Source organism: Deinococcus misasensis DSM 22328, assembly GCF_000745915.1.
GTDB lineage: Bacteria > Deinococcota > Deinococci > Deinococcales > Deinococcaceae > Deinococcus_C > Deinococcus_C misasensis.
In genome coordinates this window covers 137,845-186,474 of the sequence record NZ_KN050781.1, presented here as the reverse complement: position 1 = coordinate 186,474, position 48,630 = coordinate 137,845, and the positions used below count along the sequence as shown (strand labels likewise).

General features: G+C 56.5%; 45 protein-coding genes and 1 pseudogene (1 of these 46 only partly in view). 31 read left to right on the top strand and 15 right to left on the bottom strand.

The features are described from left to right. The first annotated feature begins 349 nt into the window (after positions 1-349). The gene (locus Q371_RS24255) at positions 350-871 is read left to right on the top strand and encodes a GNAT family N-acetyltransferase (RefSeq protein WP_051965200.1); all 522 of its coding nucleotides are present in this window, start codon (positions 350-352) and stop codon (positions 869-871) included. Positions 872-1,093: 222 nt separating this feature from the next. Beyond that, positions 1,094-2,401 (top strand): tRNA uridine-5-carboxymethylaminomethyl(34) synthesis GTPase MnmE, encoded by a 1,308-nt coding sequence (gene mnmE, locus Q371_RS24250; protein ID WP_034345885.1) that lies wholly within the window; start codon positions 1,094-1,096, stop codon positions 2,399-2,401. A 9-nt stretch (positions 2,402-2,410) separates the two neighbouring features. Here mnmE and Q371_RS24245 read toward each other — a convergent pair whose 3' ends face one another. From Q371_RS24245 to Q371_RS24220, 6 genes are all read right to left on the bottom strand, one after another. Continuing rightward, on the bottom strand, positions 2,411-3,715 hold the full coding sequence (locus tag Q371_RS24245; protein WP_034345882.1) for a sensor domain-containing diguanylate cyclase: 1,305 nt from the start codon (positions 3,713-3,715) through the stop codon (positions 2,411-2,413). An 86-nt stretch (positions 3,716-3,801) separates the two neighbouring features. Further along, positions 3,802-4,710, bottom strand: a complete 909-nt coding sequence (locus Q371_RS24240; RefSeq protein ID WP_034345879.1) for a GNAT family N-acetyltransferase — start codon at positions 4,708-4,710, stop codon at positions 3,802-3,804. Further along, a complete protein-coding gene (locus Q371_RS24235; protein ID WP_157442930.1) occupies positions 4,707-5,945 on the bottom strand; it encodes a diacylglycerol/polyprenol kinase family protein in 1,239 nt (412 codons plus the stop codon). The genes Q371_RS24240 and Q371_RS24235 overlap by 4 nt, the downstream gene beginning before the upstream one ends. Beyond that, positions 5,938-7,026 (bottom strand): DUF3419 family protein, encoded by a 1,089-nt coding sequence (locus tag Q371_RS24230; RefSeq protein ID WP_034345873.1) that lies wholly within the window; start codon positions 7,024-7,026, stop codon positions 5,938-5,940. The genes Q371_RS24235 and Q371_RS24230 overlap by 8 nt, the downstream gene beginning before the upstream one ends. Then, complete coding sequence (locus tag Q371_RS24225) at positions 7,023-9,506, bottom strand: PEP/pyruvate-binding domain-containing protein (protein ID WP_051965198.1); 2,484 nt, start codon at positions 9,504-9,506, stop codon at positions 7,023-7,025. Before Q371_RS24225 ends, Q371_RS24230 begins: the two co-directional genes overlap by 4 nt. Continuing rightward, on the bottom strand, positions 9,503-10,345 hold the full coding sequence (locus Q371_RS24220) for a UbiA family prenyltransferase (protein WP_169743922.1): 843 nt from the start codon (positions 10,343-10,345) through the stop codon (positions 9,503-9,505). Before Q371_RS24220 ends, Q371_RS24225 begins: the two co-directional genes overlap by 4 nt. 186 nt (positions 10,346-10,531) lie before the next feature. On the opposite strand from Q371_RS24220, the gene Q371_RS24215 reads away from it, so the two are divergent. Next, positions 10,532-10,951 (top strand): OsmC family protein, encoded by a 420-nt coding sequence (locus Q371_RS24215; RefSeq protein WP_034345871.1) that lies wholly within the window; start codon positions 10,532-10,534, stop codon positions 10,949-10,951. A gap of 43 nt (positions 10,952-10,994) precedes the next feature. Here the strand turns inward: Q371_RS24215 and Q371_RS24210 are convergent, their stop codons facing one another. Further along, positions 10,995-11,462, bottom strand: a complete 468-nt coding sequence (locus Q371_RS24210; protein ID WP_051965189.1) for a MarR family winged helix-turn-helix transcriptional regulator — start codon at positions 11,460-11,462, stop codon at positions 10,995-10,997. Positions 11,463-11,696: 234 nt separating this feature from the next. Between Q371_RS24210 and Q371_RS24205 the strand changes: the two genes are divergently transcribed. After that, the gene (locus Q371_RS24205) at positions 11,697-12,698 is read left to right on the top strand and encodes an MBL fold metallo-hydrolase (RefSeq protein ID WP_034345868.1); all 1,002 of its coding nucleotides are present in this window, start codon (positions 11,697-11,699) and stop codon (positions 12,696-12,698) included. A 46-nt stretch (positions 12,699-12,744) separates the two neighbouring features. Here Q371_RS24205 and Q371_RS24200 read toward each other — a convergent pair whose 3' ends face one another. Together Q371_RS24200 and Q371_RS24195 are read right to left on the bottom strand one after the other, a co-directional pair. Next, positions 12,745-13,092, bottom strand: coding sequence for a hypothetical protein (locus Q371_RS24200; RefSeq protein WP_157442929.1), 348 nt, complete (start codon positions 13,090-13,092; stop codon positions 12,745-12,747). A gap of 44 nt (positions 13,093-13,136) precedes the next feature. After that, a complete protein-coding gene (locus Q371_RS24195; protein ID WP_211253893.1) occupies positions 13,137-13,904 on the bottom strand; it encodes a tRNA(His) guanylyltransferase Thg1 family protein in 768 nt (255 codons plus the stop codon). Between the two features lie 115 nt (positions 13,905-14,019). Here Q371_RS24195 and Q371_RS24190 point away from each other — a divergent pair, with 115 nt between their 5' ends. Then, the gene (locus Q371_RS24190) at positions 14,020-15,366 is read left to right on the top strand and encodes an RNA-guided endonuclease InsQ/TnpB family protein (protein ID WP_034345862.1); all 1,347 of its coding nucleotides are present in this window, start codon (positions 14,020-14,022) and stop codon (positions 15,364-15,366) included. On the opposite strand, the gene Q371_RS24185 is transcribed toward Q371_RS24190, so the two are convergent. Further along, the gene (locus tag Q371_RS24185; RefSeq protein ID WP_034345858.1) at positions 15,363-15,821 is read right to left on the bottom strand and encodes an AAA family ATPase; all 459 of its coding nucleotides are present in this window, start codon (positions 15,819-15,821) and stop codon (positions 15,363-15,365) included. The genes Q371_RS24190 and Q371_RS24185 overlap by 4 nt on opposite strands. Before the next feature lie 207 nt (positions 15,822-16,028). Between Q371_RS24185 and Q371_RS26335 the strand changes: the two genes are divergently transcribed. After that, positions 16,029-16,487, top strand: coding sequence for a MarR family winged helix-turn-helix transcriptional regulator (locus Q371_RS26335; RefSeq protein ID WP_051965188.1), 459 nt, complete (start codon positions 16,029-16,031; stop codon positions 16,485-16,487). Continuing rightward, positions 16,484-17,662 (top strand): cytochrome P450, encoded by a 1,179-nt coding sequence (locus Q371_RS24175; RefSeq protein ID WP_034345855.1) that lies wholly within the window; start codon positions 16,484-16,486, stop codon positions 17,660-17,662. Before Q371_RS26335 ends, Q371_RS24175 begins: the two co-directional genes overlap by 4 nt. Here Q371_RS24175 and solA read toward each other — a convergent pair. Beyond that, positions 17,626-18,723: an N-methyl-L-tryptophan oxidase gene (gene solA / locus Q371_RS24170; protein ID WP_034345851.1), complete on the bottom strand. Its 1,098-nt coding sequence runs from the start codon at positions 18,721-18,723 to the stop codon at positions 17,626-17,628. The genes Q371_RS24175 and solA overlap by 37 nt on opposite strands. A 245-nt stretch (positions 18,724-18,968) precedes the next feature. Here solA and Q371_RS24165 point away from each other — a divergent pair, with 245 nt between their 5' ends. Genes Q371_RS24165 through Q371_RS24155 form a run of 3 tightly spaced genes read left to right on the top strand, consistent with a single transcriptional unit; the run spans position 18,969 to position 19,856 of the window. Further along, positions 18,969-19,286 (top strand): ArsR/SmtB family transcription factor, encoded by a 318-nt coding sequence (locus Q371_RS24165; protein ID WP_034345848.1) that lies wholly within the window; start codon positions 18,969-18,971, stop codon positions 19,284-19,286. A 3-nt stretch (positions 19,287-19,289) separates the two neighbouring features. Further along, positions 19,290-19,481: a hypothetical protein gene (locus Q371_RS24160; protein WP_034345845.1), complete on the top strand. Its 192-nt coding sequence runs from the start codon at positions 19,290-19,292 to the stop codon at positions 19,479-19,481. A 27-nt stretch (positions 19,482-19,508) separates the two neighbouring features. Beyond that, positions 19,509-19,856 (top strand): cupin domain-containing protein, encoded by a 348-nt coding sequence (locus tag Q371_RS24155; protein WP_034345843.1) that lies wholly within the window; start codon positions 19,509-19,511, stop codon positions 19,854-19,856. A gap of 241 nt (positions 19,857-20,097) precedes the next feature. Here Q371_RS24155 and Q371_RS28020 read toward each other — a convergent pair. Continuing rightward, a pseudogene (locus tag Q371_RS28020) lies at positions 20,098-21,234 on the bottom strand (ISAs1 family transposase). Positions 21,235-21,373: 139 nt separating this feature from the next. On the opposite strand from Q371_RS28020, the gene Q371_RS24140 reads away from it, so the two are divergent. The 3 genes from Q371_RS24140 to Q371_RS24130 all read left to right on the top strand — a co-directional run bounded on the left by Q371_RS24140 (position 21,374) and on the right by Q371_RS24130 (position 23,617). Then, the gene (locus tag Q371_RS24140; protein WP_034345836.1) at positions 21,374-22,201 is read left to right on the top strand and encodes a hypothetical protein; all 828 of its coding nucleotides are present in this window, start codon (positions 21,374-21,376) and stop codon (positions 22,199-22,201) included. Positions 22,202-22,389: 188 nt separating this feature from the next. Further along, positions 22,390-22,935: a hypothetical protein gene (locus Q371_RS24135; RefSeq protein WP_034345833.1), complete on the top strand. Its 546-nt coding sequence runs from the start codon at positions 22,390-22,392 to the stop codon at positions 22,933-22,935. A 139-nt stretch (positions 22,936-23,074) separates the two neighbouring features. Next, positions 23,075-23,617: a hypothetical protein gene (locus tag Q371_RS24130; protein WP_157442927.1), complete on the top strand. Its 543-nt coding sequence runs from the start codon at positions 23,075-23,077 to the stop codon at positions 23,615-23,617. 75 nt (positions 23,618-23,692) lie between these two features. On the opposite strand, the gene dnaE is transcribed toward Q371_RS24130, so the two are convergent. After that, complete coding sequence (gene dnaE, locus Q371_RS24125; protein ID WP_034345827.1) at positions 23,693-27,658, bottom strand: DNA polymerase III subunit alpha; 3,966 nt, start codon at positions 27,656-27,658, stop codon at positions 23,693-23,695. A 247-nt stretch (positions 27,659-27,905) separates the two neighbouring features. Between dnaE and Q371_RS24120 the strand changes: the two genes are divergently transcribed. From Q371_RS24120 to Q371_RS26320, 4 genes are all read left to right on the top strand, one after another. After that, positions 27,906-28,280: a hypothetical protein gene (locus Q371_RS24120; protein ID WP_034345824.1), complete on the top strand. Its 375-nt coding sequence runs from the start codon at positions 27,906-27,908 to the stop codon at positions 28,278-28,280. 53 nt (positions 28,281-28,333) lie between these two features. Beyond that, the gene (locus tag Q371_RS24115) at positions 28,334-28,693 is read left to right on the top strand and encodes a hypothetical protein (RefSeq protein WP_034345821.1); all 360 of its coding nucleotides are present in this window, start codon (positions 28,334-28,336) and stop codon (positions 28,691-28,693) included. 68 nt (positions 28,694-28,761) lie between these two features. Then, positions 28,762-29,142 (top strand): hypothetical protein, encoded by a 381-nt coding sequence (locus tag Q371_RS24110; protein ID WP_034345818.1) that lies wholly within the window; start codon positions 28,762-28,764, stop codon positions 29,140-29,142. An 82-nt stretch (positions 29,143-29,224) separates the two neighbouring features. Further along, the gene (locus tag Q371_RS26320; RefSeq protein WP_051965184.1) at positions 29,225-30,250 is read left to right on the top strand and encodes an alpha/beta hydrolase family protein; all 1,026 of its coding nucleotides are present in this window, start codon (positions 29,225-29,227) and stop codon (positions 30,248-30,250) included. 5 nt (positions 30,251-30,255) lie between these two features. On the opposite strand, the gene Q371_RS24100 is transcribed toward Q371_RS26320, so the two are convergent. Then, positions 30,256-30,615, bottom strand: a complete 360-nt coding sequence (locus Q371_RS24100; RefSeq protein WP_034345815.1) for a low affinity iron permease family protein — start codon at positions 30,613-30,615, stop codon at positions 30,256-30,258. A gap of 145 nt (positions 30,616-30,760) precedes the next feature. Between Q371_RS24100 and Q371_RS24095 the strand changes: the two genes are divergently transcribed. Then, the gene (locus Q371_RS24095; RefSeq protein WP_051965183.1) at positions 30,761-31,354 is read left to right on the top strand and encodes a DedA family protein; all 594 of its coding nucleotides are present in this window, start codon (positions 30,761-30,763) and stop codon (positions 31,352-31,354) included. A gap of 164 nt (positions 31,355-31,518) precedes the next feature. Continuing rightward, positions 31,519-34,332 carry a tetratricopeptide repeat protein gene (locus tag Q371_RS24090; RefSeq protein WP_034345812.1) on the top strand — a complete coding sequence of 938 codons (2,814 nt, stop codon included), beginning with the start codon at positions 31,519-31,521 and terminating at the stop codon, positions 34,330-34,332. Between the two features lie 223 nt (positions 34,333-34,555). On the opposite strand, the gene Q371_RS24085 is transcribed toward Q371_RS24090, so the two are convergent. Further along, positions 34,556-34,750, bottom strand: a complete 195-nt coding sequence (locus Q371_RS24085) for a hypothetical protein (RefSeq protein WP_034345809.1) — start codon at positions 34,748-34,750, stop codon at positions 34,556-34,558. 349 nt (positions 34,751-35,099) lie between these two features. Between Q371_RS24085 and Q371_RS24080 the strand changes: the two genes are divergently transcribed. The 12 genes from Q371_RS24080 to Q371_RS24025 all read left to right on the top strand — a co-directional run. Next, entirely contained in the window at positions 35,100-36,044 is a 945-nt protein-coding gene (locus Q371_RS24080) for an ABC transporter ATP-binding protein (protein ID WP_034345806.1), read from the top strand. After that, positions 36,041-36,850 (top strand): ABC transporter permease, encoded by an 810-nt coding sequence (locus Q371_RS24075; RefSeq protein WP_051965182.1) that lies wholly within the window; start codon positions 36,041-36,043, stop codon positions 36,848-36,850. Before Q371_RS24080 ends, Q371_RS24075 begins: the two co-directional genes overlap by 4 nt. A 57-nt stretch (positions 36,851-36,907) precedes the next feature. After that, on the top strand, positions 36,908-37,087 hold the full coding sequence (locus Q371_RS24070; RefSeq protein WP_034345803.1) for a thiazolylpeptide-type bacteriocin: 180 nt from the start codon (positions 36,908-36,910) through the stop codon (positions 37,085-37,087). Positions 37,088-37,163: 76 nt separating this feature from the next. After that, on the top strand, positions 37,164-37,358 hold the full coding sequence (locus Q371_RS24065) for a thiazolylpeptide-type bacteriocin (RefSeq protein ID WP_034345799.1): 195 nt from the start codon (positions 37,164-37,166) through the stop codon (positions 37,356-37,358). Positions 37,359-37,437: 79 nt separating this feature from the next. Next, positions 37,438-40,026: a lantibiotic dehydratase gene (locus Q371_RS24060; protein WP_034345796.1), complete on the top strand. Its 2,589-nt coding sequence runs from the start codon at positions 37,438-37,440 to the stop codon at positions 40,024-40,026. Further along, a complete protein-coding gene (locus Q371_RS24055) occupies positions 40,023-41,144 on the top strand; it encodes a lantibiotic dehydratase C-terminal domain-containing protein (RefSeq protein WP_034345793.1) in 1,122 nt (373 codons plus the stop codon). The genes Q371_RS24060 and Q371_RS24055 overlap by 4 nt, the downstream gene beginning before the upstream one ends. Then, positions 41,144-42,853 (top strand): hypothetical protein, encoded by a 1,710-nt coding sequence (locus Q371_RS24050; protein ID WP_034345790.1) that lies wholly within the window; start codon positions 41,144-41,146, stop codon positions 42,851-42,853. The genes Q371_RS24055 and Q371_RS24050 overlap by 1 nt, the downstream gene beginning before the upstream one ends. Next, on the top strand, positions 42,846-44,741 hold the full coding sequence (locus Q371_RS26315; RefSeq protein WP_051965181.1) for a YcaO-like family protein: 1,896 nt from the start codon (positions 42,846-42,848) through the stop codon (positions 44,739-44,741). The genes Q371_RS24050 and Q371_RS26315 overlap by 8 nt, the downstream gene beginning before the upstream one ends. A gap of 12 nt (positions 44,742-44,753) precedes the next feature. After that, entirely contained in the window at positions 44,754-45,968 is a 1,215-nt protein-coding gene (locus Q371_RS24040; protein ID WP_034345787.1) for a hypothetical protein, read from the top strand. After that, on the top strand, positions 45,965-47,719 hold the full coding sequence (locus Q371_RS24035; protein ID WP_034345784.1) for a thiopeptide-type bacteriocin biosynthesis protein: 1,755 nt from the start codon (positions 45,965-45,967) through the stop codon (positions 47,717-47,719). Before Q371_RS24040 ends, Q371_RS24035 begins: the two co-directional genes overlap by 4 nt. A gap of 471 nt (positions 47,720-48,190) precedes the next feature. Continuing rightward, positions 48,191-48,511 carry a V-type ATPase subunit subunit G family protein gene (locus Q371_RS24030; RefSeq protein WP_034345782.1) on the top strand — a complete coding sequence of 107 codons (321 nt, stop codon included), beginning with the start codon at positions 48,191-48,193 and terminating at the stop codon, positions 48,509-48,511. Next, on the top strand, positions 48,508-48,630 hold the beginning of the coding sequence (locus tag Q371_RS24025) for a V-type ATP synthase subunit I (RefSeq protein ID WP_245618450.1). It continues 1,902 nt past the right edge of the window; the window shows 123 of its 2,025 coding nt (coding positions 1-123); the start codon lies at positions 48,508-48,510; its stop codon lies beyond the right edge, outside the window. The genes Q371_RS24030 and Q371_RS24025 overlap by 4 nt, the downstream gene beginning before the upstream one ends.

Below are 48,630 nucleotides of genomic sequence, written 5' to 3'. Positions count from 1 at the left end.
CTTCCACCACAAAGACCACTGGATTGACGTGGTGACGGCTTACGTTCCAAAAAACCCACACCAGATCCTCAGCCGCTCAAGGGTGGCCGTGATGCTGCGTTTCGACTCGGGCGAGGTGAAAACCAAACAGGTCCGGCCCGGAGCACAGAAAGGGAAGTGGAAACGGTCTTCTTGAGCGCCAGAAGGCAGAAGGCAGAAGGCAGAAGGCAGAAGGCAGAAGGCAGAAGGCAGAAGGCAGAAGGCAGAAGGCAGAAGGCAGAAAAGCTTATGTTAGAGCCTGATTGCAGTGTATGCCTTCTGCTTTTGTTGCAGCAGAGTCGCCAAACGCTGTTCCAGGTATAATTCTTGCATGAAAAATTTGATTCGAAATGCCACTCCAGAGGATGTTCCTGCCATTGCCCATGTCCACACCCAGAGCTGGGTGGAAACCTACACCGGACGGATTCCCGAGGAAGTCCTCTCCCAACTGACCCTGGAACGCCGTCTGGCCCAGTGGCAGCGGTACATGGAGCAGGGCAGCAAACATGTGCTGGTCCTTGAACACGAAGGGCAAGTGGTGGGCTTTGCCAGAGCCATGCCCCATCCAGAAACCACGCTGGGCACGGACTCTGAACTGGAATCCATTTACCTCTTGAAAGCACATCAGGGCAAAGGTGCAGGCCGTCAATTGATGACCGCTGCTGTCCAGCATTTGCAAGACGCTGGAGCAACCACCATGGGCCTCTGGGTCCTGAAGGACAACCCCACCATCGGTTTTTATGAACACATGGGAGGGGTCCACACCGCCGAAAACAGCATGCGCTGGTTCGGACATGACCTGCCGGTGCTCGGGTATGTGTGGCAGGATCTGGGCCCCATTTTGCAGGGATGAGGATTTGCCGAGTGCTGAGTGCTACAGATGCTTTTGTTTAAGCGTTCAGGAGGTCGCAGCACGCTTCTTGTGCAGAACAGTTCACCGCGCATTGGTGAACTTGCACGCTGCACCCCTACAGGTTTTGGTCTGAGGGTTTTCATCCTTTAGGACATCGTGCTCTTGGCTCTCGGCTCTCGGCCCTCGGCAAAAAGCGAAGCCCTCGCCTGTATACTGCTAGGCATGATTCGAGCCGACACCATCGCAGCCATTTCCACCGCGCAGGGCGAAGGGGCCATCGGGATCGTGCGGATCTCGGGACCCAGAGCCCTGCCCATTGCCGACCAGTTGTTTGAAGGGAAAAAGACCCCTTCGAAAACCAGAGGGGGGCGTTTCCTGTATGGCCGTTTTGTGGATGACTCTGGCGAAACCATCGACGAGGGGGTCGTGCTGGTGTTCAGGGGGCCACACTCTTACACAGGGGAAGATGTGGTGGAATTCCAGACCCACGGTTCGGTCAGTGTGCTGGGCTCGGTGTTGACCCGCTGTGTGGAACTCGGGGCGCGTCTGGCACAGCCCGGAGAATTCACCTTGCGGGCGTTTCTGGAAGGCCGCATGGACCTCAATCAGGCTGAGGCTGTCAATGCCCTGATCCACGCCCAGACCGACACCGCACGCCGTCAGGCGACGCTCGGGTTGCAGGGTGCGCTCAGCAAACGCATGGATGAGATGTCCTTCAAACTGGTTCGCACCATGAGCGCCATTCAGGCCATGCTGGACTATCCAGAGGAAGGCGTTCCAGAGGAGGACCGTATCATCCCCTTGCAGGAAGTGCAGCAGGATTTGCAGCACCTGTTGGACACCGCCCGTGCTGGCAAAATGGCCCAGCAGGGTGCGCGTCTGGCTTTGCTGGGTCGTCCTAATGCTGGTAAAAGCAGTTTGCTCAATGCTTTGCTGGGTTATGAGCGCAGCATCGTGACCCCCATTGCCGGAACCACCCGCGATTACCTGGAGGCGCACATGGAACTGGTGGGGGTGCCCATCACCTTGATTGACACCGCAGGGGTGCGTGAAACCGAGGATGTCATCGAGGCAGCAGGCGTGGAGCGTGCGTTGCAACTCGGGGAGAACGCCGATCTGGTGCTGCTTCTTGAAGATGCATCGCAGCCCAGAGAAGCCCTTGAGGTGAATGTCCCTGAGGACCGTCTGGTGCGCCTCCAGACCAAAATCGACCTCGGGCAGGTGTGGCACGATGACCGTTATTTGCAGGTGTCTGCGGTGACCGGATCAGGTTTGCCTGCTTTGCGTGAAATTTTGCGTGAAAAGCTGCTGGGTGACCCCTCCCGCAATGAGGTCTGGCTGTCCAGTGAGCGTCAGGTGCAGGCCGTGACGTTTGCGCTGGAGCACGTTCACAATGCCTTGACCCTTCCAGATGAACTGGCCAGTTACGAAATCGAATTGGCCCTCGGGCATCTGGCCGAACTGAGCGGCAAGAATGTCTCCGAGGAGGTCATCGACCAGATTTTCCGCAATTTCTGCGTGGGCAAGTGATCCAGAGCTTCACTCCGGTGTCACACCCACACAGAACTGCCCTTTCCCTTGCTGTTTGCTTTGCTGCATGAGGGATTCTGCCCTTTGCAGCACGGCATCCACATGCTCTGAAGGTGCTGTGGAGGTCAGTCCCAGACTGGCGGTGATCCTCACCTCCTGAAAATCCAACTGAAAAGGCTTTTGCAGGTTGTGCTGCACCCGACTTGCGATCATGGCAAGGATGTCCGGGTCAAGGTCTCCGGCCAGCACCAGAATGAATTCGTCTCTGGAAAGGCGATACACCCGGTCGTTGCCCCGCAAAGATTGCCTCAGGCGGATGGCCACCTGCCTGAGGAGGGTGTCTCCGGCCTGAAAGCCGTGCTGGTCGTTGATGCTGCGAAAATCATCCAGATCGAGGTAGACCACCGAGCAGTTGTGGTCTTGGATGCGCCCTTGCAGGTATTCGTACAGGGCGTTCTTTTCCCCTTCTTCTCGGGTTTGCTCCTGATAGACTTTCGCTTCCAGTCCAAACTGGTGTTGCAGGTGGTGGGTCACGTCTTCGATGATCAGCAGGATGCCGTCCTGACGGTCCAGAGGGGCTGCTGTCACCTTGAACCACACCTGCCCGTCCCAGCGCATGAACACGTTGCCTTTGTGGATTTCCGGAATGGAATCGTCGTGCAGGAAAAGGCTGGTGCTGAACTCCTCGCCCTTGACCCACTGGAGTCCGGTGATGCTCTGGGCCAGAGGGTTGAAATCCAGAATGTGTTCGGTGCTGTCCAGCAGGATCAGACCGTCGCTGCCGTACTGCATGATGGCGTTCATTTCTTCGGAGAGGGAGGGACCTTGCAGGCGTTTTTCCAGCAGGTGCATGGTTTTGCTGGTGTAACGGCGCAAAATTTCGGTGTCCCTCACGGTCCAGATGCGGGGTTGCTGGCTGAACACGCAGAGCGTCCCGATGCCTGTTCCATCTGTGGCCCTCAGGGGCAAGGCCAGAAACGCTTTGATGTGGGGTGCTTGCTGCACCAGAGGAGAATGGGAATACGTGCAATCTTGGTGCACATCAAAGACCATCAGGGGGGTGTGGGTGTGCAGGGTGCTGCTGCACAGGGCCTGCTGGATGGGAATTTCTGTCCAATTCATGCCCACGGCAGATTTGAACCATTGCCGTTGTCCATCCATGAAGCTCAGGTAAGCCCCGTCGGCTTCCATGATGAACACCAGATCGTCGAGCAACTGGTCAAATTCAGCTTCTCTGGGGGTGTCCAGAATTGAATACGCTTGCAGCCGATGTACACGGTGTTGTTCGATGGGATTGTCTTTGTGGGGCTGCATGCAGATGCTCCTCAGGTTTCAGAAAAGGGAAAGCGTGAAATGGCACACAATCTTCAGGATGCCCTGAGTCTACATCCTGAAGTCTTTCAGAATTCTGCTTTCAGCAGGACGTATTTGCGCATGGTTTCACTCTGGAACACCCGGCTCAGGCTTCTGGAGCTGTTGCTGTCGTGCATCAGGGCGTGGATCACCTGTGGAATTCCGGCCCGGTGCACCTCCTGATGCAAAAATCCAGTCAGGTACCGCCCGAGTCCGGCGTACCTGCGCTCGGGTTGGGTGGCGATGGTTTTGGCAATGACCCTGGTGGGATTCAGGGGGTCCGGGTAAGCGAGCAGGTACCCCACCAACTGCTGGTCATGCTCGGCCAGAAAGATGAAACGGGTGGGCAACTGCTGAAACACCGGCAGGTACAGGGAACGGAACACGGCCTCGGGCAAAGGTGAGAAGAAGGGATTGTCCTGAAAAGCTTTTTGGCTCAGGGCATGGATGCTGGAGATGTCCTGTTCCAGTTTCTCTGGAACCACCCCTCGAACGTTGATCCCGAGGTCCTGAAACCGCTGCTGCAGCTCAGAAAAGCGTGGATCTTGCGCCTCGCTTGGGGCCAGACTGGAATGGTAGTGCCAGCCTTCCTGAAATCCTGCTTTGTGAAACCACTCCAGATATGGGGCTGGGTGCCACACCTCGCCAAAAAAGGGGCTGTGGGTGCCAAAATCCGACACCAGACGGTACTTGAACCACGTGCTTGCATTCATGGGACCCACCACCCTCGGGTGGCCTCTGGAACGTGCTTCTTGCAGGGCAGCCTGCAAAACCGCCAGTGCTCCAGTCTCGTTCAGGGCGTCAAAATGCCCGAGGACCCCTCCATCCCAGAGGCCCACTCTGGCGGTGATTTGCCCCTCCTCCTCAAAACCAAAAGTGAGGATGGGGGCAGGTGCAGGAGAGGCTTTGGGCAGGTCGGGATGCTCGGGCAGGGTGGGTTGGGTGTGCAGGGTCATAGGATCACCAGTCCCAGAAGGGAAGAAAAGGCAGCGAAAGCGCTGTGGTACTCCACGCTTCGTTTGCTCATGCGAAAAGAGAACACCGCTGGAATGGTGCATGCTGCTGCAAAGACTGCCATTTTGAGTGGGTCAAATTCCCCCGAGAACACCCCGTAAGGCAAGTAAAACAGCACGATCAGGATCGGCAAAGACAGCCAGACCTGTTTCATCTCTGGAAGGGTGCGCCCGCTCATGGCTGCGGCCTGTGTGGCGATGGACAGGCTGTACACGTAAAACAGGGGTTGCTCGCCGTAAATGCTGATCAGCATCCAGATGGTGGGCGGAATGCACACCACCGCCACATTTTTCACAGAGGTTTTGCCCAGACTCAGGGGTTTGCGGAGCACGATGTAGCAGAGCAGCAAAATGGCAGGGGCCACCACCCACTGGATGCCTGCAATGCTGTACAGGATGAACCCCATCAGGATGGCGGCCATCAGACCGCCGTGGTCCATGCGGGTTTTGTGGCGCAGCAAAATGGTGATCAGGGCAATGCCCACAAGCCCGAGCAGGTCGTACACCATTGCAAGGGGGGTGTCGTCCACATGGCCCCTGAGGACCACCAAGGTGCCATACGGAATGAACAGGTTGTCGAGGCCCTCCCATGAGATGGCTTCAATGACCATCACCACCAGACCGACCAGCACGGCAATCAGAATGGATTCCAACCGTCCAGTGATCCCCGAGAGCAACAGCGGAATGTGGGTGCTCAGGAAGGCCACCATGAAAAACGCAGCGCTGCCTTCGAGGCTTTTCTGGTCCTGTGAAACAAAATACTTGGTCTGTCCGTACCTGACGCCAATCAGGGCGGCCAGAGCGTCTGCGAGGGTCAGGACCAGAATCGGAATGGTGAAATAGATCGGCTCTGGGGTCAGGTGGTAAATCAGACCGATGCTGATCAGGAAATAGATGTCGCCCAGTGACACCCGCTCAACGCTGTTCAGGACACTGCCCAGACTCTTGAGGGGCTTGAAGTATTTTTGCAGCAACAGCATGAAGATGGCCAGAGAACAGGCCAACCACACCGCCATTTTGTCTTGCAGCAGGAAAGGAAACGTCAGGGCCACCAGTCCAGTGGCGATGTGCATCATTTTGCGGGCGAGTTCTGGATGGGGTTTGAACCGCCCCTGCCAGAATTTGAGCAGCAGCATGCACCCCACCAGCATCAGCAGGACCAGTGGGACGTTAGACACGCTCCTCCACCACAAAACGCGAATAGAAGAAGGCTTTGTCCTGTGCGTGTAAGGCTTCGGAAAGCTCTGGGAGGGGTTTCAGCAGGTGGGGCAGGTTGCTGCCGTCTCTGGGGACCATCATGTTCCAGTAGACCAGTCGGCCTCCAGAGCGGGTGTGCGCTGCCAGATCGGAAAGCAGGCGGTCGCTGGTTTCCTGAGGCATGTATTCAAAGACATCGCTGAGGTTGAAGCCGTCCCACAGCCCTTCTTCGCGCTGCACGAAGGTCTCAAGGCTGCACACTTCAAAGTGCAGGCGGTCCAGACGGTCCCGGATCACCTCCCAGTTCTCTTTGCGCAACCAGAAGGGGAGGGTCTGGTCGTGGCGACCCAGCAAAATCCAGTGCAGGTAAGGGTTTTCTGAGGGGTCCAGTTCCACCAGAGCGTGCCGCGTGCGCTGCATCACGTTGTCACTGAGGCTTCCTTCTGCAAAAGCGAAGAACTCGGGGTCGCGGCCCAGTTTGCCCATCACGGTCTTGGAGAAGAAAAAGCGCATCAGGGCTTTGAAGCGCCAGTTCAGGAAACGGGTTTCATAAAAGACTTCGCGGCCTTTGCGGTTTTTGGGACTCAAGAGTTGCCGGATGTCGTAGCCAGAGAGCAGCATTGGCAGCAAGAGTTTGCGGAAGGTGGCAAAGTATTTTTCGAATTTGCCTCCAGAGCCCACCCCGGCCCGCAAAATGTGCTCCTGCAAATCCCAGAAGGTCCTTGAGCGGGGCGACAGGGCTTTGCGCATTTTGGTGTAGAGCCCCAGACGGCGCTCCGAAGGGACCGACCCCATGATTTCCAGCAACTGGTCGTAAGACAGGGTTTTCAGGGCTGCGATGCGGAAATCCAGACAGAAGGTCTGCACTTCGCTGAGGTCCAGAGCCACCACTTTCTCGGGGTTCAGGGTGAGCAGGGACAGGGCGTTGTCTCCGGCCGAACACACCGAAACAAAACGGCCTCCAGACAGGGGTTTCAGGGCTTCCAGCAGCACATCGGCATCTTCCCAGACCTGTGCATACCGGATGAAATCAAAACGGGCTTTTGAGGCAATGTGGCTCATGGTTGCTCCTGAAGGGGGTGGGCATGGGAGGCCTTCTGGATCAGGCGCACGATGCCCGTGGAACCGTCCAGTTCCACCTCATCCCCATCCTGAAGCCAGTGGGTGACCTCTGGTACCGACACGATGCCCGGAATTCCCAGTTCCCGAGAGACAATCGCAGAGTGGGACAGCAGGCTGCCACGTTCCACAATCAGGGCTCTGGCCAGAGGCAAAACGATGATCCAGCCGGGATCGGTGCGCTCTGCAACCAGAATGGTGGGCTCAGAAAGCTGCACGGTTCGGGGGTCCCGAACCACCTTGACGGTGCCCCGCACCACGCCCGGAGAGCACGGAATGCCCTGACGCTCTGTACCAGACAGCCCAGCGCTGCTTTGCTGCTGGATGCTCTGGCGGTACACGCTGCCTGCAGCCCGGAAACGGCGGGGCAGGGCGGGCAGGTCCTGAAAGGCTTTGAATTCGGCTTTGCGAATGCGGACCAGTTCACGCAAATTCTGGGTGAAGGCGGTCCCTTCGGCGTACCCGAGCACTTCGTCCACGGTCAGGTGGAACACATCTTCCGGGTCGTCCAGCAGGTTCATGCGGGTCAGTTGCTGGCCCATGTTGCGGAAAATCTTGCGGGCCTCACCAAAAACCCGGGTGCGCTCAAAACGCATGTTTTCCCGTTCACGCACGCACTCACGGGCATGTTTCAGGACCCAGAAGAACACCCGCTCTTTCCAGCCTGAGAGTTGGTCTCTGGCGACCTCCTCGGCGTGGTCCCTGCGGGCTCGGGCATCGTGGTGGACCGGAGGGGTGAGGGCCAGACGGGCCACCATGCGGGCCAAGACCTCGGGTTCATCTTGCAAAGTCAGGCTTTCCAGTTTCAGTTCGTCCAGACAGCGTTCGCCGAATTCTTGCAGGTAGGCATGGAACAGGCGGTGGATGTTGGGATGGGCTTTCAGGGCGGTCAGGATGTCGTTTCTGGTGCCATGCTGGAAAGTGTCCAGCAACTCTGGATTGCCCCTCAGCAGGACAGCCAGTTCTTCCAGTCTCTGGGCTGGCACCGCTGAAATCATCTGGCCTTCTGCGGACACCAGATCGTTCTGCAAAGCCCCGGCATCCGAAAGCCATTTGCTGCACAACTGCCTGAGCACCCCGTAAAACACCATTGCAAAAAAGTCATTGGTGAGGGGGGCGTCCCAGCGGTTCAGCAATTCTGCCTCCAGTTTGCGGTAATGGTCTGCCAGTTGCCCGAAACTCATGGCAGACAGGTTTTTTCTGACCCCGAGGTGCTTTTTCAGGCGGGCATAAAACCGGGCTCTGGAGCCGGGCAGGGTGTTGAAATTCCAGATCAGGCCCGTCACGGTTCGGCTCAAGTCAAAGGCGTCCTGCAAAGCCCCACTGGAGGTCTGCACTTTCAACTCTGGGGGCATGCCGTCGCTGACCCCCATCATTTGCTCCATGAACTTGCGGTTGATGCTGAACCCCGGCAACATCCCGAGCACGTGATACCAGTTCGAGAGGTTGTAGTAAATCCTTCCCTGCACCAGACCGATCATCACATCAAAAACGTGACCGTTCTGCTGGATTTTGCTGTCCGAAACCCCCAGCATCCGAACAAAATGACGGTACACCGTGCGGTAAGCGCGGGAGGCAAACGAAAAAGTCAGGGGCGTGGTGACCCCACTGTAGCTTTCGATGATGTTGCTGTTGTCCCACCACGTCACCTCTTCCAGCGTGGTGATGGGCCGGGATTGCAGCAGGTACAGCTTGCCTTTTTCGATGGCCCACTCGATGTCCTGAGGAAGACCAAAAAACCGCTCACAGCCTCTGGCCAGAGCAGCAACCTCTCTGGCCTGTGCATCGGTCAGCAGGGCAGGGGAGGGCTTTTCGAGGGTGCCACTGTCCAGCACCTGATAGGTTTCGCCGTCCTCCTCGCCGGACACCAGCCTGTCTCCGAGGCCCTGAATGGCAGAGATCACGCATCTGGTGCGGTCTGAAGTCACTGGATCGGCACTGAAGCACACCCCTGCAACCTCCGACTGGACCATCTTCTGGACCAGCACCGCAGGGACCCTCTGGCCGGTTTCCATGCCCCGCTCTTTGCGGTAGGCTTCGCTTCTGGAGGCAAATCCCGAGTGCCACACCTTCAGCACATGGGCGGCCACTTCAGGGGTGGGCACGTTCAGAAAAGAATCGAACTGGCCTGCAAAAGAAGCTTGCGCTCCGTCCTCGTCCAGAGCGCTGGAACGCACCGCCCACAACCCTCCCTGCAAGCTTTGCAACTGACGGCCCAGAAGGGTCAAAAGGGGCTCTGGAAGGATGATGCCTGCAAAGTCTCCCAGAGCCACCTTCTGGCGGTCCTGTTCTGAGAGGGCTTCAAAAGCGTCCGGGGTGATGACAAACCATCCGGGGATCTCAAATGCCTGTCCAAGACGCGCAAGGGCTCGGGCTTTGCCGCCCACGGGAAAAGACAGGGCTTCGGCAGCATTCACAATCATGGAAACCTCGCAAGCGCCAGATACATCAGCACAATCCAGATGGCACTGAACAGTTCAACGAATTTGAGCCAGAGGGCAGATTTCCTCAGGGCCGAAATCAGGGCGTAAGGGAACATCAGACCGTAAAACACCGACAAAACCCACCATCCACCTCCAGCGAAACCCAGAGCGAACACCCCAAAGCTTCCGGCCAGAAACCACGTCATCAGGGCTCTGGGAATGCCCCAGAGGGCGCTGTAGGTTTGCACCCCATGTTCTTCTTTCTCAGGAGGTCGGATTTTGCGGCCATATTCCAGCAAAGCCCCACCGGACAGGCTGACCAGAGCCAGCACCCAGGTGGCAGGTGGAAAATCCAGATCCCACACAAAACTGGCGGCATACATCTGAATCAGGGCCACAATGGGCAGGTGGGAGAGCATGTACAGCAAAGGCTGTTTTTTCAGCCACTCTGGATTGAAGAATTCCTTGCCCATCAGGACCATGTAAATCCAGCAAACCAGAAGCAAAGTCAGTGAGGGGTAATTCCAAGAGTAGGTGGCGGTCAGTTGGAACCCGGCCACGAAAAGTCCCACATTGCGGAGTTCACGCAGGGTGATCAGGCCTCTGGGCACGGCGCGGTAAGGGCGGTAGGTTTTGTCCTCCTCGTAATCTTTGAATTCGTCGAAAACCCGCAGTTGAAAGAACAAACCCAGAATCAGGAGGGTCACCAGCAAAAGGGTGCCGATTTTCACAGGCTCTGGACTGGCGAAAGACAGCACACACCAACTGGTGAGCAAGACCAGAGGAAAATGTGCCAGCAGCGGAAACCGCTCTTTCTGGTACGTGAGCCAGCGTTGCATGGAACCACAGTAACAAAAACTTTGCAGATCTGTTTTGCATGGATCACAAGGTGAAAAACAGGTGAGCATTGTGGTCCAACCGGCCTTTCGAGGGCTCAAGGGGTTTTATCTATTGACATCAATTCAATTGTGTGCAATTAATATAAGCACGCAAGACCGATTTCACACCTCAACAAGGAGCACACCATGACTGTCAAAAGCGCAGAAGCCACCTGGAATGGAACCCTCAAAGAAGGCAAAGGTCACCTCAAACTGGAAAGCGGCGTCTACGAAGGCGGCTACAACTTTGCGGGTCGTTTTGAAAACGGCAAAGGCACCAACCCCGAGGAACTGATTGCCGCTGCACACTCTGGCTGCTACACCATGTTCCTGTCTGCCCTCCTGAGCGGAAAAGGCCTCAACCCCGAGCACCTGCACACCACCGCCAAAGTGCACCTCGGCGAAGGCCCCACCGTCACCAAAATCGAACTCTTCCTGGAAGCCCAGGTCAGTGGCATCTCCGAAGAAGACCTGCGTGCCACCGCACAGGAAGCCAAAGAGAAATGCCCCATCTCCAAACTGCTGGCCGCTGTCCCTGAAATGACTCTGGACATCAAAATCCTGTAAACCTCTCAATAAAAATCCCCTCTGGTTTTCAGAGGGGATTTTCTCATTCTGGCTGTGATGCTTGCTTCAACACCGACCTGAGCGTCCTGAGTTGTTCTTGCAACTGCTGGATTTGCTCAGGGGTCAGGCACATCAGGCAGGCGACCTGCTCGGGAATGTCACGGGCCTCCTCCTGTTTCTGGCAACCCAGATCGGTGAGGGTGATGCCCACTTCCCGTTCATCGTGTTTGAGCCTCTGTCGGACAATCAGGCCCATCTGTTCCAGCCGTTTGAGCAGAGGGGAAAGGGTGCCCGAGTCCAGTTCCAGACGTTGCCCCAGCGTTTTGACGGTGTGCTCCTGACCCTCCCAGAGCAAAACCATCACCAGATACTGCGGATAGGTGAGGTTCACTTTTTCCAGCAACGGTTGATAAGCCCGGGTGATCAGGCGCGAGGTGGCGTATACATCAAAGCACAGCAAGTCTTCCAGACCTGCAAAAGGCAGCGTGGATGGGGTTTGCGGGTCGGACATGGTTGCATTATAAGGCAATTGAATTTTTTGCAATTGAATTGGGTGTGGGGTCTGTGACCCGCCGAGGGCCGAGTGCCCAGAGCCGAGGGCAAGTTCAAGAAATCTGTGTGCTCATCCCTACGGAGCAGGCTTTGCATCTGTACAAGATTGCTCGCTGTAAACTGTCCACTGTAAACCCTCCCTAAGCCATTCCACACAAGCTTTACCCTGTCCTGAAGAGTAAAATGACCCATCATGATTCACTTTTCCATTTTGGGTGAACCTGCCCAGGACAATGCAGCTCTGGTGACGGTGAACACCAGCCAGAGCATTCACCGTTTGCTTTTTGATTGTGGCGAGGCTGTGCTGAACAGGGTTTCTTATTCTGAGGTGCAGGCAATTGACCATGTGTTTTTTTCGCACCTGCACATGGACCACATCTCGGGCTTTGACAGCTATTTTCGAGCGAATTTCAATCGGACCAGCAAAGAGAACCACATCTGGGGACCTCCTGACACTGCACGCATCTTGCAACACCGGTTTCAGGGCTTCTGGTGGAACCATGCTGCAGATCTGGAAGCCCTCTGGGTTGTGCATGACGTGCACGAAGACCATATCCAGAGCACCCGTTTTCTTGCCCGAGAGGCTTTTTCGGTGGCCCATGATGCAGGCATCCGACCGCACAACGGCACCCTTCTGGACCACGAAGCCTACACGGTCCAGGCCATTCCCCTGTCCCACCATGGGGTGTCTCTGGGTTACCGGGTGCAGGAGAAACCCAAAACCAACATCAACATGCCCAGACTGACCGAAATGGGCCTCAAATCTGGTGCATGGATCCAGCACCTGAAGAACAAAAACTTTCAGGAATCCACCCTGACCATCGACGGCACCGAACACAGCACCGAAGAACTGCGTGCCGCCCTCCTGACCGAAAAAGAACAGGGGTCTCTGGCCTACATCACCGACCTTCTGATCGATGAACAAGCCCTCCAGAGCCTTGCGCCTTTTCTGAATGGGGTGCAAACCCTGATCTGCGAAAGCCAGTTTCACCCTGACGATCTGGCTCTGGCCATCAAAAACCACCACACCACCCCTGAGCTTGCTGCCACCCTTGCCAGAGATGCAGGGGTCAAAGAACTGGTGCTCTTCCATGTGTCCCAGCGCTACAGGGCAGACCTCTGGCTGGACATGCTGGAGAAAGCCAGAGCGGTGTTTCCAGCCACCCGTTTTGCAGACCACTGGAATCTGGATTGAACGTGTGCAAAGCAAAGGGGCCAGCAACCACTGGCCTCTGGAGGTTTTATTTTTTCTCGGTCAGGACGACATTGACGCCTGCTTCAAAGCGGATGCTGTTGACCTCACAGTAAATCAGGAGCTGGTTGACTGTGATCCTGGGTTTTTGCTTGTGCAATTGAAAGGTGTTGGCGGCTGCATCGTACAACAAGACGGTGGTTTTGGTGGTGGTTTTTTGGCCCACCTGTTGCATTTCCAGAACCCCTTCTGTTCGACAATGGAACACAAAAGGTGTGCCTTTGAAGGTGAATTCCAGATCGGTGTTGATGGGTTTGACCTGCACCACATACTGCGGACGGCTGGGTGGAGGGGTATAGGTGGTGTTTGGTGTTTGTGCAAAGGCCATTGTAGTCAAGAAAAAGAGAAGTGTGTATTGTTTCATCGTGTTTTGATTGTAAATCAAATGTTTTGCACCTGTTCATCAAGCCAGAGCCGGTATTCCTGCTTCATGGGCAAAGTTTCATGGGTGGTCAGAACCCTTCGGGTGGTTTTCACCTCCTGTTGCGTGACCGGGTTGAAGCCTGTCTTGAGAACCTCCTGCCATGAAAGTCCGATGCCTCTTCTCTGCCAGAGTGGGGTTTCATTGAAGTTGATGCCATATTGAAAAAGCATTTCGTTTTTGAATGCAGCATCGGTGCTTTCAAGGGTTTGGGTGGCCTGACGTGTACTCTGGCCAGTGTTTCTGAGGGTCCAATACGCCCAGCCTTGCAGGGCACACCGGGCACTGTCCTCCTGACGCCACATGAAATAATCCAGCACATCATCCAGAGTGGCTCCCAGCCAGATTCGGCTGTCAAACTGCGCTGCCTGTCCCACCTGCAAACTAAAAGTGCTGGAGGCAAGACTGGCACTCAGGGACAGCAATTTCTCGATGGACCGTCCGAATCCGTTCCACTCTGGAGGCAGCAACACAGAGATTTCATCGCTGGAGGTCCAGCCATACAGCCCATGCAGGTCTTGCATCAGGGTGCGTGCGGTGCAGACCATGGCATCCCTGAAGCGTTCATCGAAGGGCTTCTGAAAGTGCTGCAAGGTGAAACGTGAAAAACTGCGCCCATCCAGACGCACCACCGTCCACATGCCCGGCACGAGGGTCAGGTTGTGGTAGACCTCCCTCTGGCGCATTCGGGTGTCGAGGTCTGCTTTTTTCATGTTTGCTTTTTTCATGGCTTGCAACCCTGGACACCCGTGACTTCAGTCATGGGAGGAAGGGGTTGCAGGCTAAAGCTTTCCGGTTCACAAAAATCTTGATCTTGTTTTTTCACCATGTCATCATCTCCTTATGAGAATCACGGTCAGTGCCAAGTTGAAGCTGAAACACAATGCAGAGCAAAAATCTGCATTGGATCGAATCACCTTCGCCTACCGTGATGCCCTCAACTTCGCCTCCAAAAAGGCTTTTGAACTGGACAAAACTTCTTCTGCCCCCAAGCTTCACAAAGCTGTCTATGATGATTTGCGGGCACAGTTTGGCCTTGGAGCCCAGCTCGCCTGCACCGTGGAACGTCAGGTGGCCGCAACTTTCAAGATCCAGTGGACGAAGTTGAAGCAGAACCTGAAAGCTCGTGAAGCAGGCCAGACCAAGCGCCGATACAAAGGTCTGGACACTGCTCCCAAGTTCGTCTCTCGCACCTTGGAGTACCAGTACAACCGCGACTACTCTTGGAAGAAAGACGGCAAGGTGAGCATCGGGACTCTTAAAAGCCGTTTGGTGTTGGGATATGAGGGTTACCACAAGCACCTGGAATACATCCAGCAAGGCTGCGAAACGGGCAGTGCGAAGCTCTACTACCAAAAAAGCAAGAAGCAGTATTACTTGATTGTGGCCCTGAATGTTGAGCTTCCTGACCCCCATCCCACACATCACGCCAATGTGGTGGGTGTGGATGTGGGCCAGAGGTATCATTTTGTGGCCACCGACAAAGATGGAAAATCCCTGTTCGAGAAGGGCAAAGCTGTTGGTCAGCAGAAGGATCACTTTGCTCGCATCAAGAAAGCCCTCCAGCGTAAAGGCACCCGTTCGGCCACCAGAAGACTGGTTGCGCTCAGTGGACGGGAAAGACGGTTCATCGCTGACCGAAATCACACCCTCGCCAAAAAGCTCCTCACCCGTTTTCCAAATGCCATTTTTGGTTTGGAAGACTTGACCAAGATTCGTGAACGTACTGAAAGGTGCAGCAACCCCAAAGCCAGCAAGAAAGCGAAAAGGGTGAAGCGTCACCAGAGTCAGTGGTCGTTTGCAGAGCTTCAAGCCATGCTGGCCTACAAAGCACCCTTGTTTGGCTCTCTTGCTGTGCGGGTGGACGCAAATTATACTTCTCAAGCCTGTTACAAGTGCGGTCATGTTTCCAGAGGGAACAGACCAAAAGCGGGATTGGAGTTTGTGTGTGAGGCCTGTGGTCATCGGGGTCACGCAGATCGGGTGGCGAGTGTGAACATTGCTCTCAGAACGTTGCTTGTCCGGCAGGACTGGATGAGTACGGGTGCCTTGTCAATGCGCCCTGATGTGTCGGATGTTGAAGCGAGCAGGCCCCATTCTGGGTGCCGTTCTGCTCAAGAAGTCAAAGCTGCTCGCCTGAAAAGGTATACAGAACTGAGATGGAATCCAGATACAAGCCTGCGACTTTAGTCGCGGGTCATTGACGGGTCCTGCCATGGTGAAACCTCAAAATCCTGATCTTGCAAAGAGACGAAATACAACTGGTCAAAACCTTCTTGCAGGCTGGGCCATTCAAACTGGCTGTAGGTGGCCCTGAGGCCAATTTCCGGGACCACCCTTTCCCTCTGGCGGTTGCGTTCAAGGCAATCTTGCAAACGTGCCTGAAAGCAATACCCGATGATGTGGGCCCCAGCTTTCCGGCCTGCTTCGAGGACCTCTTGACGGGAAAGTCGGGTGGGGTGGGTGTTGTCGATCAACACATCCTGACCTTCTGCAAGGGCCTTCTGCAACAGGTTTCTTTGCTTGTACGCCTTGTTGTGCTTCCAGAGGTCTTTGCTGATGTGCAGGTGGGTGCAGGCAAAATTCCTCTGGTAAAAAGAGGTTTTTCCAGACGCCTGTACACCCATCAACACAACCATTTCCATGGAAGCACTTTAGGGAAAGGGGCTTCCGTGCACATCTCTGGTTTGACCTATGTGCTGGCTCAGCCAAATGGGTTATGGGTCAGGTTTGCAGCCCAGATGACCGAGTAAGTGTAAGAATCACCAATGTTCATTTGCTTGCTACAGGTGGCTTTCATGGTTCTTAGGGGTGTCTCGGGTGTCTTAATTTCAAATGGCTAAAGTTGCATCATGCAACCAAATGTGCCGGATTTCACCCAGAGGACCCAGTCCAGTTTTCGCTTTTTGCAGGCGTACTGGATGGTTGGACAGGCATTGATGGCTCGGGTGGAAAGTGCTTTGCAGACCGAAAAAAACATGGATTTGCGTGAGTTGATCGTGCTGTCCTATCTGGCTGCAGGCACCCGTTACCCGAGCGATGTGGCCCAGCAGATCATCCTGCCCCGCTATGAGGTCAGCCGGACCCTCGAAAAACTGCTGAAAAAAGGCCTGATTGAACGGCAGGTGGATGAACAAGATGCCAGGCGCATGCAATTCAAAGCCACCCCCAGAGGTCTGGAAGTTCAACTGGAAGCCCTGCAACTCACCGAAGACACCACCCTTCCCTTGCTGATGCAACTCGATGACCCCGAGGGGTTCATCCAGCAGATGGAAGACCTTTCCAAACATGCACAGGAGGATTTGAAATGACCCTGACCCTCAAAGGTTCCCTTCAGAAAACCAACCGTGAGCCCGTTCCAACCCAGCGGGTGTCCAGAGATGAAAAGGGCAACTGGCACATCTACGGCTTTGACGAGGTGCGTCAGGTGCTGCGCAGCGATGTCACCCGTCAGGCTGGATTTCTGGCCGAATCGGTCCGCAATGTGAAGGGTCTGGGCAACCAACCGATCCTGTTCACCGATGGCCCCGAGCACCACGCTTACCGCACTGAAGTGGCCCGTTTCTTTTCACCCACCACCGTCGAGAAGTACCGCGAAATGATGGAACGGTTTGTGGATGCTTTTTTGCAGGATGCCGTCCAGAAGAAGCGCATCAACCTCAGTGAAATCAGCATGCGGATTGCGGTGCGGGTGGCCGGGCAGGTGGTGGGCCTGACCGAAAGCGACCCGGATCAGATGTCCAGAAGGCTGGAGGCTTTTTTCCAGCAGAATCCCAGCATGGACGCACCAAAATGGGTGCAAATTTCCCGTTTTGTGGGCAACCAGCTCAAACTGCTGAATTTTTACCAGAGGGATGTCCGGCCTGCCATCGATGCACGCAAGAAAGCCCCCAGAGAAGACGTGATCAGCCATGTGCTTTCCAAAGGCTATTCCAACATGGAGGTCCTGACCGAATGCATCACTTATGGGGCGGCAGGCATGGTGACCACCCGTGAGTTCATTCAGGTGGCCGCGTGGCACATGCTGGAAAACCCACCCCTGAAGGCGCGTTATCTGGTGGCCTCAGAGAAGGAACGCATGGCGATCCTTGGGGAAATCCTGCGGGTGGAACCGGTGGTTGGGCAGTTGTTCCGGCGCATGCAGGGGGATTTGATGGTGCAAAGCGAGGGAACAGAGCACCACCTGCGCACAGGCGATCTGGTGGTCCTGCACATTTATGGGGCCAACGAAGACCAGAGTGTGGTCGGTGAAGACCCCCGTCAGGTGTGTCCCCATCGGGAGTTGCCCAGAGGGGTGCAGGCTCCGGTGATGGGCTTTGGAGACGGACACCACCGCTGTCCCGGTGCATTTCTGGCCTTGCAGGAAACCGACATTTTCCTGAGCCGTTTCTTGAAACTGCAGGTCAAAATGCAGCCCCCCAAACTGAGCTGGAATGAACTGGTCAAAGGCTACGAGTTGCGAAACTTCGTGATCGAACTGGAATAAAAGTGGCCCTCAAAGGGCTCGGGTTGGTCCATCAGGCGCGTCAAAGCCAGCTCTCCTGTGGCCGGTCCGAATTTGAACCCATGCCCCGAGCATGCAGACACCACCACCATCTGCCCTGAAACCTGCTGAACCACAAAGTTTTCGTCCGGGGTGTTGGTGTACAGGCAGGTGATGGTTTCCAGAGGCACAGGGGAGACCTCTGGCATGAAGGTGGCCATCCAGTCTGCAAGGTACCGGGTTTTGTCTGGCTGATGGGCAAACGTGCGGTTTTCCGGGATGACGGTGGGACCATGGTGGTGCAGGCCCAACTTCACACCGGGTTTGTCCAGTTGTGGGAAGCCGTAAGGGCCTCTGGCGAGATCAATGAACACGGGCATGTTCGGATGGTGGAAACGTTCATCTGGAACAGCAAAATAGCCCAGTTGTTCTTCGGTGATCTGTAAGGGCAGGGGTTCAGGAATCAGGCGGTTGATCCATGCCCCGGCACAAACCATGATGTGGTCCGGCGTGTAGGTCCAGCGTTCGGTGTGGACCTTGCCGTTCGAAATGCTCTGGACGGGGGTGTGCTCCTGAATGCTGACCCCCTGACCCCTCAGAAAAGAGGCCAGAGCAGGCAACACCTCATCGGGTTTGAGGATGCCTGCATCTTTCTGGTACAGCACCGATTCGTTTTCAGGGATGTGAAATTGAGGGAAGCGTTCTCTGGCTGCTTGGGAATCCAGCAACTCAAAATCAATGCCTTCTGCGGCCAGAGCGTCCATGTGTTGCTTCAAAGAGGGATGGTCTGAAGGGGCCAGATCGATTCCGCCAGCAGGATGGATGATTTGCAGGCTCAGAAGGTCTTCCAGTTCATGCCAGAGGGTGTAGGCCCGTTTGGCAAGTCGCACGTACTCTGGGCTGTCGTAAGAGTACCGGATGATGCGCGATTCACCGTGGCTGCTCCCGAGGGTGTGCCCGAGTGCAAATTGCTCAATGACCGTCACCTGATGGCCCTGTTTCCATGCTGCGTGCGCCGCAGACAGACCGTTGAGTCCTGCCCCAATGATCAACACCTGTGCCATGTCATCCTCCCTGAGTGGCCATCCAGCCGATGCTTAAGATTGTATCCCGTTTGACTAGGTACAGACTGCTTCTTCGATGGGCATCTATATAGACGAAAATCTAATTAGATGCTAGTCTATATTCATGGACAGGAGCCTGATCAAACTCAAAGTCCTTGCAGACCCACACGGCTGCACACCATGAATTGCTGCATTCCCTCTGCGACGAAAAAAATGAAACTCCAAAGGGATGTTAGTCTATAAACATGGACGAGAGCCTGATCAAACTCAAAGCCCTCGCAGACCCCACACGGCTGAAAATCATCGAACTGCTGCGTTCCATCTGCGATCAAAAAAGAGGGGTTCTGGACGGCCCCACCTGTTATGGCATCAGCATCAGCCAGACCCTCGGGCTCACCCAACCCACCGTCAGCCACCACATGAAAGTGCTGGTCGAGGCCGGACTGGTCACCCCCACCCGCGAAGGCAACACCGTTTATTACTCCCTCAACCCCGCAGGATTTGAACCGCTCACTGCTTTTCTAAACACCTACCAGAGCGCCCCCACCTGCGAGAAAGGCTGAACCATGCGAGAACTCGACCTCCAGCACCGCTACGAAATGCACCTGCAAGACCTGGATCAGCAACACCTGCTCGGGCAACTCCCCCCATCCAGATGCAGGTTGAGAATGGCCCGAATCCTTCACCTGATCGCTGACCTCATGGAAGGCAAAGCCTGCGTGCAGGTGGTTTACGCTGAACCCTTCAAAACCTGCTGAAGCCTGTTCGGGTTAAAATGACCCGAGATGAAAACCGAAAACCTTTTTGAAAAAGCACACCTCAACCCCGCCGAGGGTTTCCACATCCGCCCCTTCAGTGGCGAAAACACCACCCTGCTCCACATCCGTCTGGAAGCAGGCAAAGTGGCCCCCCGACACAACCACATCCACGAACAACTGACCCTGGTGGTCTCGGGCGAACTTGAATACGAACTCGAAGGCGAAGTCCGGGTTCTGACCGCTGGAGAAGTGGTCTTCGTACCCTCCAACGCCTTTCACAGCGCAAAAGCCCTGACCGACACCATCGTGATCGAGGCGTTTTCCCCTGCCAGAACCGATTTGATGGAGAAATTGGCGGCTCTGGAAGGCAGTTAAAAGATCCTTGCAGAAGGCAGAAAGCTGAAGGCCAAGGCAAAAAAGCTTTTGCTGATGTCAGCAGGATTTTGCAAATTGTTTCGAGAGGATGCCGGTTTCCTCGCCCATTCAAGCAAGTTCCTTGACTCGGTGCAGCCAATTTTGGCAGCTTGCCTTCTGCCTTCTGCCTTCTGCCTTCTGCCTTCTGCCTTCTGCCTTCTGCCTTCTGCCTTCTGCCTTCTCAGCCAGGGTAAGCGCAAAGTCAGGATTTGAGGACCTTGAGGAGGTAAGTATTGTCCCAACCCGCCCGGAGGCGTTTGTTTTTGATGCTGGACTTCACGGACTTCTCTAACTTCAGTAGATTCAACGCCATGTGACGCAACGTCACCAGATTCTGCTGGGTGAACCCCTTACGGCTCTGGTTCTCGTCCTCACGAAAAGCCGTGTCCAGTACCCAATGCAAGCCATTCTCAACCCCCCAGTGACCTCGCACACACCCAGACAGGGTATCGATGTCCGTCTTCAAGCTCGATAAGTAGTAACTGTCCTGCTCACTGCGATGCTCAGCAGTCTCCCGAATGCGTCTCACTCGCACCACACAGCTTAAACCTCGCCATGATTGTTGGGTTTCATGCGCCAAGAAACTCAAATCCGACAGCACCCAGTAGGTTCTGGTTCCCTCCCTGCCATGTGAATTGTCAAAGGTTGCCACCGTCTGGGTGCGGTCCCAACCCAGCTCATCTTGATGTGAAAAAGCCCACTGCACGTCCTTATGCAAGTGAGGGTGGTTGTCTTTCAAGGCCAACAAATAGTCCCCACCCTGCTCCATCACACTCCAAGCCACCTGTTTCTAACATCCCAGAGCATCCGTGGTGATGATGCTGCCCGAGAGGTCCAGCAGTTCAAGCATTTCAGGTAAGCACGTGATCTCGTTGCTTTTCTCGTCCACTTGACTCTGGGCCATCACCACCCCATGCTTCACCGACCAGACGCTGACCGTGTGCAATGCCTGTAGGTGTGCTTTTTGGCTACCCCGAGCAGTTTTGCCATCGATGGCCAGCACCGTTGGGAAATCCACTTCAGGCAGGGTCAAGGTTTTGACCCACTCTTGAAAATGGTGCTGCCAGACGTGAGGTTTCAGTCGGGACAGCACCCGACTAAAGGTGTCTTCGCTGGGAATGCCGTGTTTGAGGTCCAGAAAAGTGGAGAGCCATTCTTCTTTGCTGTGGGCATATTCAGCGATTTCAGAGAAGTCATTGGCTCCGCAAATCACCGCCAGCAGACTCAGGGTGAGTATGTTACTCAGGCGATGTCTGATCCCTCGGGGGTCTCGGGGGTCAGGAAGTTCATCAAAACTCAACTTCACCTGTTGCCACTGTTCAGGGGTCACTTCTGGCATCCTTTAGCTTATTCCGACTTTGCGCTTACCCTGCCTTCTCAGCAAATCCACCCTTTCCCTTGCCTGTAATGCAGTACACTGTTAAGGTGTGCTTTTGCAGCACTGTCGCCTGAAGAGATCAGGTGGGAAGGATCACAGCATGACCAAAGAGAACAACCCCGAGAGCTTGCACGAACTGATCGATGCCATCGAGTCCGGGGAAATTGATGAAGACACCCAGGCAGATCTGGAAGAAGGCGAATACCAGAGCCTGGACGAAATTTTTGCAGAACTGGCCAACCTGAAAGAACAGGTGGCTGCACAGGGCCGTGAAATTGCCGAGCTGAAAAAAGCCGTGGAAAACCGCAAACCCGAGCGCTCTTTTGAGCGTGGCGACCGTCCTGACCGTGGTGGCGACCGTGGCGGTTTCCGTGGCGAGCGCTCCTGGGGCGACCGTCCTGCCCGCGACGAGGGCCGGGACTTCCGCTCTGGTGACCGTTTTGACCGCGGCGGTGACCGTGGCGGTTTCCGTTCTGACCGCCCTGACCGCGGTGGCGACCGTGGTGGTTTCCGCTCTGACCGTCCTGATCGCGGTGGCGACCGTGGTGGTTTCCGTTCTGACCGCCCTGACCGTGGTGGTGACCGTGGCGGTTTCCGCTCTGATCGCGGTGGAGATCGTCCCGAGGGTGGCTTCCGTCCTGACCGTGGTGGCGACCGTGGCGGTTTCCGCTCTGACCGTCCTGACCGCGGTGGCGACCGTGGCGGTTTCCGTTCCGATCGTCCTGATCGTGGTGGTTTCCGCTCTGATCGTCCTGACCGTGGTGGCGACCGTGGTGGTTTCCGCTCTGACCGTCCTGACCGTGGTGGTGACCGTCCCGAGGGTGGCTTCCGCCCCCGCAGCGAGACCCGTCCTGAGCGCAAAGAAGGCGAATCTGCCTTCAAACCCCGTGCCCGCAAAGACCACGGCTGGGGCAAAAAGCGCGACTGAGCTTCACCCTTTCTCCACACAACAGACCAGAGCTTACAGGCTCTGGTTTTCTTTTTTGCTGTGCTGAAAGGTTTTCTTCTGGTGTGAAGTGTACAAGCGAACAGGGAAGATGATGCACACAGAACCTTAAAGAATTCTTCGTGGGTGCTTTACAGGCCAAAGGCATGATGTCTGTCAGGAGGTTCATCATGTTCAAGAAAATTTTCGTTCCGGTCATCCTCGGGCTGGTTTCGGTGGCATCTGCTGCCCATGCCTTCAGTTACAACACCAACCCTGTCAAAACTTCAGCCCTGCCCGCGTATGTCACCGATTACCTGAGGGACCGCACGGATTACATGGATGCTCTGGCCGATGCAGGGGTCACCACCCTCTCCGATGGCAGCACCATTCAAACGCGCGCCATTCCAGCGGTTTCGGCAGTGGACCTGAATCTGGATGGCACTCTGGATTACGCCGTTCCTGTGGAAGGCACCTTCAACAAGAATCAAGTGGGCACCTACGTGTTGTTCGATGGCCTGACCGGCAGCAACTGGGGTGAAGTGGTCGGAAAAGATTTCGTGGTGGACAGCATTGCTCCGGGCTTCTCCACCAGAGTCCACGGCCTGATTCCGGCCACATCTCAAATGCGGGCACTGCAGAACCATTATTCTTTCGGCAATGGCAAGTTCGAGTTGATCAACGACAACATCGGCCTGACCCCGGATGAGTACCTGAAAATTCTGTCTGGACGCTGATTTGAAGAGGTCCATACAAGGCTCTGGATCTCCCCAGAGCCTTTACATTTTTGTGATCTTGCATTGCACAACACAGACAATTCACCTGCATGATGGGCACGTCATGGGGTGACAGGTGTTGCCCCTGGAGGAGCCCACCATGAAAACACACCACCTCAGTGTTTCAGACTCCATCTACGAGCTTTCCGATGAGTGGTACATCCGTGAGGATGTGATTGTGGACCGTTTTCACATCGACTATGTGCTGGTGTCCCGCTTCGGGGCGTTCAGCATTCTGGAACGTCTGGATCAAGAAAAAGTCAAAGTGCAGGACAGTTCGCTGTACATCGATGGACAGTTGCAAGATTATCTGGTCCGAGAGCACCTCGGGGCCACCCGCAGGCTGGAAGGGGTGCTGAAAATGAAAGTCAAACCCCTGATCGTCTTCAAACAGGACATCAACGGAGGGGTGGTGCAGGGGGTTCAGCTGTTGCCATTGCAGCACCTGAGCAGCCACCTCGAATTCTTCTGGCAGAAGGTTTACACCTTTGAGGACGTCATGAAAGCCTGCCGCACCCTGCGTCCCATGCTGGAAACCAGACCGGACCGCAAAGCCACCGAAGCCTTCAGCCGGAATTTGCTGATGGGGATGGGTTCTGCGTCCAGCACTACCCCTCTGGCAGGTGCTGCGCTCAGTTTTTAACAACCCCCGAGTGATTCCTCGGGGGTTCGCTGGGCTTGATCTGAGAAGATCTTTTTTGTGAACTGCCTACTGGCCTCAAGCCTGATGGCTCTGGAATCCGCCCCCATTGCCCTGCCATCTGGGTTTGGGGGCAAATTTGCTGAGGATGGTGGAGTTGTCGTAGGCCACCGAGGCATCCACCCATTTGAAGGTGCTGCTCAGGGCCTTGATGCCTTCGCTGGACAATTTCATGCCCGAGACCTCCAGACTGGCGTACATGCCGTTTCCGGTGACTTTCATGCGCACGGGCAGGTTTCCAGCGTATTCGTCCATGAAACTGGCCAGTTCGCGCAGGGCGTCGTTGTCGGTCTGGTCAAGGTCGAGGTGCAACCATGCCACTTTGGGCACCTCGGTCAGACTGTCAATGGTGACGATCTCCTCGGCAATGGCACGGATGGAGCCTTCTGAATCTTCGAGGTCCACAATCACCAGAGCGGGAGAATCGGGGATCAGTTTGTGTTGAACCCGGTCGTAGGCTTTGCTGAAGGCCACCAGTTCGATCACGCCGGATTCGTCTGCAAGGTTGAATTTGGCCATCATCCCTCCAGATTTGGTGGGTTTTTTGACGATGGCTTCCAGCATTCCAGCCAGCACCACTTTCAGACGACCATTGTTGGGGCGGTTTTGCTGGAAGTAGTTCTCCAGATGCAAAATCGTGCAACTGGCGGCCTCACGCAAACCTTCGTACTGCTCCAGAGGGTGACCGGAAATGTACAGGCCCAGCGCTTCTTTTTCGGCAGACAGTCTTTCAAGCTCTGTGAAAGCTTCAACCTGTTTCAGTTTGGGCTCGGGCATGGTGGTGGCCGCTCCGAACAGGGAGTCCATGCCGTTGTCCTGCTGGCTGGCCTGACCGAAGCTGAGGGCCTCTTCCAGAGATTCCAGCAGGGATTTGCGTTCTCCGAACATGTCGAAGGCTCCGGCTTTGATCAGGTTTTCCAGCGCTTTGCGGTTGGCGGTTTTGGAAGACACCCGTTTGCAGAAATCCGGCAGGGATTTGTAGGGGCCGTGGTTGGCACGTTCGGCCAGAATGAACTCCACAGCGTTTTCGCCCAGTCCCTTGATGGCGTACAGACCGAAGTAAATCTGCCCCCGGACCACCTTGAAGTCTGCACCTGAGTGGTTGATGTCGGGTGGGAGCACCACCACGCCCATTTTGCGGGCATCACTGACATATTCAGACACTTTATCTGAATCACGACGCTCTACAGTCAAAAGGGCAGCCATGAATTCAACAGGATGGTTCGCTTTGAGCCATGCTGTTTGATAAGAAATCACGCCGTAAGCAGCACTGTGGCTCTTGTTGAAGCCATAATTGGCAAACTTTTCAAGCAAGTCGAACAGCTTATTTGATTCTTCTTCGGGAACATTGTTGTTCTTGGAGCCATTCACAAAAAGAATGCGTTGATTTTTCATTTCATTGGCATCTTTTTTACCCATCGCCCTTCTCAAAAGGTCTGCGCCCCCCAGAGAATATCCGGCCACTGTAGAGGCAATCTGCATGATCTGCTCCTGATACACCGGAATGCCGTAGGTTTCGCGCAGGATGGGTTCCAGCCATTTTTCACTGGTGGGGAAATCCGGGTAGGTGACCGGTTCCTGTCCGTGGTGACGGCGGATGTAGGTGGGAATGTTTTCCATCGGACCCGGACGGTAAAGCGCAGACATGGCCACCAGATCGGCCAGACGCTTGGGTTTCATGCGTCTGGTGGCGTCGGCAATGCCGCCCCCTTCAAACTGGAAGATCCCTTTGCATTCGCCGCGCCCCATGAGTTCAAAGGTGGCTTCGTCATCAAAAGGAATCTCATCGAAATTGATGTTGATGCCCTTGGAGTCTTTGAGGATCTTTTTGGCCTCATCCAGAAAGGACAGGGTGCGCAGGCCCAGAAAGTCCATCTTGATCAGGCCGATGTCCTCACAGGCTTTCATGTCGTACTGGCAGACGATGCCCTCTCCCGAGTTGTCCCGCATGAGGGGCACCAGATCGGTGAGGTTGTCCCGGCCAATCACCACCCCTGCGGCGTGCACTGAGGCGTGGCGGGTCAGGCCTTCCAGTTTTTGCGCGAATTCGTAGGCAGCAGCCAGTTCCTTGTTGGCTTTCAGCATGTCCTGAATGTCTGGCACGCTTTCTCGGGCCTGCTCCAGAGAGTAGCTTTTGCCGAACTTGACCGGAATCAGTTTGGAGACCTTGTCCACGTCTGCGTACTGCACGCCCATCACGCGGGACACGTCTTTCAGGCAGGCTTTGGAGGCCATGGTTCCGAAAGTGGCAATCTGGGCGACCTTGTCGTCTCCGTACTTTTCACGCACGTAGGCGATCACTTCTTCGCGCCTCTGGTCGTTGAAGTCGATGTCGAAGTCTGGCATGGAGATGCGGTCCGGGTTCAGGAAGCGCTCGAACAGGAGTTCAAATTCCAGAGGGTCCAGGTTGGTGATGCGGATGGCGTAGGCGACCAGAGACCCTGCGCCCGACCCACGCCCCGGTCCCACGGAAATGTCGTGGTCTTTGGCCCAGTTGATGTAGTCTGCCACGATCAGGAAGTAATCGGGGAAGCCCATGTTGTTGATCACGGACAGTTCGTACTCGGCGCGCCTGAGGAGCACCAGAGCATGGTCGTACTGTGCTTTGGTGAACCCCTCCATGCATCCGCCGTCTTTGCAAAGGGCTTCCATGTCTTCGAGGGCCGGGTACTTGGTGTACTTTTCAGAAACCGCTTTTCCGAGGTCTTCCCACATGGATCCCATGAAGGCCATGGCCGCGTACAGGGTTTCAAAATCTGCGGTTTTCGGGTCAAAACCGGGCAGGCGTTTTTGCAGTTTTGCGCCGCGACCTTTGAAGTCCAGAGCCTCAAATTTTTCTTCAGTGAATTTGTCTCCATCCAGTTTGGGCTGGTAAATCTCCTTGTAATAGGCTTCAAGCGCCTCGGGATTCCGGGCTTTGTCCCAAGACTGGCAGATGTATTCGCGGATCAAGGGCTCGGTGAGGTGCTCGGGGTAGCGTTTCATCATGCCCCGGTAGGTCTGGACCCGCAACTCCTCGGACATGGTGCGACCCTCTGGAATGGGCAGGGCAGGCATCTGGTACACCCGTTTTTTGCCCACAGGCAGTTCCACGTTGCACATGCGGGCAATGTCAGCGGTGTTGTCGAAAGGCTCATCACCCCACACGTCTACAGGCAGGGCCTGCTGCATCTCATCAAGGCTCTTGACGTAAAACTCCTCGCAGGGGAACTTGAAGCGGTTTTCATCGGCCAGTGTGGCTTTGGTCTGGATGGCCAGCAAAGCATCGTGTGGCTTGGCATCCTCGCGCTTGACGTAGTGCCCGTCGTTGGTGGCGACCATGCCAATCCCGAGTTCTTTGGCCCACTGGCGCAACACCTGATTGACGCGCACCTGCTCGGGGATGCCGTGGTCCTGCACCTCGATGTAATAGTTCTCTTTGAAGAGGCTCTGGTACCACAACAGGCGCTCTTTGGCCTGTTCCAGACGGTCTTGCATGATCAGTTGGGGCACTTCCGCGCCAAGGCAGCCAGAGAAGGCAATGATCCCTTTGTGGTGCTCCATCAGCAGTTCATGGTCGATGCGCGGCTTGTAATAGTAGCCTTCGGTGTAGCCCCGTGAAGTGAGGCGGCACAGGTTCTGGTAGCCCTCAAAATCTCTGGCCAGCAGGGTCAGGTGGAAGATGCCCTTTTCACCGCTCTGGCCGGGCTTCTTGTCCCTGCGCGTGCCCATTCCGGGAACCACGTAAGCCTCATAGCCGATGATGGGTTTGACCCCCATCTGCTGGGCATAATTGAAAAAGTGCACGGCCCCGTGCATGTTCCCGTGGTCGGTGATGGCACAGGCCGGATCGTTGGGGGTGACTTCTTTGACCCATTTCAGCAGGTCCTTCAGTTTGGCGGCCCCATCCAGCAGGGAGTACTGGGTGTGCTGGTGCAGGTGGGCAAACTTGCGGGGAGAACAGCTGGTGCAATTCGGATCAATGCAGGAGTCATGCGACGACATGGTTCACAGTGTACCCCACCCGGAATTTCAGATGGTGGGCAACAGAACGTTGGGTTTTCGTTTGTGTGCGTAATGCTCAAGGGGCCTGCGGCCCCGCCGAGGGCTGAGGGCCGAGGGCAGGAAAAGCTCTGGCTGATGCAGACAGGGCGATGCATGCATCGCCCCTACATATCCCTTGACGGTTTTTTGTGGGTAGAACAGGATGCTCTCGGCTCTCGGCTCTCGGCCCACATGGTATCTTGACCCTGTGTTGTGGCTCAAACAAAAACTCACAGCCCTGCTGGGGGCGGCTCTGGCGGTGGTGGTGCTTGTCACGTTCATCATGATGTTCACGCCAGAGCGAGGAAACCAATTCAATGCTCTGGCAGTGGGGGTAGGCATTTTACTGTTTGGCAGCCTTCCTGTGCTTTTGATTTCGGCCTTCTCGGATTGGTTGACCCCGAGGTTTGGTCCCAAACGCAAATGGATGTCTTTGCTGGTGCATGTGGGTCTGGGTGGGCTTTTGACGGTGCTGGCAGTGCAGAGTGCACAGGGACTGCTGCCTGTGGCTTTTTTGATGGTGGTGTTCTGGTGGCTCGATGAAACCGTGCGCCATCCGAAAGCCAAACCGCCCAGAGCTTGAACAGGATGTGATGGTTGCGCCAGAGCCCTTTTGCAAAAGGGCTACCCTGAGACATGGTCTTCTGGAAGTGGCTGGCCCGAAAATTGAAAGCTTTGTTGATGGCTGTGGTGGTCATTTCCCTGATCATGGGCACCATGACTTTTCTGGATGGCACGTTCGATCAGGCGTATCAGGTCATGGCCCTGACGGCCCTTTTTGCACCTTTTTATGGTCTTTTTCCTGCTTTGCTGGTCACAGCACTCTCTGACCGTTTTGCAGCCAGCTGGAAATACCCCAGAAAATGGACGGCTCTGGGCATTCACCTGCTGGGTGGGTGCTTGTTTTTGTTCTCTGTGGGGCCTTACTGGGGTTGGCTGGGTGTGGTGGCTGCTTTTGTGTTCTGGGTCACCGATGAGCGCCTGCGTCCCGGATGAATTTTGTTTTGAGTCCTGTGATTGCGTTGAGCCCCAGTCCAGAGACCATCGGGTGATATGCTCTGGAAGTGAAAAAATCAAAAAATGAACGGCCTTATCTTTACAGGCAATTCATTGTTTTTTTGAGTTTGGGTGCAATTTTATGGTATGTCCAATGGCCGTTTTCTTTTGATTCGCATTTTCCCTTGACGGCTCAAGACCAACAAAAAGCTTGTTTGAAAGAGGTCAAGAGAAAGTTTTCAGTTCCCATCACCATTCTGGATGTGGGCGTTGGGGAGCATGCATGGAATGATTTTCGCCTCAAACCAGAGCATCAAGGTGCAGTGTGGGTGGCAACCGCGAGATACACAACAGATTCAGGTGAAATCAAGAATCAATTCTTCAGGTGTGAAGTCTGGGGTGACCATCCTTTGCTGGCAAAAGTTGAAGTGCAGGTTCCCTCCCGTTGAGGGGCAATCAGAGAAACCACTGTTTTTCTTCAGGTGGTGGACCGCATTGAAGCCTGCAGAAGATCGGTATACTTGATGGACCATGCGTGCCTTGATGTCTCTGGGATTGTGCCTCTTGCTTTTGACCGGTTGCGAAAAGCCTCAGAAAACAGATCAGAATCAGGTGCGGCCAGCACAGGAAAAAACCCCCAAGCCTGAAACGCCGCCAGAGGTGCAGAAAGACACCCATCAGGCAGAGTGGCGCACCGTCAAGCAGGGCAGAAACAACCTCAGTGAGGTGCTCTACACCAGCGATGGCCTGAAAATCGATTCTCTGGTGTGTGCCCCCCAGAACCTCAAGGCAGGCACCCCTCTGGTGATGCTGGAGCACGGGGGTTTTGACACCGAGACCGATGTGAAAAAGTGCCAGGAGTACGCCAACCTCGGGTATGTGATCGCCCAGAGCGCTTACCGGGGTCAGGGCCGCAGTGAAGGCAAGGTGGAGGCCTGCCTTGGCGAGGTCAACGATTCTCTGAACCTCAAGAAAATCGTGAAGGACCGCCTGAAAACCCGAGGGGTGATCCATGTGGGGGTCAGTCTGGGCGGGTGCATCGCCCTGAAAGCCAGTGCGGGGCAGAAAGATGTGCTCGGGGTGGCGGTGCTGGTGACCCCGATGGATTTTGCCCAGCAAATCCGCATCCTGAGGGCTTCCCGTCCAGATGCCCTGAAACGCTGGTACAGCATTTTTGGTGGCACCCCCGAGGATGCCCCAGAGCAGTACGAGAAACGCCAACCCCTCAAGGCTGCGAGCCAGATCAAGGCTCCGGTTTTGAACCTGATTGCTGCTCAAGATCCGCTGATTCCGTACAAGCAGCAGTGTGATTTGCTGGCAGTGCGCAAAAAGGCAGGCAACAAAGTGACAGCGGTTCACCTTGCCAGAGATGGTGCAGAAAACCCTGCCTTGCAAGAGCGGTATGTGTGCAAAGGGGAGGGCAAGCCTGAGTTCAAACTGCCAGCGTTCAAGGGACAGGATGTGTTCGTGACCTATTACGACCTCCACCACACCAGTACCCGACACATGTGGAACACCGTGCAAGCGTTCATTCAGCAAAAAGCCCCGTTGCCCTGATCAGGTCACTGGGCCTGTTTTTTGACCTCGCGAAATTCCTGCTGCAACTCTTCCAGTTCCTCATCGCTGGCTTCTTCCAGATCGATGATTTTGTTGCGTGCGGCTTCCAGAGCCCGGATCATCTCATCAAGTTTGAGGTGGATGGCTCGAGATTCCCGGTTTTGGGCGTTCTGGATCAGGAACACCATCAAGAAGGTGATGATGGTGGTGGAAGTGTTGATGACCAGTTGCCAGGTGTCCGAAAAATGGAACATGGGTCCGGTGATCAGCCAGAGCACAATCATGCCCAGTGCCACCATGAAAGCCCATGCAGATCCGGTGACTTCTGCGGTTTTCTGGGCAAACTGTCTGAAAAAGGTGTTCATGTGACCTCCAATCTGTTCTCAGGGTCCTCTTGAAGCTTATCAACCACATGAAATGGGCCCTTCATGGGCGTTTGAGGGAAACTCAATCTGGTTCACATGCAGGTTCTGCAGACATTCAGAGCAAGGCAACTGCTACTCTGGATGGGTGCAATTGCCCGACTGGCTTCTGAACCTCGAACCCTTGCTGGTGCATGTTTTGTTGTTTGTGGTGCTGCTCATCGAGGGGATTGGGGTGCCCGGTATTCCTTTTGAGTTGCTCTGGGTCACCGAAGGTCTGCTGATTCATGCAGGCAAAACCACCTTCTGGGAAGCGGTGTTGTGGGGCACGCTGGGGAACTGGATCGGGAATGTGCTGGGGTATTTGTTTGGGCACAAAATTGCCGCTTACCTGCCAGAGAAAGCCCGCAATGCGGTGCAGTTGGAAGATGTGAAACGCTGGTACGACAAGAACGATTTCTGGGTGATTGTGATCAGCCGGTGGCTGGGCTTTTTGCGCACCCCTTTCATTCTTTATGCAGGTCTGGCCGGGGTGGGCTTCCGACGTTTTTCGGTGTTCAGCCTGATTGGGGCTGCATTGTGGGTGGGGGTCTGGCAGTATGGCCTCTGGAAATCCGGGGAAGCTTTTTTGAAGTGGTGGCAGCAGTACCAGATCTGGATCATTGCAGGGTGCGTTCTGATTGCATTGATCAGCGTGGGTTGGATGTTGCTCAGGAAACCACAACTCCAGAAGCAGAAATGATCAGGCCATCGTGACAGGTCACCTGCTGGTCTTTGTTGTCTTCATTGCTGTTCTGATGGGACATAAGGGAAATCCCGAATGGAGAACGTCATGATTGTAAGGAAATATGATGTCTCATACCCCCCCTTTTCTCTGTGATGTTGTGTTCTCCCAAGGAAACCCCAATGACCGCACACTTGAAGAATCACACCCAGATCCCGCAACCCCTCAAGACGGAGCTGAACAGAGAAACCCTGTGCAGTGCCATTGAACAGAGCCGAGAAGCCCGCATGGTGGTCCTCTCTGCCCCGAGTGGATATGGCAAAACCACTTTGCTGGCCCAGATTGCCCGCCAGCACCCCCAGGAAAGCATCTGGCTCACCCTCACCCCCAACGAATCCGAACCGGTCCAACTGCACACGGTCTTGACCCGTGCCCTCAGCCATGCCATTGCAGGCCTGTCCTTCGTGCATTCGCAAGAAGCCCTGCAACACACCTGGAACCCAGAGCGCACCGCTGTCGCACTGGCCCGTGACCTCGATGATCTGGAACTCAACTTGCGCATTTTTCTGGATCAGGCCGAACACCTCGGGGCAGACGCCCTGCGTTGGCTGAACGCTTTTGTGGGCGCTCTCACTGAGGGACACCAGGTCTTGATGTCCACTTTCGATGCCCAGTCCTTGAGGATCGGGCAATGGGTGGCCCGAGGGCAGGCGGTGGTGTACGGCATCCGCGAACTGATGTTCAGTCCGCAGGAGTGCCAGAGCCTCCTGAATGTTCCTGTGCCAGAAGCCCAGCAGGTGCACCAGCAATTTGAAGGCTGGCCGGTGTGTGTGGCTCTGGTGGCTTCAGGGGCAGGCCATTACGTGGGTCCGCAAGACCTGATGGAAGACTTTTTGCAGCGCCTCCCCCCCGAGATGCTGGACTGGCTCACCGAGGCCAGTGTGCTGGACCTCTGGAGCGAAAACGAATTTGAATCTGTTGGGGTGCTCTATCCCTTCGACTGGGAACACCACCTCAAAAAAGCCGGGCTTCCAGTGATTCCGCTGGGCCAGCAGCAATACCGCCCCCATGGTCTTTTGCTCAAAGCCCTTGAGCAACACCTCAAGAAAAACCCCGAGCGTTACCGCCTGCTGCATGTGGCGGCGGCCCGCAAAGCCGAAGAGGAACGGCGTTTTCTGGAGGCCATCACCCATTACCTGACCGTGCGGTACACCGCAGAAGCCCTCAGGGTCACCCGCAGCATCATCCCCAACCTGCTCGGGCGTTACGAGTACAGTTTGGTGCGCCGGATTCTGGAGTTGTTTCGCACTTCAGAGTTGCCCGATGAATTGAAGTATGCACTGGCCCAATCCTGGACCGACACCGGAGAACTGGTCCGTGCCGAAACCCTGCTCAGGGACATCCAGCAAGAAGACTTGCAGGGCAAAGTGCTGCTTCAGCAGGCGTTTCTGGCCAACCGCAGGGGAGACTCCAGACGGGTGATTTCCCTGTGCAATCAGGTGCTCAAGGCCAGTGCCTCAGAGCGCACCCACACCGAGGCTTTGCGCCTCAAGGCGTGGGAATTGGCCTTTGCAGGGCAACCTGAGGAAGCCTTGACCCTCAACCAGCAGGCTTTGCAGCACTGTGAATCGCTGGAAGACGAAGTGCTGCGTGCCCACATCATCACCCACATGTCCAGCATCAAAAACCAGTTGGAACACCCCATCGAAGACATCGAGCAAGGACTGCGTGAAGCCATCGAAGTGTACGATCTGGAAGGCAAACACCAGATGCTGATGATCTCTCTGGGCAACCTCTCGGACCTGTACATGAACACCGGCAAAACCACCGAAGCCCTGCAACTGCTGGAACAGTGTGTGGAACTCGCAGAAAAAACCGACAGCCATTACCGCATGGTGGCCTACGAGAACTTCGGTGACTTTTACAACATCGGAACGCACTTCACAGAGGCAGAAACGTATTACCAGAAGGCTGCCAGAGTGGCTCAGGATTTCAAGCTGGAACGGGACCTGATCCGCCTGCGTTACAAGCTCTGCGAAGTGCGCATCAAAAACCGCCAACCCCACCAGCAAGGGCTGGAAGAACTGCGTAAAATGCCCTCCCTGACCACCCTTGGCGCAGTGGGCAAGTTCTACGAGGCGATGCTGGATCTGGCTGCTGCACAACCCCAGCAGGCTCTGGGCCGTTTGCTGGACGCAGACATCCAGAAACTGGACCGCTTTCGGCGCGAACGGGCCAAGTATCTCAAAGCCCGCATCGAACGGACCCCCATGCATTCCAGCATGCATCTGGCGTTTCAGACCAGCGACGCCCTGCTCTTTGAGGAGGCCCCTGAAGCCCCCGAGCCCCTCCCTGAAGTCTCCCGCCTTGGGGTGAAAGTGGTGACTCTGGGCGAGTTTGCCTTGCTCTTTGAAGACCAGAAGATCGGCATTCCCTACAAAAAGTCCGCAGAAATCATGCTGTTTTTGCTGCTTCACGGCGGATGCACCCGTGACCAACTGGTCAGTGCCCTCTACGACGGAGACCGCGACCCCCGCAACATCGAATACTTCAAGGTGCTGGTGCGGCGTCTGCGCAACACCCTCTCGGAGCGGATGGCCCTCAGCTTCAACCCGATCATCTTCGAGAACAACATCTACCGCATTTCCGAAAAATTCCAGTTTGAACTGGACTTCGAGCAGTTGCGCACCCCTCAGGTGGACCGCAAATGGTTGCTGGAGGTGCTGAGGAAGAAAAAAGAACTCCTCCCAGAGCTGGACACCGAATGGATCGCCCAGTTGCGTGAAGATGTGCGCCAGCAGATCCTGAATGCCGCGGTGCACCTCGCCCGTTCTCAGGACCCCAGAGAAGGCATCGATGTGTGCATGGACGTTTTGCGCATGGACGAATACCACGATGGGGTGGTGGAGGTCATCAACAACCATCTGGAGGCCATCAACGATCAGGTGTTCAACACCTCTGTGCTGCAGAAGGTGCGGGCTTTGCGCAGTTCCTGAGCGTGTTACTGATCTGAGCAGAGGTTGCAGCAACCTCGTTGTGGTTTCCTGACCTTTCCATTCGCTTTGCTCAAGCAGAAGTCAGTTCAACTGACTTCTGCTGAAAGCAGTAGCTCTGGCTTTTGAAAAGTTGCTTCATTGGACAACACAGAAAACCCAAGAAATCACCCCGGAGTGCACGCTCCGGGGTGTTCTTTTCAATCGGGTTTGAATTTTGGAAGGTTCAGATGGTGGGGGGAACGGGGGGGAGGGGAGGAACAGGAGCAGAAGATCCGGTGGGGAGGGGAGGTAGGGTGGAACCGCCAGATTCGGCCATCAGGTTCATTTCGGTGCTGTGGGCAACAGCGGTGTTTTGCACAGTGACGTGAGCGGCGACGGTCAGAAGGGCGGCAACCAGAGCGATCCATGCTTTTTTCATAACTTCCTCCTCGGGGTCTTGCTGGTGTTCCTGCTGGTGTTCGTGTGGAGCGTTTGGGATTCTTGAGGACTTTCGTCCTTGCTTCCTGCTTTGATGGGATCAGATTACGGTGACCCCGGAGACACCCCGGAGACACGGAGACAGCAAACCAGAGACAAACGGTGTCTCTGGTCAAAAATCCTGTTTGGAATGGTATTTTTATGGTTTCTGCTCAAGAGGGACAGCATGACCTTGCTGTTCCCGCTGGTGTCTCCGGGGTGTCCGTGTCTCCGGCCCATACTGACCTCAGCTTTGAAGAGACAGCAAAGCGAAATCACCCGCAAGACCATCAAGAAAAGGAGTGATAACAGTGTGGCACAACACGCACAGCGCTTCAGCAGTGCTCACCCAAGCCGGTGCGCCCCCCCAGACCATCCTCAGCATTGAAGCCGTCAGCAAAAACTACGGCAACATCCAGGCCCTCAAGAGCACCTCTCTGGAAGTGCGCTCAGGTGAAGTGGTGGCCCTGCTCGGACCCAACGGGGCAGGCAAAAGCACCCTCGTCAACCTGATCCTTGGACTTCTGAAGCCCACCTCGGGCAGCGTGCGGGTCTTCGGAGGAGACCCCACCATCGCCAGCCACCGGATCCGCACCGGATGCATGCTGCAAAGCGCCGCTCTGGCCTACAACCTGAGTGTGCGGGAACTGATCGAACTGTTCAGCAGCTACTATCCCGATCCCCTTCCCCTCCAGCAGGTGCTGGAAATGGCCGGACTCACCGACATTTCGACCCGCCTGTACGGCAAGCTCTCGGGAGGCCAGAAACGCAAGGTGTGCTTTGGCATCGCCATCTGCGGCAACCCCGAGCTGATCGTGATGGACGAGCCCACCACCGCCATGGACGTGGAAACCCGCCGCGACTTCTGGAAACAGGTCAAAGGCTTCATCCAGAGCGGCAAAACCGTGCTGCTGACCACCCACCATCTGGAAGAGGCAGACGCTCTGGCAGACCGCATCGTGATGATCGATCAGGGACAGATCATCAAACAGGCCACCCCCCACGCCCTGAAAGCCGACCTCTCCATCCAGCACGTGTCTTTCAAGAGCAGCCTGCCCAGTTCCGCTTTCAGTCAGATTGCTGGTGTTCGCACCGTGCAGCAAGACGGAGACCGCATCAAACTGGTGGTCAATGCCGATGAGGTGATTGCCCCCCGCCTGTACGAAATCGACCCCAACCTCAAAGAATTCGCAGTGCGCCCTGCCGATCTGGAAGATGTGTTCTTCGCACTGACCCAAAAAGGAGGTGCCGCGTGACCACCCTTCCCACCCAGTATGTGGCCCGCAAAAAACGCAAGGCCAACCTGCTGAAAATCTACCTGATCGAAACCAAGACCGAATTCTTGAAACTGCTGCGCAACCCAATGTTCGTGGTTCCCACGCTGGTTTTTCCCCTGATGTTCTACGCCATCTTCGGACTGACCTTCGGGAATCAGGTGGGTGCAGGCGGTCTGCGCATCCCGATGTACATGCTCGCCACGTACGGGGCTTTCGGGGTGATCGGTTGCTCCCTGTTCAGCTTCGGGGTGGGCATCGCCACCGAACGCGGTGTGGGCTGGCTGCTGGTCAAGAAAGTCTCTCCCATGCCCCCCTCTGCTTTCCTGATCTCCAAAATCCTGATGGCGACCCTGTTCAACTGCATCATCGTGATGCTGCTGTTCACCCTCGGGATGCTGGTCGGCAAAGTCCAGATGGACCTGCAAATGTGGTTCTCCTTGGCCGGAGTCTTGATTCTGGGTGCCCTGCCCTTCTCTGCAATGGGTCTGGCTCTGGGTTTCCTGTCCAGTCCGATGGCCTCTCCCGCCATTGCCAACCTGATCTACATCCCGATGTCCTTTGCCTCGGGCCTGTGGATTCCCCTCTCTCAACTGCCCGAGTTCTTCCAGAAGATTGCCGTGTTCCTGCCCCCCTACCACTTTTCGCAACTGGCCCTCAGCCAGATCGGGGGTGCACCAGAGGTGAATGTGCTGTCCCACGTGCTCTGGTTGGCCGGTTTCGCAGTGCTGTTCAGCTTGATCGCCCTGTACGGGTACCACAAAGACGAAGGCAAGACCTCTCTCTGAGACGTCCCCGAAAATCCACCCCAAACCTTTCGCCCCACACCTTTCAAGGAGGAAGTTATGAACCAGAAAAAAGACATCATGCAGGACCTGGAGTTTGACCTCGACACCCTGGAGATCAGCGAAGTGCGTGACTCCACCGGCCTCGCCGAAACCGGAGCCTCTTCCGGAAGCAGCAGTTGCGGCAGTTCCTCTTGCTGCGGAAGCTCCTCCTGCTGCTGCAGCATGGAAGCCCAGTAACCCGCAAATCAACCTGAAACCCCTTCATTGGCCCTCAGAATCAAGCCCTCTTTCCAACTTTTAAAGGAGAACCAACATGAGCCAGAACCTGAACAACCTGAACGACGTGGACTTCAACCTCGACACCCTCGAAATCAGCGAAGTGCGTGACTCCACCGGCCTTGCCGAAACCGGAGCCTCCTCTGGAAGCAGCAGTTGCGGAAGCTCTTCTTGCTGCGGTAGCTCCTCCTGCTGCTGCAACCTTGAGGCCAGCGAGCAAGTCGCCCCCTGAAGAACCCCCGAGGCTGGCCCCTGGCAAAGGCTGGGGGCCTTTTTCAAAGACATTTTTTCAGCAAAGGAAAAAACCGGTGATGCAACAGGTTGCGAAATCCCAAATCAGTGAAGTCCAAGCCAAGGTGTCCTCCTCCGCTCTGGTGCGTTTCAATCCTCTCTCTGCTGGCAAGCTTGGTTTCGGTGCAGGTCTGGATGGTGCCTGGCAGGAACTCCACAGGCTTCAGATGTTCCTGAACGGTCAGCGTGAGCAGTGCTGCGAGCGCCTGTACCAGAGGATTCCCTCCCTGCCAGAACCCCAGAAGTCATTTTTGATCGCTTTCAGACGGGACCTTTTCAATGGCCGCCCCCTGAAACCCCTGCCCGAAGGCGTGCTGGAACTGCTGGACCCTGAAACCCAGCACCACCTGCAAGTGTACCGCCGCCAGCAGGACCTTTTGAACGAACTGCAACAGGAATTTTTGAAGCGCCAGCAGCAGGAACGCGAAGCCCTGCAAGGGGTGTGCCAGAACGAAACTTTTCTCAAGGCCCTTGCGGTGTCCAGCCCCTCAATGCTGGAAGCAGCACAGGCCTACGCCAGAACCCCCCTGCCCGAGCACCGTTCCCGCATCCGCAAAACCGAGCATTCGCTCTTGCAATTTGCGACCCGTGCTGCCCTGAAAACCAGCCCTTTCAGCCACTACACCGCTCTGGTAGGGGCAGTCTGGGAGAAAGAAGCCCTTCAAACCCTGCCGTTGCCTGAAGTGCAGGCCACCAGCACCCCCCACCACATCATGGTTCGGCGTTTGCTGGACGCGGTGCTGCAACACCCCGAGGTGCTGCCTCTGGTGCAGTTTCAGGTGAATCCCCGTGTCCGTCTGCTGGACGAACAGGTGGTCTTTGAACAGCGCATTGATGAAAAGGAACGCCAGCCCAGAGCCCACAAGGTCGCCACACGCACCATCCGCCTGAAAAAGACCCCGGTGATGGACCTCCTGATGGCCTCCTCTGGAACGCACACCCTTGCAGAGTGGGTGGATGTGCTGCAAGTCACCCCCGAGAAGTGGGACGCCTGCCTGAATTACCTGAACAAACTGCAAGAGGTCGGTTTCCTGCAACCTGTGGTTCCGATCCCCTCCCAGACCACCGACATCTTGAGGGACTTGATTGCTTACCTGCACACCCTGAAGCAAACCCCTGCTGCCCTGCTCTTTGAAGAAGTGGACCAACTGACCCGCACGTTTGCCCAGGCCCACAGTGCAGAACGCCCCCGCATTCAGGCCCGCCTGCGTCACCTCTGGACCGAAGCTTACAGCCTGTACGGACAGACGTTGCCCTCTGGCCCACTCTTCTATGAGGACGTGTCCAGCCCCGAGTTGCTCCGCCTGCCCGAGCAGGACTGGCAGAGTGTGCATCAGGACCTCGCAGACCTGATTTCGGTCCTGAGGGTGTACGACACCCACCTGATGTTCAAACCGCTGGTGCAGCAGGTGTTTGATGCCCAGTGCCCCTCGGGTCGCCTGGATCTGGAAACCTTCCTGATGCAAAACCCTGAGCTGTTCAACGACTGGTTGAAGCTGGCCATGCAGGGCCTCACCCCTGAACTGCGCAAAAACCCGACCATCGTACAGGCACAGGCCGTTCAGAAAGCCTTCCAGACCGCTTACCTGCAAGCGGCCCGCCACCAGACCCCCCTCCGTCTCGACCGTGAACAACTGAAAACCTGGGCCCAGAGCATGCCCGCCGAATGGCACAAGCAGGATTACGCTTACGGGATTTTCGCCCAGCCTGCCCGGACCGAAAACGGCATTCAAATTTACATCAACCAGATGTATCAGGGGCACGGACAGTACTTCAGCCGGTTCCTGCCCGGCCTGCACCCCGAGATGCAAGAACGGGTGCGCTCTGGGGCTCAGGAGCACTTTTCAGAGGTGATGCTGGTCGGCCTGAACAGCGTGTATGGCTTCAACGCCAACCTGCATCCCACGTTCACCCCTTTTGAACTGGACATCGACAACACCGGAGACCCCACCAAAGTTGCGTTTTCCGATCTGGAGCTGCGCCGCACCGCAGACGACCTGAAGGTGTTCCACAAAGGCACCGGACAGGAAGTGCAGGTCCTGTACTCGGGCTTCCTGATCTCGCAGATTCTGCCTCCAATGGAGAGCTTTCTGGTGACCTTCTGCAACTCGGGCCTCCTGACCCCTTACCTGCTGGACGCCGCCCAGAAAATCCTGCAAGCCGAAAATCCCCACACGGTGATTCACCTTCCAGAGGTGGCTTTCGGACAGGTGGTGCTTGCCAGACCCCGCCATGTGGTCCCCAGAAGCCTGATTCCAATGCAAGAAGCACAGGAAACCGACGAAGCCTACTTTGTGCGTCTCAACCTGTGGCGTCAGGAGCACAGTCTCCCTGCCCGGTTCTTTGCGAGGGCTCTGGAAGAGGCCAAGCCCGCCAGCGCAGACCTGAAAAGTTGGCAGGACCGGGTGATGCGCGGCAGCGTCAAACCCCAGTACCTCGATCTGGACAGCGCTCTGGGGGTGCGGTACTTCGCCAAATGGCTGCGCGACAGCACCCACGGCTTCACCTTCGAGCCCTGCCTCCCCGAGCCCGGCAACACCCTGATGCACAGCGGTGAACCCCACACCCTCGAAATCCTGATGGAAGTCACCCAAGGAGACCGCAAATGAAGCAAGCCCTGTACGTTGTCTACCACCAGCCTTCCAAAAAGGCATTGCTCACCGATTTGCTGGTCCCTCTGGCCCTGAACCTCCAGAGCAAAGAAGGGGTGCGTCACGTCCATCTGGAACGCCACTGGAAACACGGCCCACACGTCCGTCTGGTGCTGGACACCGACCACAAGGACCTGATCATCGAGGCGCAGTCTCTGGTCCGGGACCACCTGCAAGCGGCCCCCTCTGCCCAACCCCTCGATGCAGACCGCTACCTGAAAGAGGCCGAAAAACTGGGCATCCTCGAAGTGGAACCTGGTCCTTACCTGCCCCTCTGGCCCGACAACACCGTGCACATCGGAGAGGCCCCGGACCGCTCGGCTTTGCTGGGAAATGCCCAGACCCAGACGCTCAGGGACCGTTATATGCACAGCCTTTTGAAACCTGTGCATGCCACCCTCCAGCAACTGAAAGCCCAACCCGGCATGAAAATTCCTCTGGTGGTGCAAATCCTGACCCTCAACGCAGCCCTGTACCCACATGGTCTGTTCAGTGGACACCTGTCTTACCGCTCCCACCTCGAAGAGCACCTGTTCCATGCAGGTGAAACGGTCCGGGAAGGTTTCGCACAACGGCACGCCCCGCATCGGGACTGGTTCATTGAGCAGGTGCGCGATGTGCAGAACGGTGAAATTTCCGAAGTGTTGCAGCTCTGGAAAGACCACTTCGAGCAGATGTGGGAAGAGGCCCTCCCTCTGGCCCGAGCCGGTTTCCTGCATGACGAGTCCAGCCTGTTCATCCGCGCAGTCGCCGAGCAGGTCAACCCCGAGGCCGTTTCCCGCTGGGAGTTCACAGATGAACGCGCTTACAGCCCGTTCCACACCAGACTCCGCCAGTTCAACTTCCTGCCCGAGCGGGCCAATGTGGAAGAGTTCTCGATTTACCGCACCCTCACCAACTTCCTGTACAGCAGCCTGACCCTGCTGGACGTGTCGCCCACCGAACGCTACTTCAGCAACTTTGTGATCGGTGAATCCATCGAAGCCCTGTTCAACCGCCGCTGGCAAGACCATTTTGATGCATGGTGGGCCGCCCATCACTCCCCCCTGGAGATGGCCCCCCAGGAGGTGAAGTGATGCAAACCCTGACCCAGACCCGCTTGCAACTGAGACCCGTCGTGAATTACGCCCCTCTGGAAGATGGCATTGAATTCCAGCACTGGGACGCCACCTTCAGCTTCCGGGGCCAGCCTGCCCTGTACCGCCTGTTTCAGATGCTGCTTCCTGCTCTGGAAACCGGCAGCGACCTTTCCGAACTGCTGACCGGCCTCCCAGAGAAGGCCCGCAAAGCCGCACACTGGCTTCTGGACGAGCTTCAGAAAAGGGACGCCCTGATCCGCATGGACACCCCCCCAGAAGTGGGCCGTTTCGAGCAGAGCTGGTCTTACCTGATGGCGGTGGCACAGAATCCCACCTCGGCTTTCCTGAAGGTCCGTCAGGCCCGCATCGAAGTGATTGGAGACGGTGCTCTGGCCCGCATCACCGCCCGCACCCTTTCCCGTCTGGGCATCGGACAGGTGCATGTGCACTTTGACCTCTCCGAAGACCTCCAACTCACCGACCCTGCCCTGACAAGGGAGGTGGCCGTTCAGCCGGACCTGACCCTGTACGCCCTTCTGGACGCAGGGCTGGACAATGTGCAGTTCCCTGCCCTGCAAGGGGTGCTGGGCCGTGAACGGGGCGTCATCTCGCCTGTGGCCGCAGACCCAGAGGCCCGCACCCTGACCCGTGTGATGGAACTGCTCCGGGTGCCTCTGGGCGAGGGGCACATCCCCGACACCACCCGCAACCTGTTCAGCAACCTGCTGGCTCTGGAGGCGTTCCGCACGGTGGCCGGAGTGCCCACCCCGGTCATGCAGCAAGAAGCCGTGCTGATCGAAACCGCGCAGCTCAGCAGCAAAACCGTCAAGCTCCCCGAGGCCCGCCCAGCTCTGGAGGTCTCTGAAGCGGTTGAGCAGGCGAGACAGCACCCTGCCCTGAACCGCACGGACATTCTGGGACAGCTCAGCAACGTGTCGAACGCCGTCCTGGGCCTCCTGCCAGAGATGAAACCCGTCGGGGTTCAGATGCCGCTCTTCGCGTACAGCATGGATTTTCAGGGCAACCTGATTGCAGGTTGGGGGGCAGATGGGGCAGAGGCCCAGTTCCAGTCCCTGCAAGCCGGAGTCTTGCACCTGCTGAACCAGCAACCCCTCCCAGAGACCGCCTGGGACCTGCGGAACGAGACCACAGGTCCAGTGGATTCTGCAAAATGGGTGCCCGCAGTGGGTGCAGGATTTGACCTCTGGGTGCAAGAAGGCATCCGCAGCGCCCTGCTGCAAGCGTGGAAAACCGGAAACACCGTTCAGTGGACCACTTCAACGGTGAAACGCCACCAGCTTCCCCTTCATGCCACATGGTTGTTCAAGTCCCTGCCCCTGATTTACCAGAAGGTGCCCACGCTGGAAGTGTCGGTGTCCGCGCAGCTTCCGGGCCTTCAGGTGGCGGTGGTTAGGGACGGAGAGCAGATCCTCGGGGCTGCCGTGCACGAAGACCTGCAAGAAGCGTGGCTGCGTGCCCTCAAAACCGCAGTGGCCAGCCTGCAACTGACCGGCACTGTCCAGAACGCCCCCAGAGCTTTTGAAACACCCAGCATCCAGCAAGGCAGCCCCGACCCCTCCAGAGGTTTCTCTGATCTGTTGACCACCGTGCAAAACGCGGGCTTCAAAGTGAAAGTTCATCCGTGGGTGCAAGAAACCAGCCTCTCCAAACTGCTGACCAGTGGGTGGGTGATGCTCGATGCCTGAACTGTTTCTGGTGGGAGAAGGTCGGCTGTACGGGGCTGTGCAACAGCAAAGCCTGTTTCAGGACCGTTTCCTCAAACCTCTGGACCGTGAACCTGCTGCGGGCGATGTGCTGGTTTCCGCCCATGACCAATGGAGGGGACCCGAGATTCAGGACCTCGAAGGGTATGCGACGCGCAACGGTGCACACTTCATTCCTGCGGTCTTGAACCACAGTCTGGTGACGGTCGGACCGTGGATTGACCCTGAAGGCTCATTTTCTGCTCTGGATGCCGAAAAGCGCCGCAAAGAAGTGGCTGGCTTTCAAGAGCTGGACCATCAACGCGACCTGAGCAGTGTGCTTCCCGAGCCTGCCCTGACGCTGGCGGTCAATGCGCTGGACGCCCTCCTGCAAAGCTACCTGCAAGACCAATCTTTCGATGCAGGTCGGGTGTACGCCCTGAGGATTCAGGACTTGATGGGCAGATGGCACCAGTTTCACCTGCCTGCCCACGCAGGACCACTGCTGCAAGACGACACCTTTGAAGCTGCCCGCATTGAGCTGCAACCCCGAATCCAGCACAACCCCCGGTCTTTCCGCGAAAAACCCCTTGCTGTGGACCGCCAGACCTTGCGCGACCACCTGCTGGACTGGCGTTACGGCCTGATGAACCACACCTTCAAAACCAACAACACCCCTCTGGCGCTCAGCGGTGTGGAATTCCAGATTCCGGGTCGCAAAGCCAGAGAAAGCGGATGGGGCCGCAGCGAAGACTTCGAAAGCGCAGAACAGGTGGCTTTTCTGGAGGCTCTGGAGCGTTACGGTTCCCAGCGTCCCAGAGGCAAACGCACCACGGTTCGGGGCAGTTTCAAAGACCTGCAACCCCACGCTTTTGATCCACGCAAACTCGGGCAGGTGACCTCGGGTTACGAGTCGCACCCGGATTACCGTTACACCCCTTTTCAGGAAGACACCGTGACCGACTGGGTGTGGGGTCACTCTTTCTCTGAAGGGCAACCCGTGCTGGTCCCCGAGCATCTGGCTTACTACAGCCACAACCAGATTCCCAGAGCAGAACGCTTCTTTTACGACAGTTCCAATGGTTGTGCCCTCGGAGCGTCCAGAGAAGAAGCCACCCTGTACGGTCTTTTGGAGGTCATCGAACGGGACGCTTTCCTGATCGCCTGGCACACCCGCGCACCCGTTCCAGAGATCGATCTGGACAGCATCGATCAGCCGATGGTGCAGCACCTGAGAAACCGTCTGGAGTCCATCGGCTTTGACCTGCACTGCTTTGACATCACCACCGACAACGGGGTTCCTGCGGTCTGGGCTTTGCTGGTGAACCAGAAAGACGAGTACCCCAAAACGCTCTCGGCAGCAGGGGCACACTTTGATCCCAACAAGGCTTTGCTGGGAGGGCTCATTGAAGTGGCCGTGAACGCCTTTGTGCATGAACGCCACGCAGCCCACACCGATGAGGCTTTGCTGGCGATGCTGGAAGATCCGACTCTGGTCAAAACCCTTGATGACCATGTGGCGGTCAATGCCCACCCCGCAGCCTTCGAGCGGCATGCATTCCTGCTTCAGGCAGACCGCAAAAAAGCCACCCTGCAAGACCTGTATCCCGACTGGCAGGAGCGCTGGGTGCGCGATGACCTCACCGACGTTTTGAAAACCCTCTTGCAGAAGCTGCAAGACCTCGGGCAGGAGGTGATCAGCATCGACCAGACCCCACCCCAGAGCCAGAAATTGGGTTTCAGCCATGCCAAAGTCATCGTGACGGGCATGTTGCCGATGGTGTTCGGACACCTCAACCAGCGCATTGACGGCTTTCCCAGACTTTTGCAGGTTCCCTTGCAAAAAGGGTACACCCCCAGCTTTCACCGGGACCCCCATCCCTTTCCGTAAAGGAGCACAGCCATGCAACAGACCCACACTGCGGTGTTTGCACAGTCCCTCGGAAAACAGGTCTCTTCCCGCCTTGGCCCCAAAATGCAGCCTCGCCTGACGGCCTATCCTTCTGCCCCTTTGCCCCTTGAACCCAGATGGGACCTGCTTCAGCAACCCCACCTGCCGGTTTCAGAATGGGAGCGCCTGAGCACCCTGCTCTGGTTGGCAGCAGGTCCCATCCGTCAGGAGGTCCTGAATCCCTACAAGTTGCACCGCAGTTCCCCCTCACCCCGCTCTTTGTTTCCAGTTCATCTCCACGTCGAAACCCGAGAAGCCCTCTGGCACCACGATCCTTTCTATGCAGAATTGCGTCCAGACCGCACAGTGGGCACCCCACCTTCCAGGCCCACCACCCTCTGGATCACGGGTTTTGTGCCGGGCATCCCAGAGAATTACGGCACCTTGCGCCCCACGCTGGTCGCTCTGGAAGGAGGGCACCTCCTGCACACCCTGCAAGAAAGCGCCCACCTGCTGGGATACCGCCTGCGCACCGAAATTCTGGAGGAGACCCCACCAGAGGTGCTGCACACCCTGCACCTCGATGACCAGTGGAGGGTACTGGCAAGGGTGGACCTGCTGGAAGACCCCCTCCACTTTGAAACAGCAGACCCCACCGCTTTTCAGGCAATGCTGACCCGCTCTTCAGGTCACGGGGTGGGTGGGCTCTGTGCCAGCAACCGGACTCTGGATTTCGATGAACTGCAAGACCTGCTGTTCCCCACCTTGCCCTGCCATCCAGAGTTGCCCGGCTTCCGCTTGCTGGTGTCCCTCAGGACCGGACCCCTGAAAGCCGACCTGCTGGAGCTGCACCCAGATGGTTTCCTGTCCCTCCTCCAACCCGAGCAGTCCGTGCAGGTGTTGCAGCAGGCCTACGGATACAGCCCCCTCAACTGCAATTTTGGTGCTCTGGAAGCCCTGATTTATCTGGTGATGGATTATCCAAAAGCCCTGCAAACCCACTCTTTTCAGGCCATTCAGGTGCTGCTGGGACAGTACGCACAGGCGCTGGGCTTGCAAGCCGCCAGAGCAGGCAGATTCGTCCGACCTGCAAGGGCTTTTCAGGAGGTGGCTCTGGACACCCCTTTGCGCCTTCAACCCTCTGAGATGGTGGCCTACCTGCTCCTGCTCGGAGAAGACCGCCTGCCCGACCTTGCCTTCCCCCTGTACACGGAGGTGCACGCATGACCCTCGAATTTCAAACCCGCCATTACACCGCCCTGCGCGAGTGGCACGCCCTGCATGCCTTCAGCCATGCAGGTGCAGAAGAGCTCGAACAGATCCTCACCGAACGGCTTTTCCCGAAGCTTCAAGACCTCAAAGAACAGGGCCAGATGCAAGGATGGTTTTTCATCCGCTATTGGGAAGGGGGACCACACCTGCGGGTCCGGTTGCTTTACCCGGCCCCCGGCGTCACCGAAGAAATCGAGGCGTTGCTGCAATTGGCACTTGGGGAAACGGTGTCCCACCCTCTGGACCCGGTGCAGTATTACTCGGGTTTCACTTCCGATCCGCAAGGCATCCTGACCCAGCTGGGCTGGCATGACCACGGCGCGGTCAAGCCTTTCCGCTACGACCCCGAGACCGAACGCTATGGTGGTTTTCAGGGCCTGTGGGTCAGTGAAGATTTCTTCCAGCAGTCCAGCGAACTGGCGGTGGTGGCCCTCAAACTGGCCCCACGCAAAAGTGCCCGGCTGGGTCTGGCCCTGCGCCTCTTGCTGCTGACCTTGCACGCCACCCGCATGCACAACCATCAGGCCATCGCCTGGCTGCGTGAATTTGTGAATGCATGGCCCATCCACACGCCCCTTCCGGTGCGCTCCATCTTCCACACCCGAGAACACGCCGAGGAGCAGTACTTCCAGAACCGTGAGCAGTATCAGGATCTGGCCCGCCTGTTCCAGCATGGCCCTGCACAGGTCCACCCGTTCATGGAACGCTGGCACCAGCAGGTCAGCCAGACCCACCAGCAATACCAGCACCTCTGGGACCAGAAGCAACTGACCCTGCCTCCTCTGGAAATCTGGAAGTCGCAGGTGCACATGTTCCACAACCGTTTGGGCCTCACCATCGAAGAGGAAAGTTACCTTGGGTCTCTGGCCTCCCTGATCCTGTCTGGCCCGAGCGTGGAAGCCCTGCGGTTGGAAGACCCTCTGGCCCTTGACCGCCGCTACCACGAAGCCAGCAAATTCTATGCAGGCCACCTGCCAGAGCCCCTGCTGCACCCGGCCCCCCACGCGGTTCGCACCTTGCCGAGCTGGCCCGGACAGATCCGCCAGAGTTTGCCTGAGGTGCCCCTGCAAGACCATTTGCAGTTTCCTCTGGGCGAGGCCCTCATGAAACGCACCACCCACTACCGCCCTTTCGGCGGAGAACTGACCCTGCCAGATGTCTCTGTGCTGCTCTCGGCAACCGCTGGCGTCAGTGAAGAACGGCACATCCAGATGCCCCACGAAAACTGGCACCATTTCAGACGGACCTATCCCTCTGGAGGGGCACGTTACCCCTGGAAACTGCATGTGCTGGTGGGCAAAGTGCAAGGCCTGAACACCGGACACTATATTTATGAAGAACACACCCACGAACTGGTGCAAGTGGGGGCTTTCCCGGACCGGGACCTGCTCTCCAGATGCTCCACGTTCTTGCAACCCCAGAACCCCATGGCCATCGATGTAGAGGAGGTTCCGCTCTGGATCATTCCCGTGCTGGATTTCTCTTACATCCGACAGCATTACGCCCTGAGGGCTTACCGCCACGCCCTGCTGGAGTGCGGACACCTCAGTCAGAATTTGTGCCTGACCGCCACCGCTCTGGGACTCGCCCACAACACCCTCGGGGGTTTCTGGGACGATGCCGTCAGCCAGCTCCTCAGGCTGGACAGCCACAACCAGTTCACGGTTTACCTGATGCCCATCGGAGGCAGAACCGCCAGCAACTGAGGCCAGCATTTGGGGCCAGCTTTTCACCGATTTCACAATTCCACAGCCACACTGTCTCAGGAGGAGGGGAAACCTTCCTCCGAATTTTCATGTGGTTTTTAGCAGCATGTGGAACCCTGTATTGTTTAGGCAGGCTGTGCAAGCCCAGCCCGTGTGCAGGGCGACAATTTGCACATTTCACACAAATTTGTACCCGGTTGTTACTGCCCAAGGGACTTCTGGATGCACCTGCAAGGACAAGAGTCCCGATTGCACCCCCCTACAATTGAACTGCGCAGGAGAGCACACAAAAAGTAAATTTGTGTGCTAGAGGAAAGGTTTACACCCCTAGGCCGCTATGGTACTCTTTTTGCGGGGCTTGAGCCTTACTTACATCAAGCTTTCAGGACAATTTAGATACAGCGCGATCGGGACATCGCAAGTTTCAAAAATAAGCGACCCGGTCCGTTCATTACGGAAAGGAGGAGAGGTTTGGAAGCGTCGAGTGGTCGAATCATCAGCGAACTCGCTCAAAAAGAGCGTGCGCTCGCAGCTGAGATCGAAGCAGCCCAAACGGAAGCCAAACGCACCATCGAACAAGCCGAATCAGAAGCAAAACGCATTCTGGCAGAAGCTGAAACCGTGGCACGTCAACTGGCAACCAACAACGCGCAACGACTGACAGCCGAACAGGAACGCATCCGCACTGCGGAACGCGATTCTGCAAAAGCATCGGTCGAAGCCGAAAAGGCCCGTGCTGAAGGGCGCGTTGGTCAGGCTGTAGATCTCATCTTGAAGGCGGTACTCCCGTGATCGCAAAAATGCAGCAAGTCACCATTGCCGCTCGCAAGAGCGATGCAAGGCGACTGATTTCTGCTCTGCAGGATGCCGGAGTGCTCCACATCACCCCCGTTGAGTCCCATGAACTGTCC

Excerpts from the sequence above, each read along its gene's own strand:
- Q371_RS26335 (WP_051965188.1), top strand. The coding sequence starts at position 16,029 with ATGCAACCAAATGTGCCGGATTTCACCCAGAGGACCCAGTCCAGTTTT.
- Q371_RS24135 (WP_034345833.1), top strand. The coding sequence starts at position 22,390 with ATGTTCAAGAAAATTTTCGTTCCGGTCATCCTCGGGCTGGTTTCGGTG.
- dnaE (WP_034345827.1), bottom strand. The coding sequence starts at position 27,658 with ATGTCGTCGCATGACTCCTGCATTGATCCGAATTGCACCAGCTGTTCT.
- Q371_RS24055 (WP_034345793.1), top strand. The coding sequence starts at position 40,023 with ATGAAGCAAGCCCTGTACGTTGTCTACCACCAGCCTTCCAAAAAGGCA.
- Q371_RS24175 (WP_034345855.1), top strand. The coding sequence starts at position 16,484 with ATGACCCTGACCCTCAAAGGTTCCCTTCAGAAAACCAACCGTGAGCCC.
- Q371_RS24195 (WP_211253893.1), bottom strand. The coding sequence starts at position 13,904 with ATGAAAAAAGCAAACATGAAAAAAGCAGACCTCGACACCCGAATGCGC.
- Q371_RS24225 (WP_051965198.1), bottom strand. The coding sequence starts at position 9,506 with ATGATTGTGAATGCTGCCGAAGCCCTGTCTTTTCCCGTGGGCGGCAAA.
- Q371_RS24210 (WP_051965189.1), bottom strand. The coding sequence starts at position 11,462 with ATGTCCGACCCGCAAACCCCATCCACGCTGCCTTTTGCAGGTCTGGAA.
- Q371_RS24090 (WP_034345812.1), top strand. The coding sequence starts at position 31,519 with ATGACCGCACACTTGAAGAATCACACCCAGATCCCGCAACCCCTCAAG.
- Q371_RS24115 (WP_034345821.1), top strand. The coding sequence starts at position 28,334 with ATGGTCTTCTGGAAGTGGCTGGCCCGAAAATTGAAAGCTTTGTTGATG.
- Q371_RS26320 (WP_051965184.1), top strand. The coding sequence starts at position 29,225 with ATGCGTGCCTTGATGTCTCTGGGATTGTGCCTCTTGCTTTTGACCGGT.
- Q371_RS24220 (WP_169743922.1), bottom strand. The coding sequence starts at position 10,345 with ATGCAACGCTGGCTCACGTACCAGAAAGAGCGGTTTCCGCTGCTGGCA.
- Q371_RS24205 (WP_034345868.1), top strand. The coding sequence starts at position 11,697 with ATGATTCACTTTTCCATTTTGGGTGAACCTGCCCAGGACAATGCAGCT.
- Q371_RS24165 (WP_034345848.1), top strand. The coding sequence starts at position 18,969 with ATGGACGAGAGCCTGATCAAACTCAAAGCCCTCGCAGACCCCACACGG.
- Q371_RS24035 (WP_034345784.1), top strand. The coding sequence starts at position 45,965 with ATGACCCTCGAATTTCAAACCCGCCATTACACCGCCCTGCGCGAGTGG.
- Q371_RS24065 (WP_034345799.1), top strand. The coding sequence starts at position 37,164 with ATGAGCCAGAACCTGAACAACCTGAACGACGTGGACTTCAACCTCGAC.
- Q371_RS24070 (WP_034345803.1), top strand. The coding sequence starts at position 36,908 with ATGAACCAGAAAAAAGACATCATGCAGGACCTGGAGTTTGACCTCGAC.
- Q371_RS24130 (WP_157442927.1), top strand. The coding sequence starts at position 23,075 with ATGAAAACACACCACCTCAGTGTTTCAGACTCCATCTACGAGCTTTCC.
- Q371_RS24100 (WP_034345815.1), bottom strand. The coding sequence starts at position 30,615 with ATGAACACCTTTTTCAGACAGTTTGCCCAGAAAACCGCAGAAGTCACC.
- Q371_RS24160 (WP_034345845.1), top strand. The coding sequence starts at position 19,290 with ATGCGAGAACTCGACCTCCAGCACCGCTACGAAATGCACCTGCAAGAC.
- Q371_RS24245 (WP_034345882.1), bottom strand. The coding sequence starts at position 3,715 with ATGCAGCCCCACAAAGACAATCCCATCGAACAACACCGTGTACATCGG.
- mnmE (WP_034345885.1), top strand. The coding sequence starts at position 1,094 with ATGATTCGAGCCGACACCATCGCAGCCATTTCCACCGCGCAGGGCGAA.
- Q371_RS24255 (WP_051965200.1), top strand. The coding sequence starts at position 350 with ATGAAAAATTTGATTCGAAATGCCACTCCAGAGGATGTTCCTGCCATT.
- Q371_RS24085 (WP_034345809.1), bottom strand. The coding sequence starts at position 34,750 with ATGAAAAAAGCATGGATCGCTCTGGTTGCCGCCCTTCTGACCGTCGCC.
- Q371_RS24215 (WP_034345871.1), top strand. The coding sequence starts at position 10,532 with ATGACTGTCAAAAGCGCAGAAGCCACCTGGAATGGAACCCTCAAAGAA.
- Q371_RS24040 (WP_034345787.1), top strand. The coding sequence starts at position 44,754 with ATGCAACAGACCCACACTGCGGTGTTTGCACAGTCCCTCGGAAAACAG.
- Q371_RS24050 (WP_034345790.1), top strand. The coding sequence starts at position 41,144 with ATGCAAACCCTGACCCAGACCCGCTTGCAACTGAGACCCGTCGTGAAT.
- solA (WP_034345851.1), bottom strand. The coding sequence starts at position 18,723 with ATGGCACAGGTGTTGATCATTGGGGCAGGACTCAACGGTCTGTCTGCG.
- Q371_RS24060 (WP_034345796.1), top strand. The coding sequence starts at position 37,438 with ATGCAACAGGTTGCGAAATCCCAAATCAGTGAAGTCCAAGCCAAGGTG.
- Q371_RS24240 (WP_034345879.1), bottom strand. The coding sequence starts at position 4,710 with ATGACCCTGCACACCCAACCCACCCTGCCCGAGCATCCCGACCTGCCC.
- Q371_RS26315 (WP_051965181.1), top strand. The coding sequence starts at position 42,846 with ATGCCTGAACTGTTTCTGGTGGGAGAAGGTCGGCTGTACGGGGCTGTG.
- Q371_RS24230 (WP_034345873.1), bottom strand. The coding sequence starts at position 7,026 with ATGAGCCACATTGCCTCAAAAGCCCGTTTTGATTTCATCCGGTATGCA.
- Q371_RS24155 (WP_034345843.1), top strand. The coding sequence starts at position 19,509 with ATGAAAACCGAAAACCTTTTTGAAAAAGCACACCTCAACCCCGCCGAG.
- Q371_RS24190 (WP_034345862.1), top strand. The coding sequence starts at position 14,020 with ATGAGAATCACGGTCAGTGCCAAGTTGAAGCTGAAACACAATGCAGAG.
- Q371_RS24140 (WP_034345836.1), top strand. The coding sequence starts at position 21,374 with ATGACCAAAGAGAACAACCCCGAGAGCTTGCACGAACTGATCGATGCC.
- Q371_RS24185 (WP_034345858.1), bottom strand. The coding sequence starts at position 15,821 with ATGGAAATGGTTGTGTTGATGGGTGTACAGGCGTCTGGAAAAACCTCT.